A 55,723-nucleotide genomic window follows, 5' to 3' on the forward strand; every position below is an offset into this window, starting at 1 on the left:
CGATGTTGACTTATCGTAGGGAGAAGAGCGAAGTCCACTAGCCGCTGGGCGCCGGAGCTAGACAACTATAAAATTTAAGACTGAATTCTAAGTAGATACGAGAGAAGGAATGCGTATGATTCGCGACCGTGGAAGGATTAAGTGGACGTCGATGATGCTTCCTGAGCATGTGAAATTGCTTAGGGATTGGGTGAAGGAAGATCGTTACGAACAGAAAAAAGAAATGGATGAACAGCAGTTAGAGCTAATGAATGAAACCTTATCTGAAGCGATTAAATTTGATCAGTTCGTGACGATTACCCATTACCGAAACCGGAACTATGAAATTGTGATTGGAAAAATTCATTACTGGGATGAACTGGCGCAAAGGCTTCATGTCGTCGATCGCTTTGAAGAAGTACACCGAATACCGATTAATGCGATTGCCGACATCCGGCTAACAGAGGTATAAAAAGAGCGGCTCCCAATCGGAAAGCCGCTCATGTTTTCCCTATTCTTGTTTAGGAACCCGAACCTGTGATTCAAAATTCCCTTTATGCGAGCCGTCGCAAAAAGGCTTATTATTAGACCTTCCGCAGCGGCAGAGGGAAAAGGATGGTTTTGTTGTATAGACATTACCCTCGCCATCTAGCAGCTCCACATCACCTGAAATTCTTAATGAACCGTTATCGTTTACTTTGATTTGTACTTTTGACATGATAAGCACCCCTTTTTAAAATAGTTATCTTAACTTTGAGATTAACTGGAATAACAGGAATTTGCAACCAAAAGGCTGTAAGCCAAAAAATTAAGCAGCCCCTAAAACATGTGATACAATCATCATATGCTGGAAGAGGGGTGTTTTTAAACATGGAAATAAAAATAACAGCGGCAGCAATAGAAAAAATAAATGAGAAAACCGCAGGCCGGGAAGGCTGCTTGAAACTAAAATACGATACAGACGACTGTGGTTGTGCGGTAAACGGGGTAATAGTCTTGTGGTTTGTACCGGAAGCAGAAAGTGACGAAATCGCCTTTGAAACAAATGACAGAACCGTTTATCTAGAAAAGTCAAAAATGGTCTTTTTTGATGAGCAAATGAAAATTGATTTCTCCAAAGCAACCAATTGCTTCCAATTAAAAAGCCCGCAGCAAATCTTAAATGGACATATGAGTTTAATCATCAAAGAAAAAACAGACTGACCCTTTATTTAAAGGACAGTCTGTTTTTAATTGGGCAAAACCGGATTTACATATTTTTGCAAAAATTCATCAATGACCCGTTCGTAATCGGCCCGGTTTTCATTAAAAGATTGGGCATGTCGGCCGTTGGCTGCTAGATATAACATTTTAGGACCCTTTTTGTGTTCAAATAAGTCTTTCGACATGGTCGGAAGAATAAAATCATCCTTTTGACTGTGAATGAACAGAATTGGATGTTTGATATTTTCAATGACCGAAATCGGGGACACATGCCGGATGGAATATTTGTCCCGAAAGCGTAAAAGGACTTCCCCGATTGGAAGTAAAAGTCCGGGGATGAGCTTAAAGTCTTTTTTGATAAGATAAGCGAGCTGATCTCTAAAGTCAGAAAATGGACAATCGGCAATATAAAAATCTGCACCGTCCTCTAGAAGACCAGCATATAAAAGCATCGTTGCAGCCCCCATCGATTCGCCATGAATCCCCAGTTCAAGATTCGGACCTTTTACTTTTTTAAGCCAGTCGACGACTGTTTTTAAATCGAATTTTTCATAATGGCCGAAGCTGGTCGTCTTTCCGCCAGATTCCCCGTGCCGGCGATGGTCATAAATCAAGGCATTAAAACCGCGCTGGATGAACAGGTTCGCATATTTGATGGAATTAATTTTCGTTTCGGTTACACCGTGGGCAATAATGATATAGCGGTTGGTCTCATGCGGTTCCACTAGAACGGCTTTAATCATGTAGCCAAATGGAGAGGGGATATCAACATTCCGCTTTGGCAGTGACTCAAATTCATCAGGGTTATACCTGCCTGCCTCCTTTTCTCGCTTTAGGATTAATTCCTCATCTTTCTTTTTCATATACATAAGACGATTTGTAAAGTACAAACCTAGGGATAACCAGAAAAATAACAAAACAAACAGGGCTCGAAATGCCTTTTTCAAAAAGGACACCTCCCGAAGTTGATTTAATATAACATATGAAAAACAAGTTCCCGGCGCCCATCAATGGACAGCTGTAATAGAAAAAAGCCGCTGACACTAACGAGCGGCTTTGGCTGGTTTATTGCTCTGAATTTTGTCTTTTCGTTGGATGAAGTGCTTTTTCGAGTTCTTCGGCCGCAATCAACCGCTTGCCGCCACCTGCTGTGTCTGCATAGTTTTTTCCTTGTTGGCTGTATCCTTTGTCACGTTTCTGGCTCATAATCATCAGTCTCCCTTCAAGCTGGTCTCACTTAATAAGATGGATGAATAGAAGACTGATTATTCACGATAAAAATATTCTACACAGTTTGTGCATGAAGGCGATAATAGCCGCTTTCAATTTGCCTTGAAAGATGAGGGCGAACAACATCGATGGCCTCCATCAGCCTGCTAAGATCCACACCGGTTTGAATACCCATTCGCTCAAGCATGTAAACAACATCCTCCGTCGCAGCATTTCCGCTGGCCCCAGGAGCAAACGGACAGCCGCCAAGTCCGCCGGCAGATGTATCAAACCGGTCAATTCCCGCTTGCAGAGAAGTCAAAATATTCGCAAGGGCGAGCTTGCGGGTGTCGTGAAAATGGGCTGTTAAAAGGGTATCAGTAAATTCTGCCTTTAATTGGTAAAACAAGGAATAGGCTTCATTCGGTGCTGCCATCCCGATCGTATCAGCGACACTTAATTCATCAACGCCTGCTGCAACAAATTCACGGCAAAGCGATATCGTATCACTTTCATTGATTTTCCCCTCATAAGGACAATAAAAAGCAGTCGAAATGCAGGCACGCACGAAATAATTCCTCTCTTTTAGTCCCTTGATGATGGGCTTCAATTCCGCCATACTATCATGAGTTGTTTTATTAATATTTTTTAGATTAAAGCTATTGCTGACACCAACAAATACGGCAACGGCCTTACAGTCGGTGGAATAGACCCTGTCAATCCCTTTACGGTTTGGAGCTAAGACAATGTCACGTGAATTTTGATCAAGGCAATCGGCTACAATTTCCGCAGCATCGCCCATCTGCGGCACCCATTTCGGTGACACAAACGAGGTGAGCTCCATTTCCTGTAGTCCGGCCTTCCTTAATCCAGCGATAAATTGCTTTTTTATCTCAGTTGGTACAAATAACTTTTCATTTTGGAGCCCATCACGCGGACCGACCTCGATAATCGTCACTTTTTCAGGTAAATTAAGCATCATGTTCCTCCTCTAAACTTCATACTTTCATTGTAGTGGTGTTAAATTCAAAAAATCAAGAAATATAGGAATTTTGACAAAATAAGAGGAATTTCTGTGTTTTTACTAGAAGTAGTAAAGGTAAACTAGGTTGAAGGGGAGAGAAAGTAATGGAAGTAGTTATTATCAGCGCGATCCGGACGGCATTAGGAACGTTTAACGGCAGTTTGAAAAATGTATCAGCACCTGAATTGGGAGCAACTGTTATTAAAGGGGCGCTTGAGCAGGCGGGAGTATCGCCAGACCAAGTCGATGAGGTAATTATGGGCAATGTCCTTCAGGCGGGTCTAGGGCAAAACCCGGCAAGGCAGGCGGCCATGAAAGCGGGTATTCCTGAAAGCGTTTCCTCAATGACGATTAATAAAGTTTGTGGTTCCGGCTTAAAGGCCGTTCACCTGGCGACGCAGGCTATTTTAGCAGGTGACGCTGAAATCGTCGTTGCCGGCGGCATGGAAAATATGAGTCAAGCACCATACGTATTAAAAAATGCCCGCGATGGCTTTAAAATGGGCGACCAAAAATTGGTCGACACGTTGACATCGGATGGGCTTACATGTGTATTTAATGATTATCATATGGGGAATACAGCTGAAAATCTAGCAAGCAACTATTCAATTACTAGAGAAGAGCAGGATGAATTTTCGGCTTGGAGTCAGGAGAAGGCCGTTAAAGCCATTGAAGAAGGCAGATTTAAAGATGAAATTATTCCGGTGGTCATCCCGCAGCGAAAAGGGGAGCCTGTTATTTTTGATACGGATGAATATCCGAAAAAGGGAACAACAGCGGAGAAGTTGGCTGGATTGCGTCCCGCTTTTAAAAAGGATGGCAGTGTGACAGCGGGTAATGCCTCTGGAATCAACGATGGTGCCGCCGCTGTCGTGGTGATGAGTAAGAAAAAGGCGGATGAACTGGGGCTTCAGCCTTTAGTAACCATCAAAGCGAATGCCAGTGCCGGGGTAGACCCAAGCATCATGGGAATCGGGCCCGTACCAGCGGTGAGAAAGGCGCTTGAAAAAGCATCTGTTTCAATCGAAGACCTTAACTTAATCGAAGCAAATGAGGCCTTTGCCGCGCAATCGCTGGCAGTTGACCGTGAACTTCATTTTAATAAAGAAATTCTCAATGTGAATGGCGGCGCCATTGCGCTTGGGCATCCAATCGGGGCAAGCGGGGCTAGAATTCTTGTTACATTAATTCATGAAATGAAGCGTAGAAACGCGGATGTTGGCTTGGCAACACTTTGCATTGGCGGGGGTCAAGGGGTCGCAACGATTGTTGAGCTAGCATAAAACCTTTAATTTGAGGGGGAGAGAGCAAAATGAAGAATATTTGTACATCCTTCCAGGATGCTGTTGCCGATATTCATGATGGGGCAACATTAATGGTTGGTGGATTTGGATTGTGCGGCATTCCAGAAAACCTTATTTTAGCATTGGCAGAAAAAGGCGTGAAGGATTTAACGGTCATTTCGAATAACTGCGGGATTGATGAATGGGGGTTAGGACTCCTATTAAATAATAAACAAATCAAAAAAATGATTGGCTCTTATGTGGGTGAAAATAAAGAGTTTGAGAGACAGGTATTAACAGGCGAACTCGAAGTAGAATTGACACCACAGGGTACATTGGCTGAAAAAATTAGGGCTGGCGGGGCTGGAATTCCAGCATTTTTTACACCAGCCGGAGTAGGAACACCGATTGCCGAAGGAAAAGAAACAAAAATTTTTAACGGGCGGGAATATCTTTTAGAAGAGGCACTGACGGCCGACTTTAGTCTTGTAAGGGCATGGAAAGGCGACAAGATGGGAAATCTCGTTTATCACAAAACAGCGCGAAATTTCAATCCAATGATTGCAGCTGCGGGAAAAGTGACGATTGCCGAAGTGGAAACACTTTATGAAATTGGCGATTTGGATGCCAATTTTATTCATACCCCAAGTATTTATGTTCAGACAATTATCGAAGGAAAACAGGAAAAACGGATTGAGAGATTAACAGTCAGAAAATAGAGTTGGTGGAAGGGAGAGAGCGAAATGGCGAATGATAAAGTCTCTGTTAGAGAGAGAATTGCGATCAGGGCAGAGAAAGAAATAGAAAACGGCTTTTATGTAAACCTTGGCATCGGTATGCCAACCCTCGTTGCCAATTTTATGTCAGATAATAAACAGGTTGTCTTGCAATCGGAAAATGGCCTGCTTGGTATCGGGCCATATCCAGGGGAGGATGAAGTGGATCCCGATTTAATTAATGCCGGAAAAGAGACGGTGACGGCAATAAGTGGTGCGGCTTATTTTGACAGTGCCGAGTCATTTGCGATGATTCGCGGAGGACATGTCAACCTAGCGATACTCGGTGGCATGGAGGTATCTGAAACAGGTGACCTGGCTAACTGGATGATCCCGGGGAAGATGATTAAAGGGATGGGCGGTGCGATGGACCTTGTTCACGGAGCGCAGAAAATTATCGTCATTATGGAGCATGTAAATAAAAAAGGTGAATCGAAAATTTTAAAAGAATGCACACTCCCGCTAACTGGTAAAGGGGTAGTTGACCGAATTATCACCGAGCGTGCGGTAATGGATGTGACGGATTCCGGGCTAAGACTTGTGGAAGTGGCTCAAGGGTTTACAGTTGAGGATGTTATCAATTCAACAGAAGCCGCATTGCGTGTGGACGAAAACGTTAAAGTTGAGGCTTATTAAACAATAGAGGGCAGGCTGAGAATTCAAACAGCCTGCTTTTTTCATGATATAATTTAAATGATGAAATACTTGATTATGGAGGAGTTTAGAATGAAAAAGAAAATAAAACAAAAAAATCAATCTAAACCAAAAATAGAGGACAATGCAGTAACGCTTAAAGATATGATTAATCCGGATTTATTTAAGCAGTTAAAAGAGCAGCAGGACCAGCTTAAGGCTGAAGAAGAGAGAAGAAAAGAAATGGAAGAGCAAAGAAAGCGGGAAGAACGCAGATTAAAAGAAAAAAATAAGTCTTTTGAAGAACTCTTGGATGAAAGCGGTATGAACTGGAAGGAATTTAAATAATACTCTTAAGGACAGAACTCGCCAAGAGAGTGAGGGAAATGTCTTTAATAAGCGCTCTTAAGGACAAAACTTGCCAAGAGAGTAAGAAAAATGTCTTTAATAAGCGCTATTAAGGACAAAACTCGTCAGTAGAGTAAGGAAAATGTCTTTAATAAGCGCTATTAAGGACAAAACTCGTCAAAGAGTAAGAAAAATGTCTTTAATAAGCGCTCTTAAGAACAAAATTCACCAAGAGAGTAAGGAAAATGTCTAACGATGTTCTTTATAAATACTTGCTTTCGTCAGTTCTCTAATCACGGCAACCTCTTCATCCGTCAGTGACTGGCTTCTAACCGCGCGGGCATTACTCCTAATCTGTTCCGGACTGCTGGCGCCAGCAATAACAGAAGCAACCGCAGGGCTGGCCAGATTATATTGTAGTGCCACTTCCGTAAACGAACACGATGCAGCTACTCTTTCTTTTAACAATGGTAAAATCTCTTTCAGCTCTTCATAGCTATAGTCTAGATAGCCTTTTTCAGAAGCCTTAGCAAGCAGCTTGTCACTCAAGAGACCCTTGGCAAGCGGCCCGCGGGTAACACCACTAATACCGTGTCTATGAAGCAGTGGTAATGCTTCTTCCTCGGGACGGCGGTCTAAAATACTATACTGCATCATCACAGACACGATGCTAGACTTCTCCACAAATTCTCGGATCACATTAGGCCGAATCGACGAGATGCCATAATAGCGAATAAAGCCTTCCGCTTTCAATTCTTCAAACGCTTCAATTGTCTCATCAATCGGGTCCTTCATGGTGCCCCCATGTAATTGGTAAAGATCAATATAATCAGTCCCAAGTCGCTTTAAGCTGTTTTTAACTGCTTCTTTGATATAGGTCTTGGAAGGATCCCACGTCCAGCCGGTATTATCTGAACTCCAGCGGTTACCGACCTTCGTTGCAATAATAACCTGTTCACGGACATCCTTCAATGACTGCCCAACGATCTTTTCATTTTCTCCAAAATCATATAAATCCGCTGTATCAAAATAATTGATTCCTTCCTCGAGAGCAGCCTCTATAATTCCACGAGCCGTTTTTTCCTCTGTACCAAGGGACATACAGCCAAGCCCTAACTCGGTCACATACAGATCAGAATTACCTAGTTTTCTCTTTTTCAAAAAATCACCCCGTCCTTTTCTTTGTCTAGCTCCAGCGCCCAGCGGCTAGTGGACTTCGCTCTTTTCCCTACGATAAGTCAAGCACGGATGCGCTCCGCTCTCCGTGTTTCCTTTATCTCAGTCGAAGCGCTTCAGTCCTGTCGTGCGCTAACCGGGCGCTTCCGCTTTTCTTATAATATTATAAAAGAACAGGGCACACTACAAATGGTATTACTTATTTTGACTACCATTTTGTATCCAGTCAGAAACGAAAGTATAATCCTTGTTATACTCCTTTAGCTTTTGCAGTACTTCCCAGCCTTTACCAACAAGGATAATTCCCTTCTCATGTACATACACCTTCATTCCATACCCCTCCAATTAAAGTATGGTAAAATGTATGACAAAGTCTTTGAGGAAAGAACAGGAGTGACAGTTATGAGCAAATTAGAAGAAAAAACACTACATAGTCAAGAAATTTTTTCAGGAAAAGTAATCAGTCTTCATTTACAGGATGTCGAGCTTCCAAACGGGAAACATTCAAAGCGAGAAATTATTAAACATCCCGGGGCTGTCGCTATTTTGGCAATTACCGATGACAAAAAAATAGTAATGGTTGAGCAATACCGTAAAGCACTGGAACGTACCATCGTTGAAATTCCCGCCGGAAAACTTGAAAAAGGGGAAGAGCCTGCCCTTTGTGCCCGCCGCGAACTAGAGGAAGAGACTGGCTATGCGTGCGAGGGCCTTGAATTGCTCACTTCTTTTTATACTTCACCGGGTTTTGCCGATGAAATTGTCCATGTATTTTTAGCAAAAGGACTTACGAAAATGGAAAATTCCGCTGCCCTTGACGAAGATGAATTTGTCAATCTTGAAGAATTAACACTTGATGAGGTCCTTCAATATATAAAGGAACAAAAAATTTATGATGCGAAAACAATCTATGCCGTTCAATACTTACAATTACAAGAGGCGTTGAAAAATAAATGAATCGCTACTATGTAGATTTACACATTCATATCGGACGCACCTGGACAGGGAAACCGGTTAAAATAACCGGAGCTAAATCTCTGACATTTACGAATATTATCGAACATGCCAGGCATGAAAAAGGGCTCAATATGGTTGGGATTATCGACAGCCATTCACCGGAAGTCATCTTGGAAATGGAAAGCCTGATTGAAAGCGGTGAAATCGTTGAACACCCAGACGGTGGGTTAGTATTTGGTGATTTAACCGTTATTCCTGGTTCGGAATTGGAGATTTATGATGAACAATGCAACGGACCCATTCACCTGCTTTGTTACTTTCCAAATCTTACTGTCATGAGGGAGTTCTCCTCTTGGCTGTCGGGTCATTTGAAAAATATTCAATTGAGCTCACAACGAATATATGTAACAGGCCTAGTTTTGCAGAAAAAGGTAAAAGACTTAGGCGGTATCTTCATTCCAGCCCATGTGTTCACACCCTTCAAAAGTTTATATGGGAAAGGGGTTAATAAATCATTAACCGAGGTATTAGACCCGAATCTAATTGACGGGATTGAGCTTGGTTTAAGCTCTAATACCGATATGGCTGATCAAATAAAAGAATTGCATGATTATACGTTTGTGACGAACTCGGATGCACACTCCCTTGCAAAAATTGCCCGTGAATATCAGGTAATCGCGATGAAGGAGCCAACATTTCTAGAATTACAAAAGGCATTGAAAAAAGAAGACGGACGAAAAATCGTCGCCAACTATGGTCTTGATCCCTATCTCGGTAAATATCACAAAACCGTGTGTGCTGAATGTTTAAATCCCGCAGCCTATGACGATCAAATTTGTACACTTTGCGGCAATAAAAAGATTATTAAAGGCGTAGCGGATCGGATTCTTCAACTGAAAACGGCAGATAAAGGACGCGTTGACCGGCCTCCGTATGTTCATCAAGTACCGCTTGAATTTATTCCAGGCCTTGGACCCAAGTTACTGGAGAAGCTTGTCAATCACTTTGGCTCGGAAATGGCGATTCTGCATGAAGTTCCTTATGAAGGGTTGAAAGAGGTTGTGCCAGAAAAAATAGCCGACCTCATCATGAAGGCACGAACAGGAAAGGTAACCCTTGAGGCAGGCGGCGGTGGAAAATACGGAAAAATCTCAGATTGAAAAATGAAAACTTACCCGGCGGCCTTTAGGCTTCCGGGTTTTTGACTGTTTTTCAAAATCCCCAAAATCATTATGAACTCTATTAAAATGTGGTCATAGAATACCTAGACTGGCATAGAATGTATTAACTGAACCGAGAATAATAGGGGGGAAACGTGAGATGAAAAAACGATTGTACCAGTCCGATGCCGCAAGTTATTTCCGCGAGCATTCCTCAACCTTTTTGTTTATTGTTGTTTTATTTTTTATGGGAGTAATCTTCGGGGCTATCGTTGTGAATAGTATGAGTATTACTCAAAAGGAAGACTTATTCTACTATTTGTCACAATTTTTTGGCCAAGTCTCCGGAGAAAAGGTAGCCGGGAACAATGATTTATTTTTGCAAAGCTTTTTCCATAATAGTAAATTTATCGGACTGATGTGGGTGCTTGGGATTTCCATTATCGGTCTCCCGGTTATTCTCATTCTCTTATTCATAAAAGGCATGGTTGTCGGCTTTACTGTTGGCTTTTTAGTTAGTCAAATGGGCTGGCAGGGCTTCATGCTCGCTTTTGTTTCCATCCTTCCGCAAAATTTGATTATCATCCCCGTGTTTATTCTGATGGCAGCATTATCGGTGATATTCTCAATGAGAATGATCAAAAAGCAGTTTATGAAAAAATATGCCCAGCCAATTCTGCCCTTTTTTAAGAGATACATTTTTGTCTTGATTATAGCGGTGATTTTTATATCGGCAGCATCTGGAATAGAGGCCTATCTCTCGCCTTGGTTGATGAAAACCGTGATAAGTTCAACTAGTTTAAAATAATTATAAGATAATATAAATTACAATCATTAGTTTGTAATAATTTTATTTTGATTCTCAATTGTCATCTGTTATAATGAGAATTAACAGTGGCGAGGGAGGGACTTCAGGATGGAAACTAGAATCGAAAGAATAAAGAAACAGTTGCATTCAGCGAGTTATAAATTAACACCGCAGCGTGAAGCAACCGTTCGTGTTTTACTAGAAAATGAAGCAGATCATTTAAGTGCAGAAGATGTGTACCTCCTCGTAAAAGAAAAATCGCCTGAAATTGGTTTAGCGACTGTTTATCGAACATTGGAATTGTTAACGGAATTAAAAGTTGTCGATAAAATAAATTTTGGTGATGGGGTTTCCCGTTACGATCTTCGCCAGGAAGGTGCGGCCCATTTTCATCATCATCTTGTTTGTATTGAATGTGGTGCTGTTGACGAAATTCAGGAAGATTTACTTGAAGATGTAGAAGCGGTTGTGGAACGAAGATGGAATTTTAAAATAAAAGACCATCGACTCACCTTTCATGGCATTTGTTACCGTTGCCAGGATAAAGCCAAAGAGGAAGAAAAGGCTGAATAATGAATGAAAGCTCCTTTAGAGGGCTTTTTTCTTTGTCCAAAAAATAAATTATTTCTCTCCATTTTCGGGTGACTAGGTATAAAACTTGTCCATTTTGGCATACCTTTTACTAGAAAGCTGGAAAATGGGGGAAGTATGATGATCTCACTAATGAAAATAGCATTGCAAACCTTAAAGGTTTTTATTATATTCACTGGGTGCACGATTCTCTTTTATTATGGTATCATGTGGGTATCTGAAGAATATCAAAATTATCATCGCTTTGATGAACCGGAGGGGGCTGCGCTCAAGGTTTCGACCGCAGTGAATGAAGAAAACTCTTCCTTGTTAGATCGGCTGATTTTGTTTTATTTAAATGGGGAGTAAATGCGATGGAAGATCAATTAAAGGATTTTATGAATTACTTGATAGTTGAAAAAGAGTTGGCTAAGAATACAATTGTATCGTATGAACGTGATTTAAAAAGCTATCTTCGTTATTTAAAAGATGTCGAATCAATCGAAACATTAAATAAGGTTAAACGTGTACATATCGTACATTTTCTCATGTTCTTAAAGGAACAAGAAAAATCGTCAAAAACATTGGCGAGGCATCTGGCTTCCGTTCGAGCATTTCATCAATTTTTATTACGGGATAAAGTAACAGACCAAGATCCATCGGTCCTTATTGAAACGCCAAGACTTGAAAGGTCGCAGCCTAAGGTATTGAATTTACAGGAAGTCGCGACTCTTTTGGATACACCAAAGCTAGATGACCACTTCGGCATCAGGGATAAGGCGATGCTAGAACTTCTATATGCAACAGGTATCCGGGTTAGTGAGCTAATCGGACTTGATATCGACAATGTCCATGTAACGATGGGGTTTGTCCGCTGTAATGGAGCAGGGAATAAGGAACGGGTCATTCCAATTGGACGAACAGCCTCTGATGCCATTAAATATTTTTTAGATAATGGCAGGCCGCATTTTGTTTCAAATAAGCATCGGGATAACGCCTTGTTTTTAAACCATCAAGGGAAACGGCTGACGAGACAAGGATTTTGGAAAATATTAAAAAAGTTAGCAAAAGAAGCTGGAATTGAAAAAGATCTTACCCCGCATACCCTTCGTCATTCTTTCGCGACCCACTTGTTAGAGAATGGGGCGGACTTAAAGTCAGTTCAAGAAATGTTAGGACACGCGGATATTTCAACAACACAAATATATACGCAGGGATCAAAAACAAGGCTCAAGGATGTTTATAGTAAATTTCATCCGCGCCCTTAATAGAATAGTAGTTTTTAGGGAAATATAAAAAAGTGTCAAAAAGCCGCCAAAATTTTGGGGGCTTTTTCCTTGTATTTTTGAAAAGATTTAGTAAAATAGAGATGTCAGACTTCTGACAAATAGATTTATATTAGGTCTTATAATCCTAATTTGAAAAGGGTAACATATTAGTGTGAATTTTACATTTGCAAACGTTTTCGATGGATAAGGAGGAAGAATGTATGGCTGCAACTACATATAAACGTATTTTTATTATTGTAATGGATTCGGTTGGCATCGGGGAAGCACCTGATGCAGAAAAGTTTGGGGATAAAGGTGCAGATACGTTTGGACATATTGCGGAAAAAATGAACGGCTTACATATGCCGAACATGGCTAAGTTAGGTCTTAGTAATATCCGTGAAATTAAAGGAATTGAAAAAGCAGAAAAGCCGTTAGCTTTTTATACAAAAATGATGGAAGCTTCTAACGGGAAAGATACAATGACAGGGCATTGGGAAATTATGGGCTTAAATATTCAAACACCTTTCCGTGTTTTCCCTGATGGTTTTCCGGAAGAACTCCTTTCAGAATTAGAAAAACGTTCCGGTCGGAAAATTATTGGTAATAAACCTGCAAGTGGGACTGAAATCCTTGTTGAACTTGGTGAGGAGCATATGAAAACCGGCGCATTGATAGTCTATACTTCCGCCGATTCCGTCCTTCAGATTGCCGCTCATGAGGAGATTGTCCCTCTAGAAGAGCTATATAAAATTTGCAAAATTGCTCGTGAATTGACCTTAGATGAGAAATACATGGTGGGCCGGATCATTGCCCGGCCATTCCTGGGTGAACCTGGGAACTTTAAACGTACGCCAAACCGTCACGACTATGCATTAAAGCCGTTTGACCGGACGGTTATGAGTGAATTAAAAGACTCAGGGCTTGATGTGATCGCAATTGGAAAAATTTCTGATATTTATGATGGGGAAGGCGTGACTAAATCACTTAGAACGGTTTCCAATATGGATGGTATGGATAAGCTTATCGAAACATTGGATATGGATTTCACGGGAATTAGCTTTGTAAATCTGGTTGACTTTGATGCCTTATACGGCCATCGACGTGACCCCGAGGGATACGGGAAAGCACTTGAAGAATATGATGCCCGTCTGCCTGAAGTATTTGCAAAAATGAACGACGACGACCTATTAATGATTACAGCTGACCATGGAAATGACCCGGTTGCTCCGGGAACAGACCATACGCGTGAATATGTTCCGTTACTCATCTACTCAAAGGGTATGAGCGAAGGCAAACAGCTCCCAATAAGGGAAACGTTTGCTGATTTAGGTGCAACAGTAGCTGAAAACTTCAAAGTAAAAATGCCGGATTATGGTAAGAGTTTCTTAAATGAGTTGAAGTAAGAGAGGAGCAGGAAGATGAACTTTGAAATCATTCAAAAAGCAGCGCGATTTTTAAAAGAGAAATATGCAACTACGCCAAAAATAGGCCTCATCTTAGGGTCAGGTCTAGGGGTTTTAGCAGATGAAATTGAAAACCCGGTGAAAATTCCATACAACGAGATACCGGACTTCCCAATTTCAACGGTCGAAGGTCATGCAGGACAGCTCGTTTTTGGATTACTAAATGGGGTAGAAGTTGTTGCCATGCAAGGGCGTTTCCATTTCTATGAAGGATATAGTATGGATAAAGTGACTTTTCCAGTTCGTGTCATGAAAGAAATGGGCGTTGAAATGTTAATCGTTACCAATGCGGCAGGCGGTGTAAATGAAAGCTTCTCGGCTGGTGATTTAATGATTATTACTGACCACATTAATAATATGGGAACCAATCCGTTAATTGGTCCAAATGATGCACATTTCGGTGTTCGCTTTCCGGATATGTCAGAGGCGTATACGAAAGCATTGCGGGCAACTGCCAAAGAAATTGCAGGCCTTCTTAACATTGATGTCAAAGAGGGTGTTTATTTTGGGAACCCGGGGCCGGTTTATGAAACACCTGCAGAAATTCGTATGGTCCGTGTAATGGGCGGGGATGCAGTTGGAATGTCTACTGTCCCAGAGGTTATTGTTGCCAGTCACAGTGGAATGAAGGTTCTTGGTATTTCTTGTATTTCCAACATGGCGGCTGGAATTCTTGATCAGCCGTTGACACATGATGAAGTGATCGAAACAACCGAACGAGTCAAAGCAGACTTCCTTCGGTATATTAAAGAGATTGTAAAAACGATTGCAAAATAGAAAATTGGAAAGTGGCGATTAAGATGAGAATGGTTGACTTGATAGAGAAAAAAAGAGATGGGCATGAGTTAACAAGAGAGGAAATCAATTTTATTATAAATGGTTACACAGATGGCTCGATTCCAGATTACCAGGTCAGTGCCTTAACCATGGCAATCTACTTTAAAGGAATGACCGAGCAAGAGAGAGCTGATTTAACATTGGCAATGGTTGAATCAGGCGATCAAATTAATTTATCGCAAATCGACGGCATTAAAGTGGATAAACATTCAACAGGCGGTGTTGGTGATACAACAACACTTGTTCTTGGCCCGCTTGTTGCCGCGCTAGGTGTTCCTATTGCCAAAATGTCCGGACGCGGTTTAGGACATACTGGCGGCACAATTGATAAATTAGAAGCCGTTCATGGCTTTCATGTGGAAATTGAAAATGAAGAATTTATTAACCTTGTCAATAAAAATAAGATCGCGGTCATTGGACAAAGCGGTAATTTAACTCCTGCAGATAAGAAACTATATTCACTGCGTGATGTGACAGCAACCGTCGATAGCATTCCATTGATTGCAAGCTCCATCATGAGTAAAAAGATTGCTGCTGGTGCTGATGCGATTGTGCTTGATGTAAAAACAGGTGCTGGTGCATTCATGAAGACCCTTGAGGATTCACGAGAATTGGCAAAAGCAATGGTACGAATTGGGAATAATGTCGGCAGAAAAACGATGGCCGTTATTTCCGATATGAGTCAGCCGCTTGGTTTTGCGATTGGGAACGCGCTTGAAGTGAAAGAAGCGATTGATACTTTAAAGGGTGAAGGTCCGGAAGATTTAACAGAGCTTTGTTTAACACTTGGAAGCCACATGGTTTACTTAGCTGAAAAAGCTAGTTCATTAGAGGAAGCACGAACCATGCTTGAAAATGCAATCAAAGATGGTTCGGCGCTTGATAAATTTAAGGTATTTTTAAGTTCTCAAGGCGGGGATGCTCAGGTTGTCGATGATCCTTCGAAAATGCCGCAAGCCAAATATACTTTTGAGCTTGAAGCAAAAGAAGATGGCTACGTATCAGAAATTATTGCGGACGAAGTAGGAACAGCCGCGATGATCCTTGGAGCGGGCAGAGCGACAAAGGAATCTGTCATCGACCTTGCTGTAGGCCTTGTTTTAAGAAAGAAAATTGGTGACCAGGTAAAAAAAGGTGAATCATTAGTAACAATTTATAGCAATTTTGAAAATGTCAATGAGGTAAAAGAAAAGCTTTATAAAAATATTAAAGTTTCAGCCTCAAGAGTTGACGCACCAATCCTTGTCCACGAAGAAATAACCGAATAATATAATCCAAAAGGGTGTCAGGCACCAAGTGAAAAATTCACATGGTGCCTGACACCCTAATTTTTTTGTCAATTGGAGGGAATACCTGTATAAAGTTGTTTATTTTGGAAAAAATGGAGCCTATAAAGAATGGAGGGTTATGTGAATGAAACGATTTGTTTCTTTACTGGTGACATCATTATTACTTACAAGTTTGTGGGGTCCATCCGCTTTTGCAGCCGAGGAAAAAAAGAGTGCTGATATCGTCAGCAATGTTAAATCCGCTATTTTAATTGAGCGTGACACAGGAAAAGTCCTTTATGAGAAAAATAGTAAGGAAGAGCTGCCGCCGGCAAGTATGACCAAAATTATGACGATGCTGTTAATTATGGAAGAAATTGATAAAGGAAAGCTTACCTGGGACGAAAAAATCCGTGCAAGCGAATATGCGGCCTCAATGGGTGGTTCACAAATTTTTCTTGAAGCTGGCGAAGAAATGACAACAAAGGAAATGTTAAGAGGAATTGCGATTGGTTCCGGAAATGATGCTTCTGTTGCAATGGCTGAAAGAATTGCTGGTTCAGAAGAAGAGTTTGTTAATAGGATGAATGAAAAGGTAAAGGAACTAGGCTTGAAGCATACTTTCTTTAAAAATACGACAGGGCTCCCAATCAGTGGTCATTTCAGCTCTGCAAGTGATATGGCCATCATGGCCAAAGAACTATTAAAATATGAGGACATTACAAAATTCACTGGTATGTATGAGGCATATCTTCGTGAAAACACAGACAATAAGTTCTGGCTTGTCAATACCAATAAATTAGTGCGCTTTTATCCTGGTGTAGACGGTCTCAAAACGGGCTTTACTGCAGAAGCAAAGTACTGCCTAACAGCAACGGCCAAAAAGGATGGCATGCGTGTTATTGCCGTCGTGTTCGGTTCTCCGACATCAAAGGAAAGAAATGCCCAAGTAACAAAAATGCTTAATTATGCTTTCAGCCAGTATCAAACACATCCGATGTATAAACGGAGCCAAGCTATTGGTCAAGCTAAAATAAGTAAAGGACAGGAAAAGTCAGTCGAAGCAATAACAAGTGAGCCCCTTTCACTGCTTACAAAAAAGGGTGAAAAAACAGAGGATGTAAAACAAAAAGTGATTCTCCAAAAAAACCTTAATGCTCCAATCCATAAAGGGGATAAGGTAGGAACCATTAAGCTGATAAAAGATGGAAAAGTCATTCTTGAAAGTCCATTAGTTGCCAAAAAGAATGTTAAGGAAGCAGGATGGTGGACCCTTTATAAACGCTCATTTGGCATGTTTACAAAGGCAGGAAAGTAAATCTTTGTCGAATCAACAAAATAAGCCACTATTTTTAGCGAATTAAGACTAGTTTTGAATTTGAAGAAGGATATTTTCCTTCGCAAAGAGAATTGACTCACTATACCAGATTAAGGAGGACGGGATAGTGAGTCTAAATATTGATATGGAAACAAAACATGATGTTCTATGTATTCGTTTAAGCGGTGAATTAGATCATCACACAGCGGATGTACTTCGCGAAAAGGCGATAACTGTTATTGAAAAAAATGATATTCGTCATATTGTCTTAAATCTGGAGCATCTTTCTTTTATGGACAGTTCTGGATTAGGTGTTATTTTAGGCAGATACAAACAAATCAAACAGGTGCACGGTGAAATGGTGGTTTGTGCAATTTCCCCTGCAATACAAAGATTATTCGATATGTCTGGTTTATTTAAGATCATCAAAATGGAACCGACAGAAGAATTTGCATTGCAAAGATTGGGGGTGGCCTGAATGAAGAATGAAATGAACCTTCAATTCAGTGCTTTAAGTCAAAATGAATCGTTTGCCCGTGTTACCGTTGCAGCGTTTATAGCCCAGCTGGATCCTAATATGGATGAACTGACAGAAATAAAAACAGTGGTATCGGAAGCTGTGACCAATGCAATTATTCATGGTTACGAAAATGATCCAAATGGAATTGTCTATATTCAAGTCATCATTGAAGATAGTTTAATTGATCTCACGATTAAAGATGCTGGAATGGGAATTGTAGATGTGGAAGAAGCTCGTCAGCCATTATTTACAACGAAACCGGACTTAGAACGTTCCGGTATGGGATTTACCATCATGGAAAACTTTATGGATGTAGTAGAGGTTCATTCACAGCCAGGTCGAGGAACCGAGGTTAAATTACGAAAGCATTTACAAAACCACAAAATGCTTTGCAATTAAGGAGACTTGCCAATGGATGTGGAGGTCAAGAACAATAAAAGTCAAACGTATTTAAAAGACCATGAAGTAAAAGCGCTCATACAAAAGAGCCATGAAGGAGATCAAGAAGCAAGAGATTTAATTGTTGAAAAGAATATGCGTCTTGTCTGGTCTGTTGTCCAACGGTTTCTAAATAGGGGATATGACCCCGATGACCTGTTCCAAATTGGTTGTATCGGATTATTAAAATCAGTTGATAAATTTGATCTTTCCTACGATGTGAAGTTCTCGACCTATGCCGTACCGATGATAATTGGTGAAATCCAGCGATTTATTCGCGATGATGGAACCGTTAAGGTTAGTAGGTCACTGAAGGAAATGGGAAATAAAATCCGAAAGGCTAAGGATGATTTATCGAAAATGTTCGGAAGAATTCCGACCATTAATGAAATTTCTGCGCATCTTGAGCTTTCACCAGAGGATGTAATCCTTGCACAGGAGGCGAGTAGGACACCTTCCTCCATTCATGAAACGGTTTATGAAAATGACGGGGACCCCATTACATTACTAGACCAAATTGATGACGGTAATGATGGGAAATGGTTTGATAAAATTGCTTTAAAGGAAGCCATTCGTGAATTGGATGAACGGGAAAGGCTCATTGTCTATTTAAGATATTATAAGGACCAAACCCAATCTGAAGTTGCTCTTAGACTTGGTATTTCTCAAGTTCAAGTATCAAGACTTGAAAAGAAGATTTTACAGCAAATGAAAGACCGTATGGATCTCTGATTCATACGGTCTTTCATTTTTTGGTAATTTTTAGTGTTAATGAAAAAGGCGCTTTTTACTTATACTACGGATACGAGGAAATAATTGTGTGGGAAGTGAATGTTTTGGAAAAAACAATCTACATCCGCATGCGGAATCGTGTACAATCCCGGCCGGAAGAAAAAATATTATTAAAGGATATTGCCCAAATCATCGCCCCCGATGCGGGTCTTTCGAGTTTGCAAGCTATGATGATTCATCAATTAACCGAAGCGGATCGGAATATGGTCGTCATAGATGTTATGAAAGTGATTCATTTAATCAAGAGCAAATTCGGGGAAATGGAAATTCAAACAATTGGCCCTGCACAAACCATTATTGAAGTGACAAATAAGAAAAAAGGGGTTTCTATTCCATTTTTTCTTTTAATATGGTTTCTGTTATTTTTTGGTTCAGCGATGGCAATTATGAATTTTCACGATGATGTAAGCATGAAAAGTGTTCATGAAAAAATATATACGATTATTACGGGCAAGAAGGAAGCCAATCCCTTACTATTTCAAATTCCCTATTCTATCGGATTAGGTCTTGGAATGATTCTATTTTTTAATCATGTTTTTAAGAAACGAATAAATGAGGAACCCAGTCCACTGGAAGTAGAAATGTTTAATTATCAGTTGGATTTAGATAATTACGTCATTATCCATGAAAACAAGGAAAGTATGAAACGACTCAATGACGACGATTAAAATTGTAGCAGTCTGTTTTTTTGGGTTCGCAAGTGGATTGGCAGTAGGCTCTGGTTTTGTAGCTTTTCTTACTGTACTTGGAATCATCCCGAGGTTGACACAACTAACGAAAACAATGAAAATGATTCAACATTATGAATGGGCTGTAGTGATTGGTGCATTTACTGGGGTGGTTGGCAGCCTGAGGGATCCTCTGTTAAATATTTCTGTTTATCTTTTGATCCCTTTAGGAATAACGGGAGGAGTATTTTTTGGAATGCTAGCGGCCGCCCTTACGGAAGTTTTAAACGTTCTGCCTATTCTCGTCAAAAGGATTCGAATGGATGGACAAATAATTATATTAATTATGGCGATTGTATTAGGAAAAATATTTGGATCAATTTTTCAATGGCTATATTTTGTGCATCATTAATAGGCTTCACCATGAAAGGACATCAAAGTATGAGCAATCGGAGGCGTGTAATTTTAATTACTGACGGTGATGACTATGCATTGAGGGCTGTAGAGCAGGTTGCTAAGGACATAGGGGGCCGGTGTATTTCAAATTCTCATGGGAATCCGTCCACATTACCAGGTCCTACACTTGTAAAATTAATCAAAAAGACCCCGCATGACCCTGTATTGGTGATGTTTGATGATAGTGGCATTGTTGGGGAGGGCGCCGGCGAATCAGCGTTAAAATATGTTGCCCTCCATGAAGATATAGAAGTTCTAGGTATCATTGCGGTTGCAGCGAGATCGAGACATGAGGAATGGGCAAGAATTGATGTGAGCATCGACCGAGATGGAAAGTTAACGTCCTTTGGGGTTGATAAATTTGGTATACCTGAGCTTGAAATTGGGAGAATAAATGGTGATACAGTTTACTGCCTTGATGAATTAAAGGTACCTATCATTGTAGGAATTGGTGATATCGGCAAAATGGCTCGGCGTGATTCCTTTAAACTTGGTTCTCCGATAACGAGGAAGGCTGTCGAACTTATACTCGAAAGGAGTAGCTTTCATGGTAAAAAGTAACGAACAAAAATGGCCAATCCCGGAATCAGTGCATGAAATTGAAAATTACATGAAACAAAGGGTTGGTCTTGGGGTAAGCTTTGATTTTGGAATCAGGAAATTAAAAATTCTCAAAAAAGATGTTCATATTTATTATGTAAATGGGTTATGTGATACCCTTTATATTATTCAACTGATTGAAGAATTAGTTGATATCAATGATCATGAAAAGTTATCGACGGACATATTTAAGCTGATTGATAATCGACTTGTTAACCAATCGGTAGAAAAAGTAAAAACGCTTGATAAGGTAGTCGATCAAGTTCTGTCAGGGTTAATTGCGATTGTAATTGAAGGGGAAAATACAGCCCTTGTTGTTGATGTAAGAAGCTACCCAGGCAGGACACCTCAAGAGCCGGATACAGAAAAGGTCGTTCGAGGGTCGCGCGACGGATTTGTTGAAAATATTATTCTCAATACGGCATTAACGAGAAGAAGAATTCGCGATGAACGGCTTCGCTTTGAAATGCATAAAGTGGGTGTCCGTTCGAAAACAGATGTGGCTTTGGGCTATTTAGAAGACGTAGCAGATCCGGATTTACTAAATATTCTTAGAAAAGAAATTGAAGCAATTGATGTTGATGGAATACCGATGGGGGATAAAACAATCGAGGAGTTTATCGTTAAACAAGGTTGGAATCCCTTTCCGTTAGTCAGATATACGGAAAGAGCGGATGTAGCCGCCGCTCATTTATTAGAGGGACACGTCATTATTTTTTGCGACACTTCCCCAAGCGTAATTATTACACCTGCAACCTATTTTCATCATGTCCAGCATGCTGAAGAATTCCGGGAATCACCGGCCATGGGGACTTTTGTCCGCTGGACTCGGTTTTTAGGTGTCGTGGCTTCGATTGCATTACTTCCCTTATGGTTAGTGTTTGTTTTAGAACCATCCTTATTGCCCGAAAAGATTTCCTTTATTGGACCCAATGAACAAACCAATATTCCGGTTGTCGTTCAATTAATTTTAGCCGATTTTGGGATTGAATTTTTACGGATGGCAGCCATACATACCCCTACCCCATTATCAACGGCCATGGGCTTAATTGCGGCGGTGTTGATTGGACAAATCGCTATCGATGTTGGTTTATTTGTCCCGGAGGTTATCCTTTATGTTGCAGTAGCTGGTATCGGTACATTTACAACACCAAGCTATGAATTAGGTGTCGCGAATAAGATGGCCAGAATGGCCCTGATGATCTTGGTAGCAATCTTCCATACACCAGGTTTTATCATAGGCAGTACCCTGTTATTTATTTTTATAGTTAATATGCGTGCGTTTAATACACCTTACTTTTGGCCTTTTTTGCCTTTTGAACCCAAAGGATTTTTACAAATTGTCGTTCGTCGGGCAATTCCTGGTTCCCTGCTGAGACCAAGTATTGTTCACCCCCGAAATCGTTACCGGCAGCCCCCTCAAGCAAACGAGAAATAATTGCGGTTTTATTTCAGTTGTGCTAAAGTAATTTTAATTAAATAAAGGGGTAAAGGATTGGAAATAGGCAGTATCTTTTGCGGATTCTGTCTATTTGTTTATTATCTATATAAACAAACGGAATTGTTATGGAGAGAGGGAAGGGTATGTATTTTTACGGGACAACAGGAGTTAATAAAAATGGAAATTTGGAAATAGGCGGAGTCGATGCGATTGAATTGACACAGAGTTTTGGTACTCCCTTGTATGTTTATGATGTGGCATTAATGAGAGAAAGGGCACAGGGCTTTAAACGTGCATTTGAAGAGCAAAATATAAAGGCGCAGGTTGCTTATGCCAGCAAAGCCTTTTCGACGATTGCGATGATTCAGCTGGCCGAAGAGGAGGGCTTATCACTTGATGTCGTTTCAGGCGGCGAATTATATACAGCAGTTGCAGCCGGGTTCCCTGTCGAAAGGATTCACTTTCATGGAAATAATAAAAGCAGGGATGAATTAGAAATGGCCTTGGACAATAGAATTGGCTGTATTGTTGTTGATAATTTTTTCGAACTAGAGCTTTTAAATACAATCTGCTTAGAAAAAAAAGCTAGTGTTAACATCTTGCTAAGGGTTACCCCTGGAATCGAAGCACATACACATGATTACATCTTAACTGGGCAGGAAGATTCAAAATTTGGTTTTGATCTTCAAAATGGACAAGCGGAAGAAGCATTAAAAATGGCGCTCCATTTTGAATACCTTGAGGTTCTTGGTCTCCACTGTCACATTGGATCGCAAATTTTTGAAACCACTGGTTTTTTATTGGCCGCGCAGAAAATTGTTGAAAAAATGGACGTGTGGAAAAAAAAGCTGAGCTTTGAAGCCAAGGTTTTAAACTTGGGCGGAGGATTTGGTATCCGCTATACAAAGGAGGATGAGCCAAGACCTCCTTCCCAATATGTGAGTGAAATAATTAGAGAAGTAAAAATTTTAACTGAGCAATTTTCGTTAGAAATGCCGGAGATTTGGATTGAACCAGGTCGTTCTCTTGTCGGTGATGCGGGCATTACTCTTTACCAAGTAGGTTCTTCCAAAGAAGTTCCTGGTGTTAGGAAATATTTGGCTGTCGATGGCGGGATGAGTGATAATATTCGGCCTGCACTTTATCAAGCGAAATATGAAGCAGTGCTGGCCAATAAGCCATTAGACAAACCAAATGAAACTGTTTCAATCGCGGGGAAATGCTGCGAGTCTGGCGATATGTTGATTTGGGATTTACCACTCCCAGAAGCAGGTGAAAAGGATATTCTCGCCGTATTTTGTACGGGGGCATACGGCTATTCGATGTCAAATAACTATAACCGCATACCGCGTCCTGCAGTTGTATTTGTCGAAAACGGAAAAGCCGCTCTTGTTGTAAAAAGGGAGTCCTATGAGGACCTAATTCGGTATGATATACCATTAAAATAAGAAAAGCTGCCTCGATTTAATTCGCGGCAGCTTTTCTTATTTTAAGAGAAGAAAGATTTAATTGCTCCAATCAGCCAAATGAAGAATTGTTTAATCTTTTCAAAAAAACCTTGCGCATCTTCTGAATGAACGAATTTTGAGATACGGTCTTTTGCTTTACTTAACTGATCGCTTACTTGATTCCAGTTAATGTTTAAATCCTTCAGCTTATTAAAAAAGTCCATAAGCCGTTTCATTTCTGTGTCCGAAAGATTAACCGATAAATCCTTTGCTGCTTGGTCAATGATACCACGTAGTTCCTCATCATTTTTCGGCTTATTCTTGGCAATTTCCCCTTTTACTTTAGCGATTAAGGCGGAAGCATTTTTATCACCAATGGAATCACCTAATTTGGCGGTTTCGACCATTTCCTGGTTAGCGGCTTGTTTTACTTCCTCGGGAATCGTTTTGTCGGCAGAAATTTCGTAGGCCTTTATGATGCCTGTTAGTGCAGCTGTTCCGGAAACAGCAAGTGGTGCAGTGATATAGATTTTTGCATCCTTGACACCTGCTGTAATAAGGGCATTGACATACATCTCGTCTGTAACCCAATTGATATTCTTGGTTTCAACGATAATTCCTGATCCCTTCGGTGCAAGGGTAATGGCAGATGACGAAATTGCCTTTGTTCCGATTAGGGATTTTGATACGTATTTTCCTAAATATTTGTGCTCCTCCTGATTCGATACCGTTACAACCTGAACGTCCTTTGGTGCACCCATTTCCGTTAGAAGCTTATCTTTTTGGTCTTCGGATAGATTTTCTCCCAGTGTAACAATCATGTCCCCCTCTGCCATGTCAGCAAGGGTGCGTGCCGGATTAATGAGCAGCAAACCCAACATAAGGTAAATAATTATCTTTTTCATAATTCCTCCTTGTGAATCTTAAGGTAGTCTAAGAATGATTTTCCTCTTTAATAATATAACCGATTCCAATAATAATAACGAAATCATCGACTTAGAAGTTTCATAGATTTGAAATGGCAGGGGGGAAAAATACAAAATTTGCGGTGAAAATGGATTATTTTTGTTATTTAGTGTAGAATGTGGTCAAGTACGACATCTTCTAAAACTCTTTTTGGAGGAAATATTTTATGAAAAGAAACAACTGGGTGTTATTTAGTATTCTTATTGGCCTATCCGTTCTATGGGGAATTATATATTGGATTTTTATTGGGCCCAAACACTAATGATAATTTTGATTGATGAATGACCCTTAATTATGTATCATGTGAGTAATAAAACATTATAAATTCAACTACATATAATGAATACAGGTTTATTATTGATTTATTTGGTAAAAATATACTATTGCTAAACCAAAGAATTCAACGGTTTATTTAATATAATGAGGGATATAAATGCTAATTCGTTATAAGAAAACATTCGAAAAAATCGCCATGGGTTTATTGTCCTTTATGCCAAGCGAAAAGGATTTAAAGAAGCTTCAGCATACAATGAAGGAATATGAAACAGACGAAGATTTACAGCTCTTTCTTTGGAAAGAGGAAGATATTATTGGGCTTCTTGGGGTCCAGAATCACAATGATAAAAATTCTCTAGAAATACTGCACATATCCGTAAACCCTTCTCATCGTTTTCAGGGAATAGGGAAAAAAATGGTTATGGAACTGAAAGAAATGTATGCGGATAAAGAAATTATCGCCAATGAAAATACTGCTGCCTTTATTGAAAAATGTAATCTTTGCTAGAATTAAATAAGGAAAGGCAGTGATTTTATTCGCTGCCTTTTCTTATCTTTAATGATTGACATCTTTCTTGAATAATGCTTGTTCTATCCCGTAATTTATGGCGATGAACCAGGGCGTTATTCGTGGGATCACTTTCTTTCCCCCATAAAAAGCCTTTTTGTTGACAAACCTTTTCACACAATGTGATTAAGTGTGGATCACAGATCGGTAAATCAAAGCTTTGATAGGCTGTTTCTTTTTGGATATCAGATAAACGCCCTTTTAAAAAATGATCAAGGTGTATTTTATCTAAACCAAGTTTTGTTAATGAATCAGCTTGAAATTCAAAAATATGCATTGCCTTTTCTAACGTTCTTTTAGCCCCTATAAAGTTGCTTCTGCGATGATGGTATGAAGAAACTGCCACTAAAATAAGCCCCACCCAAATGGAATCTTTGTTTCCGGAATCTGTCTTTTTCCAATAGTCCTCCAGTAGTTCATGACACTCGAAATAATCCCTATCACCGTGAAAATGGGCTAGAAATTGAATATACTCTTTTGGGTACAAGTAATCGTCTCCTGACCTGACAACCTTATTAGTGTCTAGTTTATCATATTTAGATGGATTCCTTTCTTAAAAACCTTCAAGGCAGCAAATAAAATACCCGCCAATCTTGACGGGCACGGCTCATTCTTAATAGACCCAGGAAGCACCAACGATTATTAACAAAATAAATAGAACTACGATTAATGCAAATCCAGCTCCAAATCCGCCATCAACCATATTCAAATACCTCCTATGAATGTTTTGTACTTTTCTTTGTCATCATATGTTGGGTATTTGTCTATTGTTATGGGCAATCATCCTAATTTCATAATAAAGCAACAGAAGGTGGATTTTTCTATTGGATAACCGATATGAATCCTCTATACTATTAATAGTCAAAGTGAAAACAATGACGAATTATTTTTGAGAATTTTGGTGAGATATAATGCCATATCAAGTGAAAATTGATGCATTTGAAGGGCCGTTAGATTTGCTCCTCCATTTAATTAATAGGCTGGAAATTGATATATATGATATTCCAGTCGCCCAAATAACTGAGCAATACTTAATGTATATTAAAACATTGAATGTCCTTAAACTCGATGTTGCCAGCGAGTTTTTGGTTATGGCTGCAACATTACTCGCAATCAAAAGTAAAATGCTATTACCAAAGCATGAGGAGATAATCGATGAAGAAGATCCCGGGATGTCTTTTGAGGAAGACCCAAGAGATGAGCTTGTCGAGCGTTTGATTGAGTATCGGAAATATAAAGAGGCTGCCCATGACCTTAAATCGATGGAAGAGGAACGCGCCCTCATCTATACAAAGCCTCCAAGTGACCTTTCGGATTTTGCGAAAGAAAAACAGCCTGAACGGGCAGAGCTAAATGTTTCCCTCTATGATATGATGGCTGCGTTTCAAAAGTTATTACGAAGAAAAAAATTGCAGCGGCCCATGGCGACGAGGATTGCTCGTCAGGAAATATCGATTGAAAAAAGAATGACAGAAATAATGGTAGAATTAAGACAGCTTAAAGGACGGAAAAACTTTACTGATCTATTTCCTTATCCCTCGAAGGATCATGTTGTGGTTACCTTTTTGGCGATTTTGGAGCTTATTAAAAGAAAAGAAATTGACGCCCAGCAACAGGAGAACTTTGGTGATATTTTTGTTGAAGCTGTAAAGGAAGGGGCAGAAGTGATTGGGAATCATTAATTGGAACAGCATCCTCGAAAGTCTTTTGTTTGCGGCTGGGGATGAAGGGCTCTCACTGAAGCAGCTAGCAGAGGTCTTAGAGGTCGATGAGCAGAAGGCAATGGAAATCATCGAGGATATAAAACAAGAATATGACCAAAACAGCGAAAGGGGTATCATGATTGTCCAGCTTGCTGGAACTTATCAGCTTGCAACGAAGAAGGTAAACGCACCCTATTTAAAAAAGCTCGTTGATTCCCCTCATACTACTACACTTTCACAGGCAGCGTTAGAAACATTGGCAATTATTGCCTATAAACAGCCGATTACTCGCGCTGAAATTGAAGAAATCCGCGGTGTGAAAACAGAAAGGCCGCTCCATACGCTAATGTCAAAAGCGTTAATAAAAGAGGTAGGCCGTGCAGAAGGAACGGGAAGAGCCTATTTATATGGGACATCGAAGGAGTTTCTTGACTATTTTGGCCTAAAAAGCATTGATGAACTCCCACAGCTTCCCGAAAAAACGGAGGATGAATTTATTCAGGAGGAAGCAGATTTGTTTTTTGAGAAATTCAATGAAACAATTAATTCCTAATTTTTAAATATTTATCTGATTTTATGCTAATATAAATCTATGTCGTTCAATATCCTTTTTTCAAAAGGTTCAGATGATTTGGCTAAGGAGCGGGATTAATTTGCTAATAAAAGAGTGTAAAGGTTTTGAATTAGAAAAGGAAAAATCTAATACTTCTGAGGACTTTTTTAACAGAAGCGAAGTTACTTTTATCGAAAATGGAGAAGAAAAAACGCTGCACGTTCTCTATGTTAGGTATTTCGATGCAGTCTGTCATGAGTTTACTCCGTACGAGCAAGACCCGATTATTGTTCAAGAAGATACTGAGGTAAGTTTTAAGGATATCGTAGCCCTTGTTTGCCTCTTGAAAAATCCAGGTCTACGCAGTCGTAAACGTCTCTATATTAATTCTAAGCATGAATTTGCTTCGTATTTTCAAGATATTAATTTTAATAAATTACCTGAAATCTTTATTGCTCTACAACAACAGAAGGGTTTTGAGCTTCGCTCGCCGCTTGAGTTCATTATGCAGCCGCAATAAGAAAAGCGAAAGTACACTAGCCGCTGGGCGCTGGAGCTAGACAGTTTTCAAAGTTCAAAGCTTAGGGGGATTTTTATGGGGAACACGCTGGTAAAATCACAACTAAATGATGTAAAGGATTTTTTAGGTAGGTCTATTTCAATACTCGAGGGTTTTTTAAATGAAACAACCATCTCGCAACTGAATTTAGAAAATGATGAAGAACGCCTATACAATAAATTAATCTTTTCAAACTTTCGAAAGTTAATTGTGTATAGCGAAGAAAGTTTTGAAGTGTGTTCGGTTATTCTGCAGAGCACTTCTTTTCAAAAAGCAGCAGCTGAGAAAACCCTTTATAAAATTTACCATCAATGTATTGAGGAGTTTTTCTCTCCGAAAAACGATGCTTGGTTCGAGGATAGCAGGGCAGCCTATACGGGTAGGAATGCGATTAAGTTTTATCGAAATGTGCCTGAAAGTGTTGTCAAGCTTGTTAAAGGTTTAGAAGGCGAATTCCAGCGGATTAGGGAAGAACTTGAATTTTATGAAACGGATTACCGGACAAAGATGATCCAATCAAAATAAAACTGAAGCTTCCCGTGCGGGGTATGGTTTATAACCTAACTCTTTTTATTTTTTAAAAGGCTGTCCATATAATGGGCAGCCTTTTATCCTGTTCTTAATTAGTCTAATTCTTCATACCATTTAGGTAGATGAATATGAAAAACAGTTGGTTAGGAATGAGGGATATAGTGGACCGTTTCAGCCGGTATGTAAACGAATTATTTGAATGGAATGAGCAAATGAAACAGTTTCTCGAATCAGAGGAGGTTGGTCAAAACTCTGAATTATGGGAACAGCTTGATGATTTCACTGAGTTAATCGAAGGGACTGACCGGCAGTTATCCAATGAAGAGCTCCTTAGCCTTCAAGCAAAAGCTGAACATATTCATGAGCATATGGAAAATTACTTTAAAAGGAAACAGGAAGTTGGTACCATTTGGGTGGTTGAAAAAACGCTTCAGCCGGGAGAACATAGCCTCCCCGAACTTCCCTACCCTTATAATGCATTAGAACCGTTTATATCAGAGGAAATTATGAAGCTACACCATGATATACACCATCGTTCCTATGTTGATGGCCTGAATAAGGCAGAACTTAATCTAAAAAAGGCAAGGGAAACAAATGATTTCTCATTGATCAAACATTGGTCCCGAGAGCTTGCTTTTCATGGTTCTGGTCATTACCTTCATACAATTTTTTGGAATAACATGAGTCCAAACGGTGGTGGAACTCCACAAGGTCTATTAAAGGATGAAATCAAACATTACTTTGGGAGTTTTGCAGCATTTAAACAGCATTTCTCTGAAGCTGCTAAGCAAGTGGAAGGCGTTGGCTGGGCCCTTTTGGTTTGGTCCCCGCGGGCCAGGCATTTGGAGGTATTACAATCTGAACGGCATATGCTGTTGACACAGTGGGATACCATTCCACTTCTTGTTCTAGATGTTTGGGAACATGCATTTTACCTTCAATATAAAAACAAAAGGGCTGAATATGTGGATAACTGGTGGAATTTAGTCAATTGGCATAATGTTGAATCTAGATTTGAAAAAGCAGCAGATAAAAAGTGGTCTACTGTATAATTTAATAATTCTACGGAAGGCTCGCCACTCGGGCGAGTTTTCTTTATTAATTGTCATAAGAGAACTCGTCCTGCATAAACTTGTACAAGTAAAAAGAAAAGCAGAAGCGTCTGGGCGCCTCTGCTGGAGAACTTAACAAGGGGATGAGGTTAATCTTATGAGAATGAGTTTGAAGCTAGTTATTTTTTTCCTCATGGTCTCACTATTCATTGCTAACATTCCTCAAAAGGTGGATGCTTCCCTTGGAGTAAGTGCCGCGAGTGCTGTCTTGTTAGAGCAGAAATCTGGTCGTATCCTTTTTGAGAAAGATGCACACACAAAAAGACGCATCGCTAGTATAACAAAAATCATGACAGCGGTGCTGGCAATTGAATCGGGGAAAATGAATAAATATGTAAAAGTGAGTGAAAAAGCAACCCGTGCTGAAGGGTCATCAGTCTATTTAAAGCCAGGCGAAAGGATTAAGCTAAATGATTTAGTTTATGGGTTGATGCTCAGGTCTGGAAATGATACAGCTGTCGCAATCGCTGAATATGTAGGTGGGAGTGTAGATGGATTTGCCTACTTAATGAATAAAAAGGCGAAGGAAATCGGAATGTATGATAGTCATTTTGCCAATCCACATGGACTGGATGATCATGAAAATCACTATTCAACCGCGTATGACATGGCCATTTTAATGCGCTATGCTATGCAAAACAAAACATTTCAAGAAATTTCAGGTACGAGAGTTTATAAAGCCCCAAATCCTACAGAAAATTGGGATCGTGAATGGAATAACAAAAATCGCCTGCTATCAAAATATAAATATTGTACGGGCGGGAAAACGGGCTTTACAAAAAGAGCGAAAAGAACACTTGTGACCACCGCGACAAAAGGGGATATGGATTTAATTGCAGTTACTTTGAATGGACCAGATGATTGGAATGACCATATATCCATGTATGAAGGCGGATTTAAGGGATATGATATGGCGGAGGTCGTCCCTGAGGGGAAACTTGATATCGCAAAAGGTAAATTTTATAAAAATCATTTGTATATAAAGAGTTCAATTGTTTACCCTGCTACCAGCGAGGAAATGGATTTGTTTTCTGTTAAGTATAAGTTGAATAAGCCGCAGAAGAAATGGAAGAGTTCAAAACAAAATGAAAGAATAGTTGGAAAGGCTGCCGTTTACTTGGATGGAAGAATAGTAGAGGAAACACCGATTTATTACGAGTATATTCCCAAAAAGGAGAAAAAAGGATGGTTTGATTTTGTAAAGGAAATATTTCTATCTATCATTGGTGTGAGAACATATGGTTAATTATATCTGGGTCTTCATGACAATAATCGGAGTTGTCTTTGCGCTGATTAATGGGACGATGGCAGAAGTGAATAAAGCAATTTTTGATGGTGCGAAGGAAGCGGTGACCCTGTGTATTGGACTTATTAGTGTCCTTGTCTTTTGGCTTGGAATCATGCGAATTGCAGAAGAATCCGGGCTTCTTAAAAGTCTGACTAAACTTTTTCGCCCGCTTGTCAAACGTTTATTTCCGGAAGTTCCGCCAAACCACCCGGCTATGGGATATATCTTATCAAATATGATTTCTAACATGTTCGGCTTGGGGAATGCAGCCACCCCACTAGGCATCAAGGCGATGGAGGAACTTCAAAAACTAAATGGAGGAATAAATTCTGCCAGTAGGTCAATGGTCACCTTTTTGGCGATTAATACGGCAAGTATTACTATTATTCCAACAACCGTCATTGCGATTAGAATGACGTATCATTCTGCCTCCCCGACAGAAATTGTTGTCCCAACCATCATTGCGACCATCATCTCAGCAGCAGGAGCAATCGTAATTGACCGTTACTTTTATTATCGTAGAAGCCGAAAAGGATGATTCTCTATGCAGCTAATCTCGGTTATTTCGTTGACATTTATCCCTTTATTAATTGGGTTTATTCTTCTATACGGTACATTCAAACAAGTACCAACCTATGAAAGCTTTGTAGAAGGCGGAAAGGAAGGAATAAAGATAGCCGTCTCCATCATCCCCTTTCTAGTGGGGATGATGGTTTCCATCTCAATATTCCGCGCATCGGGTGCATTGGACGCATTAATGAAATGGATCCGGCCGTTGATGAACGCTATGGGAGTGCCGGCTGAAATTGTGCCCTTGTTAATTATCAGGCCAATTTCCGGTACGGCAGCGCTTGGAATGACCAGTGATTTAATTGCCGTATATGGCCCAGATACTTTTATTGGACGGCTGGCATCCGTTTTGCAAGGAAGTACGGACACTACCTTTTACGTGTTAACCGTCTATTTTGGTGCGGTGGGGATCAAAAAAATGGGAGATGCCCTTAAAGTAGGTCTCCTTGCCGACGTTTTTGGTATTATCGTCGCAATTATAGTGGTGGCCTTTGTATTTGGAACAAAATAATTTATCGGGAAAAAGCAAGTTTCTTTCATTAGAAGCATGCTTTTTTATTTTTGACAATAACAGTTACTTTGAAAAGTGGAGGAATTGTGTCATAATTCATTAGGATAGAATAATGAATTCGTTTCCTAGCAAATAGGAAACATTCCTATTGCTGATAGAGTAAACAACGGTATAATACGCTGCGTTACTTTATATACAGATAAATATGAGGTGGAATTAATGGAAAGATTGCAAAAAGTAATTGCTCGTGCAGGTATTGCTTCAAGAAGAAAAGCTGAAGACCTGATTAAAGAAGGCAGAGTGAAGGTAAATGGAAAGGTTGTTACCGAGCTTGGCGTAAAGGTTTCTTCTAATGATAAGGTAGAAGTAAATGAAATTCAGATTGAGAAAGAAGAGCCCGTTTATTTTCTTTTATATAAACCAAGAGGGGTTATCTCTAGCGTGAATGACGAAAAGGGCAGAAAAGTTGTCACTGATTTCTTTCCATTGCTTAAAGAAAGAATTTTTCCAGTGGGCCGTCTTGATTATGATACATCTGGATTATTGTTATTAACGAATGACGGGGAATTTGCCAATTTACTGATGCATCCAAGCAATGAAATTGAAAAGGTTTATGTCGCCAAAACAAAGGGAATCCCCTTAAAAGAGAACCTCAGGAAATTAGAAAAAGGGATTCGTCTGGAAGATGGGAAAACTGCACCAGCTAAAGTCAAAATGCTTTCTGGGGATAAGAAGAAGGAAACGGCTATTGTTGAAATTACCATCCATGAAGGACGAAATCGCCAGGTTAGAAGGATGTTTGAAGCCATTGGCCATGATGTCCTGAAATTAAAACGCGAACAGTATGGTTTCTTGACTTTACATGGTTTGAAAGCTGGCGAGGCAAGAGAGCTAACCCACCATGAAGTAAAGCTGTTGAGGGCTTCGGCATTACAGGTCTCTAAAAAAAATTCATAAATTCGTCACAATTAATTTCTATGTTAACACTATGCCAGTATTGGAAAATGCTATAATTTAGACAATCTGTGTCGCGTAAGTACCGGGAGGGTTTTTTATGAAAAAACGGCGATTAATCATAAGGACCATTATTTTGTTTATTCTAGGTGCAGCCGTTGCCTATACACTTTACGAAAATCTTACAAAAGATAATAAACAAAAAGTGGCGGTTGGTGAAGCAGCGCCTGATTTTGCGTTGGTCGATATGCAAGGAAATAAACATCGTCTATCTGAATATAAGGGACAGGGTGTTTTCTTAAACTTTTGGGGGACATGGTGCCCGCCCTGTAAGAAGGAAATGCCATATATCAATAATCAGTACCATCAATTTAAGGACAAAGGGGTTCAGCTTATGTCTGTAGATATACAGGAATCCCCTTTAGCCGTTAGTCAATTTGCCGACCGCCTTAAGCTGGACTTTCCAATTATGATTGATACCGACAAAGAAGTCATGAATACATATGGAATTGATTTACTTCCAGCTACATTTTTAATTGATAAAAATGGAAAGGTATTAAAATATCACACAGGTGAGCTATCTGAAGATAAGATAAGGGAATTTATGGAGAAAATCAAACCTTAAGGTTGTAGGGGAGTTTTTTCAATGAACGATGTAAAATGTGAATGCGGGCATGTGAATCCGCATGGGACCGTGTTATGTGAGGCCTGCGGCAAAGTACTGGACGAAAACGAAATTAATAATAAAGAACTTCTTGATATGCGCTATGAAGGAAGTGCCCGCCGCTCGCAGACATATAATAAAACCATTATTGATAAGATATGGAACTTTTTCTCATCTGTAAAGGTTGGTGTTTGGCTGATTATCATTACCCTAATTGCTTCCACAATTGGAACAATTCTACCGCAGGAAATGTATATTAATCAGCCGCCAGACGTGTATTATGAACAGGAGTATGGCTGGTTTGGCAAACTTTACTACCAATTGGGTCTGCATGATTTGTATGGTTCATGGTGGTACTTACTGTTAATTGCTATGCTTGGCATTTCTCTGGTTATATGCAGTCTTGACAGGGTTGTACCTTTATATAAGGCTTTGAAAGCGCAAAGAGTAACAAGAAATGAAGGTTTTCTAAAGCGGCAGCGGGTTTTTGGAGTGAATGAGATTGCGTCTGAAAATGACCTTACGACCATTAAGAAGCAATTAAAGGATAGACGCTATCACGTTCGTGAAGAAAATGGCGATTTGCTGGCGGAAAAAGGTCGTTTTTCCCGATGGGGTCCATATGTAAACCATGTTGGTTTAATTATTTTCTTATTTGGCGGTATACTCCGCTTTATTCCAGGATTTTATGTAAATGAGAACCTATGGGTAAAGGAAGGCGAGACAGCTGCTGTTCCGGAAACGGGTGGTCAGTTCTATCTTCAAAACAACCAATTTATTCTCCAGCACTATGATAAAAATAAAGATAAAACGTTTGAAAAAGCGATTGATCGGGCCGGGGCGGTCGTGAAAAATTATCAATCAAATGTAGTTCTTTATAAGCGGGAAAGCAATAACTTGCCCGGTGAAAAGCCAAAGCTTAAGAAAGTTACCGATTATAAGGTTCGAGTCAATCAACCGTTAACATTTGAAGGCTATTCAGTATTCCAAGCCTCTTTCAGGAATGAAATGAACGCGATGTCATTTTCGTTGACGAATAAAAAGACAAATCAATCGGCAGGCAACCTAAAAATTGACCTTCAAAATCCAAAGGGAAAGTATGATCTTGGCAATGGATACTCGGTTGAAATACTTAACTATTTTCCAGACTTTGAATTTGCGAAAAGCGGGGAGCCAACGACGAAGTCACGAGTACCCAACAATCCTGCCTTTGTCTTTCGGATGACTTCTCCCGAAAAGCCAAAAGGGGAAACGAGCTTTGTTGCCATTAAGCAGACGATAGAGCCGTTTGGGGATAATACGTATAAGATGGCTTTTAAGGGAGTTGATACAAAAAATGTTTCTGGATTTATTGTTCGCAAAGATTCATCATTATGGGCGATAATTTTAGGCGGAATCATTTTTATGATTGGTGTCATCCAAGGGGCCTATTGGAACCATCGTAGAATTTGGGTGCAAAACAAAAACGGACAGGTTTGGCTTGCGGCTCATACGAACAAGAATTGGTATGGATTGAAATCAGAAATTGAAACTGTTCTCTTAGGTACAAAGTTTAGCATCCCAGAAGACCGGCTGCAGAAGGAAAATACGGATAAGGAGGACGTTTAGTTGGCAACACTAAGTAGTAATTTATTGTTTATAGCTTTTATTTTATATTTAGTTGCAACCCTGTTTTATGGAGGGTCGATTAAGACGAAGAAGGAATCTAATGAAAAGAAAGGAACCAACAGGTGGGGGACGATTGCTGTAGTTTTAACAATTGTTGGTTTTATTTCGCAGCTGGGTTATTTTATCACCAGATGGATTGCGGCTGGACATGCTCCCGTTAGTAATATGTTTGAGTTTACAACGTTTTTTGGAATGGCGCTTGTTGGTGCATTTATTGTTATTTATTTTATTTATCGAACAACATTACTTGGATTATTTACAATGCCTGTGGCCATCCTGGTTATTGCTTACGCAAGTATGTTTCCAAGGGATATTACGCCATTAATACCGGCATTGCAAAGCTATTGGCTCCATATTCATGTTACTACTGCCGCAATTGGGGAAGCCATCTTAGCGATTAGTTTTGCGGCAGGTTTAATTTATCTTGTGAAGGCGATTGATCAAACAAAATCGTCTAAACGAACCTTTTGGCTGGAAACGGTCATGTTTTCATTGGTTGCGGTACTTGGCTTTGTCATCGTGTCATCTGTATTTTCCGCAGCTGGTTATCATGAGAAATTTAATTGGGCCGATAAACATGGCGCAGAAGCAGTAGTTGAATATACTATGCCGGCCCTAACCGGACCACACGCAGGGGAATTGCTAACAAAGGATGGATTTAAACCTCTGGTTGAAATGCCAGCATTCATTAATGCAAAAAAATTAAATACGGTTATTTGGTCGTTAATGGCGGGTCTTGTCCTATTCGGATTAATAAGATTAGTCTTAAGAAAACGGATCGCTGCTGCCCTTCAACCGCTGGTTAAAAACATAAAGCTCGACTTTGTTGATGAGATTAGCTATCGATCTGTGTTAATAGGTTTCCCAGTTTTTACGCTGGGTGCACTTATTTTTGCGATGATTTGGGCGCAAATGGCATGGTCCAGGTTCTGGGGCTGGGACCCAAAGGAGGTTTGGGCTCTAATTACATGGTTATTCTACGCTGCATTTATGCACCTACGCTTGTCTAAAGGGTGGCATGGAGAAAAATCAGCGTGGCTTGCGGTAATTGGCTTTGTAATTATTATGTTTAACTTAGTTGCTGTAAACCTTGTTATTGCCGGCCTTCATTCTTATGCTGGGTAATCGTTTGAAATTGGTACAATAACCATTTATATAGCCTTCACTTTCTTAAAAGTGGGGGCTTTTTACAAACAACAAAATAATCAATTATTTCATATTAAGTACATTGTCAAATTATTGACACTTTTTATAGGAGTAATTATCGCTAAAACATAGCAAAAAACGATACCATTTTGTACAATTAACTCCATGGGGGGATTAATAATGGAAAAAGACGTGAAAATTTTAGTGGTAGATGATGAAGAAAGAATTCGTCGTTTATTAAAAATGTATTTAGAGCGTGAAGAATATAGTATTGATGAAGCTGAGGATGGAAATGAGGCTTTAACAAAAGCGTTTGCTAATGATTATGATGTCATTTTGCTCGACTTAATGATGCCTGGCAAGGATGGCATTGAGGTTTGTCGTGAACTAAGGGAGAAAAAGGCAACTCCTATAATCATGCTGACGGCGAAAGGCGAAGAAATCAATCGCGTTCAGGGCTTTGAAGTGGGTACAGATGACTATATTGTTAAACCATTTAGCCCGCGTGAGGTTGTTCTGCGTGTTAAGGCACTATTAAGAAGATCATCGCAAACAAGTTATCTGCAAACGGAAACGACAACGAAGGATGTCATTGTTTTTCCACATTTAACGATTGACAATGATGCACATAGAGTTTCTGCTGATGGAAAAGAAGTTAGCTTAACACCAAAGGAATATGAATTGCTTTACTTCTTAGCAAAAGCCCCTGATAAGGTTTTCGATCGTGAACAGTTGCTAAAAGAAGTTTGGCATTATGAATTTTTCGGTGATTTGCGGACAGTTGATACGCATGTAAAGCGACTCCGTGAAAAATTAAACAAGGTGTCTGAGCAGGCTGCAAGAATGATTGTAACTGTTTGGGGAGTAGGCTATAAATTTGAGGTAATTAATGAATGACCTTTTTACGAAGTGTAGTAGGAAAACTTTGGGTAACCATCCTTCTATTAGTATCATTTGTGCTGTTTATCTTAACAGTCATGCTTCTAGAGTTTTTCCAAAATAACAACATTCGTGAAACGAAAAATGAATTAACCAATACAGCAGAAAAAATTGCTCACGTTTTGGAAGAGCATCCGAATGATAAATTACCACTTGGTTTAGAAATATCTTGGGAAATTATTGATGATGTCACCAAAGTGGTTATCGTTAAAAATGATCAGGAAATCTATTACTCTCCTAACACGGAGAACTCAAAGGAATTATCAATAAACGAAATTAAACATGATCAAGAATTATCACAAGTATTTCATAAAAATACATCCGTTGAGAAGGTTTTGAACCTCACATCCAAAAGCATTGGTAAAAATGCCAACTATTCGATTATTGGTGTACCATTACATCTTCCTGGTGAAAAAAATGGTGCCGTTTTTATTTATCAATCTTTGGAAGTTATGCAAAAGACATCCCATTCAACAACAAAATTTATCTTACTTGTTGCTGGTGTCGCCATTATCTTAACGACGATTTTTGCCTTCTTTTTGTCAACGAGAATTACAGCGCCATTAAGAAAGATGAGGGAGGCAGCGTTTGAAGTTGCCAGGGGAAAATTCGATACGAAAGTCCCCATCCTAACTCATGATGAAATTGGAGAGTTAGCAACTGCTTTTAATCAGATGGGCAGGCAATTAAAATTTAATATGAACGCACTCAGCCAGGAAAAAGAGCAGCTTGCTAGTATCTTAAGTAGTATGGCCGACGGTGTGATCACCTTTAATCGGGATGGAACGATTCTGATTACCAATCCTCCTGCAGACCGTTTTCTTCAGTATTGGTATTATGAAAAGGATGATGTTAGTTCTGATTCTGAGGCAATTCCTTCACAGGTAATGGACCTTTTTCAGCAAGCTGTTGATACAGAAAAAGAACAAATTGGGGAAATTTCACTCCAAGGACGTCATTGGGTTATCCTAGTTAGCCCGCTATATAGTAACCAATTTATCCGTGGAGCAGTCGCCGTTTTAAGGGATATGACTGAAGAAAGACAATTAGATAAAATGAGAAAAGACTTTATTGCCAATGTTTCACATGAACTAAGAACGCCTATTTCGATGTTGCAGGGCTATAGCGAGGCGATTGTTGATGATATTGCAGAGTCACAAGAAGAGAAAAAGGAAATGGCAAAGGTCATTTATGATGAATCATTGCGAATGGGAAGGCTTGTCAATGAGCTCCTTGACCTTGCCCGAATGGAAGCAGGGCATCTTCAATTAACCATGGAGGATGAAAATCTATCATCATTTATTAATAGAATTATCCATAAGTTTCAAGGTTTAGCTAAGGATAATGACATTCAATTGTATGCAGAAATTGAGAATGGGTTGACATCTATTTCCTTTGATCCTGATAGAATCGAACAAGTCCTTACCAACTTAATTGATAACGGCATTAGGCATACGCCAAAAGGCGGTGTTGTTAAGTTAAGTGTGACTTCAGAAGACAAAGGCATTTTGATTGAAGTAAAGGATTCAGGCTCCGGTATTCCTGAAGAAGATTTACCTTTCGTTTTTGAACGCTTTTATAAGGCGGATAAAGCCCGAACAAGAGGCAGAGCTGGGACGGGACTTGGACTAGCAATTGTAAAAAATATTATTGATGCACATCGGGGACATATTTCTGTTCAGAGTAAAATAGGTCAAGGAACGACATTTTCCTTCCTGCTGCCTCGAAAATAGGAAAATGAACATGTATTTTGCCGATTGTTCTTGATTCACGGGGAACATTTCAAAGTGGAAGCGCCTTAGCGCTGAGCTAGAAGGTTTTATATGCCCATCCGCAATGTGGATGGGTCTTTTCCTATTGTTCTATATGTAGTAATACTTGAGATCCCTTCCATTAAATCCCTTCCTTTTTGTCAGAAAAAGGTCTATATTTATAAAGTGTAACCTTTTATACATAGAAACCGACTAATATTTATGAACGGGGAGGGGAATGGATGGACTCCGTTTTCGATGAGTTATATCAAAAATATCATCATGACGTTTTTCAATTTTTATTTTATATGGTCAGAAACAAAGAACATGCCGAGGATCTTGTCCAAGAAGTCTATATAAGGGTATTTAAATCGTATCATCGTTTTGAAGGAAAAAGCAGTGAGAAAACATGGCTGTTTTCCATTGCAAGAAATGTTGCCATCGACTTTTTCCGCAAACAAAAGGGCTGGAAGGAAAGATTACTGGAGAAATTTGATTGGTCAACAAATCAAGTTATGGATGAGTATCCAATACCAGAAGAGATTACCGTTCAAAAAGAAGAAATCAAATGGGTTTACAAATGTCTTGAATTTTGCACAATCGATCAACGAGCAGTGGTTATATTACGCTATTTACAGGATTTATCGATTGCAGAAACTGCCCAGGCGTTGGGATGGACAGAAAGTAAGGTTAAAACAACACAGCACCGTTCCTTAAAGGTTTTGAAGAAGCAGATGGAAATGTTTTATGAAAAGGAGGAATTTATTAGTGAAAAAGTCGGAGTGGAGCGATAGAGAGATCGAAGAACTATTAATGCAAATGCCCAAAATACAAGATCATCGCGATCCTCGTGACATTTACCAAAATCTTTCTCTTAAAAAGCGCAAAATGAAGTCATGGCTGTTACCTGGTTTAGCAGCTGCAGCAGCAGTACTCCTTTTTTTCATCTTAGTTCCTAAATTAATGAATGGATCAAATTTCTCATATGATCAGGCACAAGAGGAAAAATCAACGATGAACAAGGATATGAGCCTTGCTGACAATAAAATTGATTCAACGATTGCTCTTGATAAAGATAATGCATCCTCAACGAACAGGGAATTTTCAGGAACAGCTAAAAAAGCAGAGCTGATGAGTACGAATAGCATAAAAACAGCGCTTTATGAAGAGGAAGCAGGGGAAGGAACCGTGTTAACCTATTGGATTCCCGATCCGCAAGCTCAAATCCTCATACCGGTCTCAATCGTCGTAACAGGTATGAAAGATAAATCATGGCTAACTTTATTTAATGAAAATATGGCGAACTTAAAGGAAGAGGACTGGGGATTAAGTGACTTCTACCCGCTCAAACTAAAGATGAAGCTAGCTATAAAAATGAAAAATAATAATAGCATCACAGTTGACGTTCCTAAGGACCATCCGTACGGACAAGGGTCAGCCATGGAAACATCCCTTATTAATGTACTAAATAAGGATATTTCATCCAATAGCAAAATTAAAAAGATCAGGTTTTTAACAGATGGTGTCCCGGGAATTGAACTGGGTAACTATGGAAAGAAGAATGAGATTGAAATTATTCGGGAAAAAAATCACGCCTTTTTCTTTTACTATCCAGATAGCAGCAATCAACCGTTCATAACACCATCATTAGATAGTTATAACAATATTAAAACTGCTTTAGAGGCAATGAAGACCGATCAACCCGAATTAGGTTTAAAAAGTTCTCTCGGGTCAACGCTGCCAATCCATAATGTATCCATTGCAGGGAAAACACTTTATGTAACAATAAAGGATAATGCGAACCTGAAAAATGATCAACATACATTATCTTCATACGAGGCATTGTTGTTAACGGCTAAAGATTTCGGTTTAGAAAAGGTCTTCATTAAGAATTCATCTTTAACAAACATTGGTCCATTTGATTTATCAAAAGAGAACAAGGTACCGCGAGCTCCAAACCTGCGTACAATCCAATAAATATTTTCCATCAACCCCATAAAGGTTGATTTTTTTTGAATAAAATTCCGGAAGTCTCCAAATTATAACAAGTATGCTCTGTCCGTTCCTCAAATACGATAGGTTCTAAACGTAAGGAAATGAACATATGGTGTGGATGAGAGGACAAGAATTAAGGAGGAAAGTAAAAATGCGAGACTACATAAAAAGGGTATTAATCGCCCTAATTATGGCGCTATGTGTCAGTTTATTATTTTTAGGAGGAAAACATTCGGAAGCAGCGAGTATGCCTGATACAAAAGGAATGAAGGGAGAGACGCACTGGATTTGGCCATCAGACGGCGTCATTTCTGATACATATGGAACGAGGCATGGAAAACATAAAGGCATCGATATTGCGGGAAAATCGAACACCGCTATTCTTGCAGTAGATAATGGCATAGTGGTGAAATCTTATTTTTCTAATACATACGGTAATGTAGTGTTCATAAAACATCCAAGTAATTTTGTCACCGTCTACGCCCATTTAAACAAGCGAACAGTTGCAGAAGGTCAAACGGTAAAGCAGGGAGATGTAATAGGGAGAATGGGGAGAACAGGACAAGCCACCGGTACCCATCTCCATTTTGAAACCCACCAAATAGAGTGGAGATATGATAAAAAATATGCAATGGACCCGGAAAAGCTGCTGGGAGGTACCAGTGTGGGCGAAGCTGTAGAAGGTGGAGTCGCAGGAATTGTAAACGAGGTTCTAGAAGCAAGTTCGCATTTTCATCCACAAAATGTGGACGAAACAAAGGAATTAAAAAACCAATACACCGTTAAAAAAGGTGACACCTTGTACTCCATTTCAAAGAAAAAAAATATTTCGGTAACTAGAATTAAAGAAATTAATCATCTGCCAACGGATCTTATTAAACCCAAACAAATTTTAATTGTTCAATAAGTGCTTATTACCCGTGGACCAAGCGTCTGCGGGTTTTGTATGGGCGCTAATTTGAAAAGGAAATTACAAAAAATGCAGAATAGAATCATTACACTTAACAAACAGATCTTTTTCAAGTATAATAAAGTTGTAATTTAATATCGATCTATCTTCGGGGCAGGGTGAAATTCCCGATCGGCGGTAATGAGTCTTAACTCTTAAGCCCGCGAGCCTTTTTTAAGGCAGGATTTGGTGTGATTCCAAAGCCGACAGTATAGTCTGGATGGGAGAAGATGGAGGTTCTGCAGACGTTCAAAAAATCTCGATTTAATGAACGTTTATTAAGCGTGCCTTTGTGAACTCCCTCAAGTAAATTTCTTGGGGGAGTTTTGTTTACATGGTTCGTCTGTTTGCTGAACCTCTCTTCCTAACTTGATGGATCAAAAAAGGAGAGAGGAAAATGAAGAACACCAAGAATACAAAGAACACGAGGGTAAAGGCATATGTTTCAATTGGAATGCTGAGCAGTATCGCCTATCTTTTAATGCTTTTAAACTTTCCATTACCGCCATTCCAAGGTTTCTTATTAATCGATTTCAGCGATATCCCCGCATTGATTGCAGCGTTACTCTTTGGACCGATTGCAGGAATATTAGTTGAGTTTTTCAAAAATGTTCTAAATTATATTGCGACTGGGAGTCAAACAGGGATTCCAGTAGGTCATATTGCTAATTTTCTGGCGGGTATTCTGTTTATCTTGCCGACGTATTATGTATACAATAAAATAAAGACGAGAAAGGGCATGACACTTGCGTTAATACTTGGCACAAGCACAATGGCGGTTATAATGAGTGTATTAAATTACTTTTTTATACTCCCTGCCTATACGGCCCTCTTGCATTATCCTGATCTGCGTAACTATGTGGTACCTGGAATCCTGCCTTTCAATATCATTAAAGGCGTTGTTATGTCTTTCGTTTTTATGTTACTGTTCACCCGGATGCAGGCATGGATTAATAAATATACAACAATAAAAAGTGCTTAATAAGTAAAGCAACAGGGAATCTCCTGTTGCTTTTTTGATAAAAAAATGAAAAACCCTTACCAAAAAAGGCAAGGGCTAGTAGCTTAACAATTACTTATTACAAAACGGATTATTCGAATTTAGTTGGATTACCATCGAAAGACTCATCAGCTACCTTAATTGAATCGGTAGGACAGCCTTCAAATGCATCCATCATGTCATCGATTAATACATCTGGAATTTCAACGATTCCTTCATTATCGTCAAGAGTTACAAATGCAATGCCTTCATCGTCATAATCATAAATATCTGGTGCAGCTGCGCCACATGCACCACAAGCGATACATGTTTCTTTGTCTACAATTGTGTACTTTGCCATGAAAAAAAACCTCCCAGTAAAATAACGAAAATTATTCTAACTCATTCTCCACTATAAAAATGGAAACGCATTACTCATATCTATTGTAAAACTGTATCGGCAACTTTTCAATAGAAAAATGCTTTTAAAACCACGGTTGTTGATTTGATTTTTTTAAACCTTCACATCTTTTGTCAACAAGAATCTCCATTTCATGTTAAAATGAAAAAAGAAAATACGAATATTTTGTCGAAATAATGAAAGTGATGCAGGGGGGGCCTGAATGCTGCAAATAGAATTGATTATTCTCTATTGCTTAAAACAATTAAATAATGAACGAACGATCTATTCTATCTTCCACCTTTTGAATGGAAAAAAATCCTCACAAACCCTCCAAGATGCGCATTTATTTTCTTTGAAAAGATTTTTTGGTATTTATGAACCTTTAACAAGAGAATCCTTCGATAAAATAACGGAATCTATGGTAGAGAAGAACTGGATTGTTACTTGTGGTGACCAGCGATACCAGCTAACACCTTCTGGAAAGACTCTATTAGAAAATAATAAACTACCTAATTATATAAATGGCTGGGACTATCAATTTACTTCATTAGTTTGGGAAAGGCTGAGCCTATTAGTCCAGGTCGCTTCGAATTTTGTTTTTGAGGAAGCAAAATACATTCCAATCCAAAAAGATAAAGATGTTCATTTATGGCTAAAATCCTTTTTAAGGGATTTCAATGGACAAAGGAAGGAAATGGGGAATATTGTTTATTCCGAGCTGATTGAATGCTTTAAAGAAGCAATAGGAATCAATCCATCACTTTTGGTGTTCCGGTTAACTGGTTATCAGCAAATTGGATTAACTCCATTCCAAACAGCAAAAAAGGTTAATATGGATATTCACGATTACCAGATCGGTTTTCTTAATATACTTCATTATTTAATTCAAAAGATTAAGCAAAATCCTTCTCAGTTTCGGATTTTAGTCTTTCTTATCCGCGATGTGAACGTTGCCGATGATTTAACACTCTCATCAAGAAGGACAAGGGAATTTTTAAATGAGGGATATCCCCTTGAAATGATTGCAAAACTGAGGCATTTAAAGTTGAGTACCATTGAAGATCATCTTGTTGAATTTGCCCTTAATATCAATGGGTTCTCGATTGATGCCTATGTAGATAAAGAGCTGCAAGTAAAGATTTTAGGGATTTCGCGGCAATTAGCTACCAGGCAACTAAAACTAATTAGGGAAAACTTGAAAACGGCAACTTATTTCCAAATTAGGTTAGTCTTGGCGAAGAGTGGTGATAAGAAATGGAATTAGAAAGTGAATTAAAAAAATACTTTGGTTATGATTCGTTTAAAACCGGACAAAAGGATGTGATCACATCCATACTTGCGGGCCGGCATACATTGGCAATGCTTCCAACTGGAACGGGAAAATCATTGTGTTACCAACTCCCTGGGCTTCTGCTGAAGGGACAAATTTTGATTATTTCTCCACTCTTATCGCTAATGCAGGATCAAGTTGAGCAATTTAAAAAATTTGGTGAAAAAAGAGTGATTGCTTTAAATTCTTTCCTTACTGTAGCGGAAAGAAAAAAGGTTCTATGCAATTTAAGTAAGTATAAGTTCATTTTTATATCACCTGAAATGTTAAGTGTTCACTTTATTCTAACAAATCTTCAAGAGCTGAACATTTCTTTGTTCGTTGTTGATGAAGCCCATTGTATTTCCCAATGGGGCTATGACTTTCGACCGGATTATTCCAAATTAGGCGGTATTCGTAAGCAGTTAGGAAACCCCTTAACGCTGGCACTTACCGCTACAGCTACAAGAAAAGTGCGGGATGACATCATTCGTTCCCTTGATTTAGATAAAATAGTAAAAATAGATTCAACGATTGACCGGCCAAATATCGGTTTTTATGTAGAAAAGCTGCCTGATTACCGCAATAAACAATATCGGGTAATTGAGCTTGTAACAAGATTGGAGCAGCCGGGTATTATTTATTTTTCAAGTAAAAAATCTGCGGAACAAATGGCGTCATTATTAATGGATAAACAAATTTGCCGAGCAATGGCCTATCACGGAGGCATGGACCAAAATTCAAGAATTTTAATCCAACAACAGTTTATTCATGGTCAATTAGATGTAATCTGCGCAACGAGTGCATTTGGAATGGGAATAAATAAAGAAAATATCCGTTTTATTATCCACTATCATATGCCGATGCAAATAGAATCCTATCTCCAAGAAATCGGCAGGGCAGGTCGTGATGGTTTGCCAAGTATTGCGATATTATTGTATTCACCGGGGGATGAACAGCTGCCAATCCAGCTTGCTGAAAGTGAGCTTCCCTCAGAACAGCAAATTGATTGGCTGTTCAAAAAGGCGAACCAGCAACACACCTTGCCCGATGGAAGGATGAATCTCAATAAGGAGCTAATGACCCTTGGAGGATTTACAGATATTCAATGGAGGATTGTGGAGGAATTTGTTGGCAATCCAGCGCTAGTAACAAGAAATCCTGAAAGATTACAAGAAATAATTAACGACTTTATTAAGGAAAGATTATTATTTAAGAAAACTAATATTTTTCGAATGAAAAAATGGGTCGAATCAACTCTCTGCAGACGAGCGTTTATTTTTGATTATTTTGATGAAAAGATGCTGGAGCAGACTCCTTCTTGCTGCGACATTTGCGGGCTTCAACTAGACGATTACCAAACGACAAGTAAAGTTTCAACGGTAAAAAACACAGCGGAAGAAAATTGGCAGGAATATCTTGCAAAAATATTAATCAATTGTGAGTTGAGGGAATGAAAAAAAACTATAATGAACTAATCAAGGGGTTAACGGATAAGGAATTGCTATTTCACCTGTATTTAACACAAATAATTCTTTTTGCCATAACATTAATTTTGGGATTTCTATTATTTGACCATTTCTCCTACTTAAATAAAATTATATGGGATGACTTTCGAATTATTTCTATTGGTATTCCAGCCGGTATTACAGTTGTGTTAGTCGATATCATATTAATGAAATGGCTGCCATCATCCTTTTATGATGATGGTGGATTGAATGAGCGGATTTTTAGAAACAAACCTATTCTTCACATCTGCTTCATTGCAGTGCTTGTCGCGTTTAGTGAGGAATTATTGTTTAGAGGGATCATTCAAACAAAAGCGGGTCTCATTCTTGCCAGCGTTATTTTTGCGATTATCCACTATCGATACCTTTTTAATTGGTTTTTATTTGTAAATATTGTGCTCCTTAGCTTTTTAATTGGTATTATTTATGAATGGACAGGTAATTTAGCCGTGACAATTGCAATGCATTTTATTATTGATTTTTTATTAGGTGTATATATAAAATTTAGACAACCAACAGATAATGACGATGAACAAGGTGGGGTGACTCCATGAATAAAGAAGAACCTTATAGGGACCAAGCAGAAAGATTAAAGCAGCGAATTCAAAAAATTAATGAAAAAGTCGAGGTCAATGATCATTTACCTCCGAGGGAAGAGATCCATCGTCAAAAGAAGAAAAAAACAAAATGGAAGCTAAAATATCCAGTCATTCGATTATTAGTCTTATGCTTTATCCTCCTTCCAATCATTATTTTTAGTGCCATTTCCTACCGTGATGGTGTAAAAAAAATTAATGGGATAGAAAAAAACGATGGAAACACAAAAGGATATGAACCAATCAATCTTGAACTATTAGATAGAGAAGATGAAAATAATTCTGATAAAACGGAGGACTCTGATAAACAAAGCGTAGAGACTAACTCTGCTGCAGAACAGCCTGAAACTGATAATAATTCCAGTGGGATTTTTCAATCATCTAGTTCATATGAATCCATCGGTAAAGGACGGGAAACAGATAAAAACAGCACACCAACAGCGGAGACCATAAAGAGCAAAACAGCTCAAAAAACAAATAAGACTATATATCATACTGTTCAGCCTAAGGAGACATTATTTTCGCTTTCAAATAAGTATTACCACTCTCAACGGGGCATGGAGATCATCAGGAAAACCAACAATCTAACTGGTGACCAAATTAATGTTGGTCAAGTTTTGAAGATACCTTTTAACAATTAGCCGATTTTTTAATCGGTTTTTTTCGTTGTAAAAACATATTCAGAAGGACAAGTTCATAAGTATAGTAGGAGAAAAGGGGGCGATAAAATGGATTCTCCAATCCTATTACTAGAATACACGGATCAAGCAACCAAGCAGATGTTAGAAAATGTGAGGAAGAGAAAGGAAAAATTCGAAAGTACGAAAAAATGGCATTTTTTTTCGATACAGGCAACGCTACTGTTTGCTTTCACATTCCTAATTTACTTCTATTTCATTATTGCTAAAGATTATTCCTATTCATTCTTGGCAATGTTTTCTGCATCTCTAAATGATGCAGTCAATGTCCTTTTATTAGGTATAACGTTAATAGGCTTTGGTTCGATGAATGTCTTAAAACAACAAAAGGAGAAAAAAGAAAAGGAATACCAAGAATTAAGATGTGAAATCGTGGATCGAAGTAAGGATTTATGGAAGAAAGAAGAGGAATGGCAGAACCGCCACATTGTTTTTGAGGTAATGAAAAAGAAGTACGACATCAATCTTTATCACGAAAAAAAATAAGAAGCAGGCTAAGGCTGCCTCCTATTAAAGTTAAAAGACCTTTTTCTTGTCACGATCGTCTTTTAATATTTCAACAGCTTCACGGAAACGCTGTGAATGGATTATTTCTCGTTCACGTAGAAAACGCAGGCTATCATTTAAATCAGTATCATCACTTAAATTTATCAGCCATTGATACGTGGCTCGCGCTTTTTCTTCTGCTGCTATATCCTCATATAAATCAGTAATAGGATCACCTTTTGCTTGAATGTATGTTGCTGTAAAGGGGACACCGGCAGCATTGTGATAAAATAGGGCACTGTCGTGGTCTGCATAATGTGCTCCTAAGCCCGCTGCTTTCAACTGATCGGGAGTGGCATCTTTCGTTAATTTATAAACCATTGTAGCAATCATTTCAAGGTGGGCAAACTCTTCGGTACCAATATCTGTAAGAAGTCCGATTACTTTATCAGGGATAGTGTATCGTTGATTTAAATATCGGAGTGCCGCTGCAAGCTCTCCGTCAGCACCGCCATATTGTTCAATTAAATATTTTGCCAGAGTCGGATTACAGGTGCTGACTCGAACAGGGTATTGTAATTTTTTTTCGTAAATCCACATTTCCCTAATTCCCTCCCTCTCATCTTCGATTACTGGCCGGCGTTTCCGCCTTTATACTTGCCATGGCCATGGTGTATCATCCCAATTCCAAGGGTATCCGGAGTAACTGTTTCCGAATTGCAATAACGGGCCGAATTGGCTTTCAAATGCCTTTTTCAAATGCTTACGTTCTTTTGCATAATGATTAAATTGATTGATGGCTTCAAGATCATCATTGTGTGTATCCAAGTAAAGAGTTAGCTCGACTAAAACAAAATCAACAGCTTGAAGCTGCTCCATTAATTGATAATATTCGGCAGGTACTTGTTTCATGTTGGCAATCCTCCTTCGGCTTTCTCCAACGCGTTGTAATATGGATCATGAAATGTCGTCCATAATGTGCCGCATTTGAGCGCTTCAATTGGAGAAAATTGTGGAAGGTTTGGCGGTTGGAAACCCATATATAAATGCGGCGGGGTAGAATAGGTTTTTTCTACTATCGGTTTGCAAGGGTCAAATGGACTCGTATACGGATGATAGGTTTTTTGGTGTGTATTCATTGTTACCCTCCCTTTATTTAACATCATTTAATGATATGAATTTTTTCTTCATCAATGCCATAAATCTTTACTATTTAAAGGGTTTTTTCTCGGTTTTGTCGAAGTATACTATAAATGTAGGATTATAACTTTGGGGTGATTGATTTGTTCGTAAAAAATATTATGATAGCAAAGCATGACTGTTTTACAGCACAGGCGGATGTTACTTTGAAGGAAGCTTTAGAGAGGTTAGAACTGCATCAAATTGATGGGTTACCTGTTTTAAATGGGGAAAAGTATTTAGGTGTTGTCACAAGATATAACATTTATGAAAATTACTTTCTCTCTGAAAACCCAAAAGATGAATATTTATCTTCCACTTTTGTCAAAGATATTGTAACCCATCAAGATAAGTTTTTAGAAGGCAGGGAATTATTTGAAAAGACACTGCTTGATTTAAAGGATTTTCCGCTATTGGCTGTAGTGGACAAAAATCGTAATTTTCTAGGGGCCGTAACACGTTCAGATGTTATCAGCGCATTCGAAAGTGCTTTTGGTGTAAATCGTCCGGGTGTAAGAATTGCCTTTACTTCTGTTGAGACCGAAGGACGTATTGCGCGCCTTTCTGAAATTGCCCATCACTTTCACGAGCACATTATTTCTCTTGTTACTTTCGATGAAACAGATAAACTCGTCCGAAGAATTGTTATGAAGATTGAAAGGAAAGACAATATTGATAAGTTTACGAAGAAGCTAGAAGAACATGGATTCAGAATTTTAAGTATCGAAGAGGACTAATAAAACGAATCTGAGAATATTTTATATCCTTCTCATACATTGTATGAGAGGTTTTTTTTATTCCTGTCTTTTTTTTGTTTAAGTCTTATTTATGGTATGATTTCCATAGAATGTTAAGTTTAATAAAGGGGAAAAGTGATAATGGGAATTTTGTTCGTTATTCTGTTTATTATTGGGGGAATTCTCCTTCTTTTATATATGCTGCGAGAGGCGTTTCTTAATAATGTGGTTGAACATGAAATGTCTTTTCCAGACTTTCCGGCATCATTCGGAAAGCTTACCATCTTCTTTATTTCGGATATTCATAAGCGAAATATATCAGATACAATAATTAATCAAGTGAAAGGGAAGGCAGATATCGTTATCATCGGAGGCGATTTAACAGAAAAGGGGGTTCCGTTTGAAAAAGTTAAAGCAAACTTGCTGAAATTAAAACAAATTGGTCCGGTGTACTTTGTTTGGGGAAACAATGATTATGAGGTAGATTATCATAAATTGGATGCAATCCTGTTAGATTTAGGGATTAAAGTTTTGGCTAACACAGCAGTTACCTTTGAGTCAATGGAGGGGGATAAAGTTTGTTTACTTGGGGTAGATTCCCTGCATGAAGATCGCGACCGCCTTGATTTGGCCCTTTTGGATGCAGAAAAGCAAAGCTTTAAAATATTAGTTAGCCACTATCCAAGTATTACGGGAAAAATTCTTTCCCAGCATGAAATTCGCTTGGTATTAAGCGGGCATACACATGGCGGACAAATACATATACTGGGGTATAGTCCGCATGAAAGAGGGAAAATAAAAAAATTAGAAAACACAGTGCTGTTAATTAGTAACGGGTATGGAACAACTGCTCTGCCCTTGAGGTTAGGAGCCCCCGCGGAATCCCACCTTATTACGTTAAGAAAAGGATCTTAAAAGGGATAGTTAATCTAAGACAATTCACCAACAAAACCCTCGGGCATACACTGAAAACAAGAGTCATGTCACAGCAGGGGGCAAAATCATGCGCTTAGAACGCTTAACAGCCAATAAAATTAAAATTTTTTTAACCTCTGATGATTTGTTTGATAGGGGGCTTACCAAGGAGGATATTTGGAAGGACTCCATTAAATGGAATCAGCTTTTTCATGATATGCTGGAGGAGGCAAGTCAGGAATTTGAAGTTGATATACAGGGCTCTGTAGCGGTAGAAGTTTTCTCCCTTCAGGCTCAAGGAATGATTATGATCATTACTGTTGACGAAGTAAAAGAAGATGAAGAAATATTATATGATGGATTTATTGAAATGCAGGTTAGGGTTGAAGGATATGAGGACCTTCTTTATGAGTTTCAAGAATTAGAGGATATTATTGGTCTGGCAAAAAGACTTTCCATTGTAGAGATATTTGGGGGAAGTCTATATACAATGCAAAACCGTTACTATTTGTTATTGGATAAATTAGGGGTTGAAAAAAGTGTTTCAGCGGCCTCATTGCTATCTGAATATGGCAATGCATCGATATTAAGTCCATACATTCTTGCCGAATATGGTAAACGAATCATCGAAAATAAAGCGGTGGAAACCATTCTTCAATACTTCAAATAAAATTTTCTACTTTGAAGTATTATAGAATAGGGCCACCGCCCTTTCATGTAAATAAGGTGTCAAGGTAATAAATAGGACGATTGTTATTTTAAGAAAACCTTTAAAAATACAAATGGTAACGTTTACATATAGGCATTATAAAATAAGGGAAAGTGCGCTTTTTTTCTTGCATAAATCAATTAAACGTGTATACTTGTGTCTGAAAGAGACAACATTCGTAAAAGTGATTTATTAGGAGGATTACAAATGGTAGCCGAAAAAGCTAATGAAAAGACTAATCAAGAGGAAAATCAGGATGTGTTGAAATCAACACAGACTGTTATTCATAAAGCCCTTGAAAAGTTAGGTTATCCTGAAGAGGTATACGAGCTTTTGAAAGAGCCGTTACGGTTATTGACAGTTAAAATTCCAATTAGAATGGATGACGGATCTATAAAAATATTTACGGGCTACCGTGCTCAGCATAATGATGCTGTGGGACCAACAAAGGGCGGTATCCGTTTCCATCCAGGTGTGACTGAAACAGAGGTGAAAGCCCTTTCAATATGGATGAGCCTGAAATGTGGTATTGTCGACCTTCCATATGGCGGTGGTAAAGGTGGTATCGTTTGCGATCCTCGTGATATGTCTTTTAGAGAGCTTGAGAGATTGAGTCGCGGATATGTACGAGCAATCAGCCAAATTGTTGGACCAACGAAGGATATTCCAGCACCAGACGTGTTTACTAATTCGCAAATTATGGCGTGGATGATGGATGAATATAGCCGAATTGATGAATTTAATTCTCCTGGTTTTATTACGGGTAAACCGCTAGTACTTGGAGGTTCACACGGACGTGAATCGGCAACGGCAAAAGGTGTGACCATCTGTATCCGTGAAGCTGCTAAAAAGAAAGGCATTCAAATTGAGGGTGCAAGGGTAGTTGTTCAAGGGTTCGGTAATGCGGGTAGTTATTTATCAAAATTCATGCACGATGCCGGGGCAAAAGTAATTGGTATCTCAGATGCCTACGGTGCATTACATGATCCAAACGGACTTGATATCGACTATCTTTTAGATAGACGTGACAGCTTTGGTACGGTTACTAAATTATTTAATAACACGATTACAAATAAAGAACTGCTAGAACTTGATTGTGATATTCTGGTTCCGGCAGCTATTGAAAATCAAATTACTGCAGAAAATGCCCATAAGATTCGTGCCGGCATCGTTGTAGAGGCGGCAAACGGTCCAACCACTTTGGAGGCTACTGAAATATTAACAGAGCGGGGAATTCTTCTTGTACCAGATGTACTTGCATCTGCTGGCGGTGTCACTGTATCATACTTTGAGTGGGTTCAAAATAACCAAGGTTACTATTGGACTGAAGAAGAAGTAGAAGAAAAGCTCGAAAAGGTAATGGTAAAATCATTTAAAAATATTTATGATACGGCACAAACCCGTCGTGTTGATATGCGTCTTGCTGCTTATATGGTCGGTGTAAGAAAGATGGCAGAAGCAAGCCGTTTTAGAGGTTGGATTTAAGAGCTTAGCATTGAAAGATAATGAAAAAACTCCTATCATAGACGATAGGAGTTTTTTCTGTAGTAATTCCTGAACGAATGTTTTTGAGGAGTGTTATTATAATGCAAAAAGAAGAAATTATCATTGTTGGCGGGGGTCCCTGTGGGTTAGCAGCAGCTATTGCTTTGAAAGAGATAGGAAAGAGACCACTGATCATTGAAAAAGGAAATATCGTAAACTCTATTTATCATTATCCAACACATCAAACATTTTTCAGTACGAGCGAAAAGTTAGAAATTGGCGAAGTTCCATTTATTACGGATAGCTATAAGCCAAAAAGAAACCAAGCGTTAGTCTATTATAGAGAAGTGGCTAAGCGGAAACAGCTGCGAATCAATGCGTTTGAAGAAGTAAGAAGCGTATCTAAACAGGAGGATTTATTTCAGGTCCATACGAATAAAAATATCTATAGTGCTCGGTATGTAGTCATCGCAACGGGTTATTATGATCATCCAAATTATATGAATGTACCTGGCGAAGATTTGCCGAAAGTATTCCACTATTTTAAAGAAGCGCATCCTTTTTTTGATAAAGATGTTTGCGTAATCGGCGGGAAAAACTCAAGTATTGACGCGGCCCTTGAACTTGTTAAGGCGGGAGCAAGAGTAACGGTAATATACCGCGGCGGTGAATATTCAGCAAGCATTAAGCCGTGGATTCTTCCTGAATTTGAAGCATTAGTACGTTCGGGAACAATCATGATGGAATTTAACGCTACCGTAAAAGAAATAACTGAGAACCAGGTTTTTTATTTGCAAGATGGGGAAGAGAAAGTAATCGGCAACGAATTCGTTTTCGCCATGACAGGGTACCATCCTGATCATCAATTTTTAAAATTAATGGGCGTAGGGATTGATGAGGAATCTGGAAGGCCTGTTATTAATTCTGATACGATGGAGACGAATATTAAAGGAATTTACATTGCTGGCGTCATTGCCGCTGGAAATAATGCAAATGAAATATTTATTGAAAATGGCAGGTTCCATGGCTGTCAAATTGCTCGGTCCATCATAGAAAAAGAAATTAAAGGGTGAAAAAATAATGAAAAAAGTGGTTTTATTAACAACCGGTGGAACAATTGCCAGCAAACCAAATAAAGATTCAGGAAAATTAGCCTCTGGTGCCTTAACAGGGGAAGAGCTTGCAGCGATGTGTAATTTACCGAAGGACATTGAAGTGATTGTTGAATCTGTCTTTCAAAAAGCAAGCATTCATATAACATTTGAAGATTTATTGGCTTTAAGAAATAAAATCGAGAACTATTTTCGAGATGAAACGGTTTGTGGTGTGGTTGTCACACACGGAACGGATACGATGGAAGAAACAGCCTATTTTCTTGATTTAACGATTAATGATTACAGGCCAGTGGTTGTAACGGGCTCGCAGCGTTCCCCAGAAGACTTAGGAAGCGATGTCTATATTAATTTGCGGCACGCTATTTATACGGCATGTTCAAGTGATTTAAATGATGTAGGTACTGTTGTTGTTTTTAATGAACGAATCTTTGCTGCAAGGTATGTGAAAAAAGAACATGCTTCTAATATTCAAGGATTTAATGTGTTTGGATTTGGCTATCTCGGTATCATTGATAATGACCAAGTTCACGTCTTCCAAAAACCAATTAAAAGAGAATGCTTTGAAATTAAAGTCCCAATTCCTCAGGTCGAAATTATTAAATGTTATATAGGTGCCGATGGTAAGTTTATCAAGGCTGCCCGGGAGGCTGGTGTTGGCGGGATTGTCCTCGAAGGAGTAGGACGTGGTCAGGTGGCCCCTAATATGATGTCCGAAATTGAAAAAGCAATAAAAGCTGGAATTAAACTGGTTATCACGACAAGTGCAGAGGAGGGTTCTGTTTACACTACCTATGATTACGATGGAAGCGCCTTTGATCTTTTTAATAAGGGAGTAATCCTTGGCAGTGATAACGACTCTAAAAAAGCAAGAATAAAATTAGCCGTCGCAATGGCAAGCGGCTTGAAGAATATTCAATTTTAAATTTCAATAACTGCCAAACCTTAGATGTTGGAATGAATCTACCGTTTTCTTTATAAAGGATCCGTGATACGATTAAGAAAATGGGTTGAAAAGAGGTTCGTCATGCTGGGAATATTATCGGCCGGAATTGCTCCCGGCTTGGCTTTACTAAGTTATTTTTATTTAAAAGATGAATATGACACAGAGCCAATATCCTTTGTTCTTAGGACGTTTATGTATGGGGCCCTTCTTGTGTTTCCAATTATGTTTATCCAGCATGTGCTTGATACAGAGCATTTGGTGAAATCTGAACTTTTCGATGCGTTCCTTAGCTCTAGTCTGCTTGAGGAGTTT

68 protein-coding genes and 1 riboswitch (1 of these 69 cut by a window edge) are annotated in these 55,723 nt (G+C 39.0%); of the genes, 55 read left to right on the forward strand and 13 right to left on the reverse strand.

Features of this window, described 5'->3' with window-relative positions:
* The first annotated feature begins 115 nt into the window (after positions 1-115).
* Positions 116-451 carry a YolD-like family protein gene (locus BSO02S_RS00470; RefSeq protein WP_066060774.1) on the forward strand — a complete coding sequence of 112 codons (336 nt, stop codon included), beginning with the start codon at positions 116-118 and terminating at the stop codon, positions 449-451.
* 39 nt (positions 452-490) lie between these two features.
* On the opposite strand, the gene BSO02S_RS00475 is transcribed toward BSO02S_RS00470, so the two are convergent.
* Positions 491-697: a CDGSH iron-sulfur domain-containing protein gene (locus BSO02S_RS00475; RefSeq protein WP_066060776.1), complete on the reverse strand. Its 207-nt coding sequence runs from the start codon at positions 695-697 to the stop codon at positions 491-493.
* 152 nt (positions 698-849) lie between these two features.
* Here BSO02S_RS00475 and BSO02S_RS00480 point away from each other — a divergent pair, with 152 nt between their 5' ends.
* Positions 850-1,182, forward strand: a complete 333-nt coding sequence (locus BSO02S_RS00480) for an iron-sulfur cluster biosynthesis family protein (protein WP_066060778.1) — start codon at positions 850-852, stop codon at positions 1,180-1,182.
* A 26-nt stretch (positions 1,183-1,208) separates the two neighbouring features.
* Here BSO02S_RS00480 and BSO02S_RS00485 read toward each other — a convergent pair whose 3' ends face one another.
* The 3 genes from BSO02S_RS00485 to BSO02S_RS00490 form a co-directional block, all read right to left on the reverse strand.
* Complete coding sequence (locus BSO02S_RS00485; RefSeq protein ID WP_066060779.1) at positions 1,209-2,129, reverse strand: alpha/beta hydrolase; 921 nt, start codon at positions 2,127-2,129, stop codon at positions 1,209-1,211.
* Positions 2,130-2,247: 118 nt separating this feature from the next.
* The gene (locus BSO02S_RS27415) at positions 2,248-2,388 is read right to left on the reverse strand and encodes a hypothetical protein (protein WP_169802706.1); all 141 of its coding nucleotides are present in this window, start codon (positions 2,386-2,388) and stop codon (positions 2,248-2,250) included.
* Between the two features lie 79 nt (positions 2,389-2,467).
* On the reverse strand, positions 2,468-3,373 hold the full coding sequence (locus BSO02S_RS00490; RefSeq protein ID WP_066060781.1) for a hydroxymethylglutaryl-CoA lyase: 906 nt from the start codon (positions 3,371-3,373) through the stop codon (positions 2,468-2,470).
* A gap of 146 nt (positions 3,374-3,519) precedes the next feature.
* Here BSO02S_RS00490 and BSO02S_RS00495 point away from each other — a divergent pair, with 146 nt between their 5' ends.
* The 4 genes from BSO02S_RS00495 (at position 3,520) to BSO02S_RS00510 (ending at position 6,455) form a co-directional block, all read left to right on the forward strand.
* Positions 3,520-4,698, forward strand: a complete 1,179-nt coding sequence (locus BSO02S_RS00495) for an acetyl-CoA C-acetyltransferase (protein ID WP_066060784.1) — start codon at positions 3,520-3,522, stop codon at positions 4,696-4,698.
* A 29-nt stretch (positions 4,699-4,727) separates the two neighbouring features.
* Positions 4,728-5,417, forward strand: a complete 690-nt coding sequence (locus BSO02S_RS00500; protein WP_066060786.1) for a CoA transferase subunit A — start codon at positions 4,728-4,730, stop codon at positions 5,415-5,417.
* 24 nt (positions 5,418-5,441) lie between these two features.
* Entirely contained in the window at positions 5,442-6,110 is a 669-nt protein-coding gene (locus tag BSO02S_RS00505; protein WP_066060788.1) for a 3-oxoacid CoA-transferase subunit B, read from the forward strand.
* A gap of 90 nt (positions 6,111-6,200) precedes the next feature.
* Positions 6,201-6,455, forward strand: a complete 255-nt coding sequence (locus tag BSO02S_RS00510) for a YqkE family protein (protein WP_066060790.1) — start codon at positions 6,201-6,203, stop codon at positions 6,453-6,455.
* 249 nt (positions 6,456-6,704) lie between these two features.
* Here the strand turns inward: BSO02S_RS00510 and BSO02S_RS00515 are convergent, their stop codons facing one another.
* Positions 6,705-7,616 carry an aldo/keto reductase gene (locus tag BSO02S_RS00515; protein ID WP_066060793.1) on the reverse strand — a complete coding sequence of 304 codons (912 nt, stop codon included), beginning with the start codon at positions 7,614-7,616 and terminating at the stop codon, positions 6,705-6,707.
* 210 nt (positions 7,617-7,826) lie between these two features.
* Positions 7,827-7,961 carry a Z-ring formation inhibitor MciZ gene (mciZ, locus tag BSO02S_RS26000; RefSeq protein ID WP_084374838.1) on the reverse strand — a complete coding sequence of 45 codons (135 nt, stop codon included), beginning with the start codon at positions 7,959-7,961 and terminating at the stop codon, positions 7,827-7,829.
* Positions 7,962-8,033: 72 nt separating this feature from the next.
* On the opposite strand from mciZ, the gene BSO02S_RS00520 reads away from it, so the two are divergent.
* The 18 genes from BSO02S_RS00520 to lysA all read left to right on the forward strand — a co-directional run bounded on the left by BSO02S_RS00520 (position 8,034) and on the right by lysA (position 23,646).
* Positions 8,034-8,588: an NUDIX hydrolase gene (locus tag BSO02S_RS00520; RefSeq protein WP_066060794.1), complete on the forward strand. Its 555-nt coding sequence runs from the start codon at positions 8,034-8,036 to the stop codon at positions 8,586-8,588.
* Positions 8,585-9,748 (forward strand): endonuclease Q family protein, encoded by a 1,164-nt coding sequence (locus tag BSO02S_RS00525; RefSeq protein WP_066060796.1) that lies wholly within the window; start codon positions 8,585-8,587, stop codon positions 9,746-9,748. Before BSO02S_RS00520 ends, BSO02S_RS00525 begins: the two co-directional genes overlap by 4 nt.
* Positions 9,749-9,908: 160 nt before the next feature.
* Positions 9,909-10,556 (forward strand): stage II sporulation protein M, encoded by a 648-nt coding sequence (gene spoIIM / locus BSO02S_RS00530; protein WP_066060799.1) that lies wholly within the window; start codon positions 9,909-9,911, stop codon positions 10,554-10,556.
* A 108-nt stretch (positions 10,557-10,664) separates the two neighbouring features.
* The gene (gene fur / locus BSO02S_RS00535; protein ID WP_066060801.1) at positions 10,665-11,129 is read left to right on the forward strand and encodes a ferric iron uptake transcriptional regulator; all 465 of its coding nucleotides are present in this window, start codon (positions 10,665-10,667) and stop codon (positions 11,127-11,129) included.
* A 138-nt stretch (positions 11,130-11,267) separates the two neighbouring features.
* Positions 11,268-11,495 (forward strand): YqzK family protein, encoded by a 228-nt coding sequence (locus tag BSO02S_RS00540; RefSeq protein ID WP_066060803.1) that lies wholly within the window; start codon positions 11,268-11,270, stop codon positions 11,493-11,495.
* A gap of 5 nt (positions 11,496-11,500) precedes the next feature.
* Positions 11,501-12,394, forward strand: coding sequence for a site-specific tyrosine recombinase XerD (gene xerD / locus BSO02S_RS00545; RefSeq protein ID WP_066060806.1), 894 nt, complete (start codon positions 11,501-11,503; stop codon positions 12,392-12,394).
* A 221-nt stretch (positions 12,395-12,615) separates the two neighbouring features.
* Entirely contained in the window at positions 12,616-13,800 is a 1,185-nt protein-coding gene (gene deoB / locus BSO02S_RS00550; protein ID WP_066060808.1) for a phosphopentomutase, read from the forward strand.
* A 15-nt stretch (positions 13,801-13,815) separates the two neighbouring features.
* The gene (locus BSO02S_RS00555; RefSeq protein WP_066060810.1) at positions 13,816-14,637 is read left to right on the forward strand and encodes a purine-nucleoside phosphorylase; all 822 of its coding nucleotides are present in this window, start codon (positions 13,816-13,818) and stop codon (positions 14,635-14,637) included.
* A 23-nt stretch (positions 14,638-14,660) separates the two neighbouring features.
* Positions 14,661-15,965 carry a pyrimidine-nucleoside phosphorylase gene (locus tag BSO02S_RS00560; protein ID WP_066060813.1) on the forward strand — a complete coding sequence of 435 codons (1,305 nt, stop codon included), beginning with the start codon at positions 14,661-14,663 and terminating at the stop codon, positions 15,963-15,965.
* Positions 15,966-16,110: 145 nt separating this feature from the next.
* Positions 16,111-17,283 (forward strand): D-alanyl-D-alanine carboxypeptidase family protein, encoded by a 1,173-nt coding sequence (locus tag BSO02S_RS00565; RefSeq protein ID WP_066060815.1) that lies wholly within the window; start codon positions 16,111-16,113, stop codon positions 17,281-17,283.
* Between the two features lie 127 nt (positions 17,284-17,410).
* On the forward strand, positions 17,411-17,761 hold the full coding sequence (gene spoIIAA / locus BSO02S_RS00570; protein WP_066060817.1) for an anti-sigma F factor antagonist: 351 nt from the start codon (positions 17,411-17,413) through the stop codon (positions 17,759-17,761).
* Positions 17,762-18,202 carry an anti-sigma F factor gene (gene spoIIAB, locus BSO02S_RS00575; protein WP_066060819.1) on the forward strand — a complete coding sequence of 147 codons (441 nt, stop codon included), beginning with the start codon at positions 17,762-17,764 and terminating at the stop codon, positions 18,200-18,202.
* A gap of 12 nt (positions 18,203-18,214) precedes the next feature.
* On the forward strand, positions 18,215-18,973 hold the full coding sequence (gene sigF / locus BSO02S_RS00580) for an RNA polymerase sporulation sigma factor SigF (protein WP_066060820.1): 759 nt from the start codon (positions 18,215-18,217) through the stop codon (positions 18,971-18,973).
* 104 nt (positions 18,974-19,077) lie between these two features.
* Positions 19,078-19,701, forward strand: coding sequence for a stage V sporulation protein AA (locus tag BSO02S_RS00585; RefSeq protein WP_066061154.1), 624 nt, complete (start codon positions 19,078-19,080; stop codon positions 19,699-19,701).
* Positions 19,688-20,113, forward strand: coding sequence for a stage V sporulation protein AB (locus BSO02S_RS00590; protein ID WP_066060822.1), 426 nt, complete (start codon positions 19,688-19,690; stop codon positions 20,111-20,113). The genes BSO02S_RS00585 and BSO02S_RS00590 overlap by 14 nt, the downstream gene beginning before the upstream one ends.
* Before the next feature lie 29 nt (positions 20,114-20,142).
* On the forward strand, positions 20,143-20,718 hold the full coding sequence (gene spoVAEA, locus BSO02S_RS00595) for a stage V sporulation protein SpoVABEA (protein WP_066060823.1): 576 nt from the start codon (positions 20,143-20,145) through the stop codon (positions 20,716-20,718).
* Positions 20,705-22,195, forward strand: coding sequence for a spore germination protein (locus tag BSO02S_RS00600; protein ID WP_066060826.1), 1,491 nt, complete (start codon positions 20,705-20,707; stop codon positions 22,193-22,195). Before spoVAEA ends, BSO02S_RS00600 begins: the two co-directional genes overlap by 14 nt.
* Before the next feature lie 146 nt (positions 22,196-22,341).
* The gene (lysA, locus tag BSO02S_RS00605) at positions 22,342-23,646 is read left to right on the forward strand and encodes a diaminopimelate decarboxylase (protein ID WP_066060828.1); all 1,305 of its coding nucleotides are present in this window, start codon (positions 22,342-22,344) and stop codon (positions 23,644-23,646) included.
* 41 nt (positions 23,647-23,687) lie between these two features.
* On the opposite strand, the gene BSO02S_RS00610 is transcribed toward lysA, so the two are convergent.
* The gene (locus BSO02S_RS00610; protein WP_066060830.1) at positions 23,688-24,551 is read right to left on the reverse strand and encodes a DUF1002 domain-containing protein; all 864 of its coding nucleotides are present in this window, start codon (positions 24,549-24,551) and stop codon (positions 23,688-23,690) included.
* Positions 24,552-25,045: 494 nt separating this feature from the next.
* Between BSO02S_RS00610 and BSO02S_RS00615 the strand changes: the two genes are divergently transcribed.
* Complete coding sequence (locus tag BSO02S_RS00615) at positions 25,046-25,396, forward strand: GNAT family N-acetyltransferase (protein ID WP_066060832.1); 351 nt, start codon at positions 25,046-25,048, stop codon at positions 25,394-25,396.
* A 25-nt stretch (positions 25,397-25,421) separates the two neighbouring features.
* Here the strand turns inward: BSO02S_RS00615 and BSO02S_RS00620 are convergent, their stop codons facing one another.
* Together BSO02S_RS00620 and BSO02S_RS00625 are read right to left on the reverse strand one after the other, a co-directional pair.
* Positions 25,422-25,943 (reverse strand): DUF309 domain-containing protein, encoded by a 522-nt coding sequence (locus BSO02S_RS00620; RefSeq protein WP_066060833.1) that lies wholly within the window; start codon positions 25,941-25,943, stop codon positions 25,422-25,424.
* Between the two features lie 126 nt (positions 25,944-26,069).
* Positions 26,070-26,159 carry a YjcZ family sporulation protein gene (locus BSO02S_RS00625; protein WP_066060835.1) on the reverse strand — a complete coding sequence of 30 codons (90 nt, stop codon included), beginning with the start codon at positions 26,157-26,159 and terminating at the stop codon, positions 26,070-26,072.
* Positions 26,160-26,367: 208 nt separating this feature from the next.
* On the opposite strand from BSO02S_RS00625, the gene BSO02S_RS00630 reads away from it, so the two are divergent.
* From BSO02S_RS00630 to BSO02S_RS00715, 18 genes are all read left to right on the forward strand, one after another.
* Positions 26,368-27,138: a segregation/condensation protein A gene (locus tag BSO02S_RS00630; protein ID WP_066060839.1), complete on the forward strand. Its 771-nt coding sequence runs from the start codon at positions 26,368-26,370 to the stop codon at positions 27,136-27,138.
* Positions 27,125-27,712, forward strand: a complete 588-nt coding sequence (gene scpB, locus BSO02S_RS00635) for an SMC-Scp complex subunit ScpB (RefSeq protein WP_066060841.1) — start codon at positions 27,125-27,127, stop codon at positions 27,710-27,712. The genes BSO02S_RS00630 and scpB overlap by 14 nt, the downstream gene beginning before the upstream one ends.
* 100 nt (positions 27,713-27,812) lie before the next feature.
* Complete coding sequence (locus BSO02S_RS00640) at positions 27,813-28,232, forward strand: hypothetical protein (RefSeq protein WP_066060843.1); 420 nt, start codon at positions 27,813-27,815, stop codon at positions 28,230-28,232.
* Positions 28,233-28,307: 75 nt separating this feature from the next.
* Entirely contained in the window at positions 28,308-28,796 is a 489-nt protein-coding gene (locus BSO02S_RS00645; RefSeq protein WP_066060845.1) for a DUF3907 family protein, read from the forward strand.
* 167 nt (positions 28,797-28,963) lie between these two features.
* The gene (locus BSO02S_RS00650; RefSeq protein WP_425320396.1) at positions 28,964-29,854 is read left to right on the forward strand and encodes a superoxide dismutase; all 891 of its coding nucleotides are present in this window, start codon (positions 28,964-28,966) and stop codon (positions 29,852-29,854) included.
* Between the two features lie 157 nt (positions 29,855-30,011).
* Positions 30,012-31,160, forward strand: a complete 1,149-nt coding sequence (locus BSO02S_RS00655) for a D-alanyl-D-alanine carboxypeptidase family protein (protein WP_066060847.1) — start codon at positions 30,012-30,014, stop codon at positions 31,158-31,160.
* Positions 31,153-31,740: a nucleoside recognition domain-containing protein gene (locus tag BSO02S_RS00660; RefSeq protein WP_066060849.1), complete on the forward strand. Its 588-nt coding sequence runs from the start codon at positions 31,153-31,155 to the stop codon at positions 31,738-31,740. The genes BSO02S_RS00655 and BSO02S_RS00660 overlap by 8 nt, the downstream gene beginning before the upstream one ends.
* Before the next feature lie 6 nt (positions 31,741-31,746).
* Positions 31,747-32,283 (forward strand): spore maturation protein, encoded by a 537-nt coding sequence (locus BSO02S_RS00665; protein WP_066060850.1) that lies wholly within the window; start codon positions 31,747-31,749, stop codon positions 32,281-32,283.
* Positions 32,284-32,502: 219 nt separating this feature from the next.
* Positions 32,503-33,240 carry a 23S rRNA pseudouridine(2605) synthase RluB gene (gene rluB, locus BSO02S_RS00670; protein ID WP_066060852.1) on the forward strand — a complete coding sequence of 246 codons (738 nt, stop codon included), beginning with the start codon at positions 32,503-32,505 and terminating at the stop codon, positions 33,238-33,240.
* A gap of 97 nt (positions 33,241-33,337) precedes the next feature.
* Positions 33,338-33,862, forward strand: a complete 525-nt coding sequence (gene resA, locus BSO02S_RS00675; RefSeq protein WP_066060854.1) for a thiol-disulfide oxidoreductase ResA — start codon at positions 33,338-33,340, stop codon at positions 33,860-33,862.
* Between the two features lie 21 nt (positions 33,863-33,883).
* Entirely contained in the window at positions 33,884-35,509 is a 1,626-nt protein-coding gene (resB, locus tag BSO02S_RS00680) for a cytochrome c biogenesis protein ResB (protein WP_066060856.1), read from the forward strand.
* Positions 35,510-36,694 carry a c-type cytochrome biogenesis protein CcsB gene (gene ccsB, locus BSO02S_RS00685; RefSeq protein WP_066060858.1) on the forward strand — a complete coding sequence of 395 codons (1,185 nt, stop codon included), beginning with the start codon at positions 35,510-35,512 and terminating at the stop codon, positions 36,692-36,694.
* A 201-nt stretch (positions 36,695-36,895) separates the two neighbouring features.
* Positions 36,896-37,612, forward strand: a complete 717-nt coding sequence (locus tag BSO02S_RS00690; protein WP_066060861.1) for a response regulator transcription factor — start codon at positions 36,896-36,898, stop codon at positions 37,610-37,612.
* Entirely contained in the window at positions 37,609-39,387 is a 1,779-nt protein-coding gene (locus BSO02S_RS00695; RefSeq protein ID WP_066060865.1) for an ATP-binding protein, read from the forward strand. Before BSO02S_RS00690 ends, BSO02S_RS00695 begins: the two co-directional genes overlap by 4 nt.
* 260 nt (positions 39,388-39,647) lie before the next feature.
* A complete protein-coding gene (gene sigX / locus BSO02S_RS00700; protein ID WP_066060867.1) occupies positions 39,648-40,199 on the forward strand; it encodes an RNA polymerase sigma factor SigX in 552 nt (183 codons plus the stop codon).
* Complete coding sequence (locus BSO02S_RS00705; RefSeq protein WP_066060870.1) at positions 40,174-41,382, forward strand: RsiX family anti-sigma factor; 1,209 nt, start codon at positions 40,174-40,176, stop codon at positions 41,380-41,382. Before sigX ends, BSO02S_RS00705 begins: the two co-directional genes overlap by 26 nt.
* Before the next feature lie 169 nt (positions 41,383-41,551).
* Positions 41,552-42,307, forward strand: a complete 756-nt coding sequence (locus tag BSO02S_RS00710) for a peptidoglycan DD-metalloendopeptidase family protein (protein WP_066060874.1) — start codon at positions 41,552-41,554, stop codon at positions 42,305-42,307.
* A gap of 143 nt (positions 42,308-42,450) precedes the next feature.
* Positions 42,451-42,585: riboswitch (FMN riboswitch) on the forward strand.
* Positions 42,586-42,746: 161 nt separating this feature from the next.
* Entirely contained in the window at positions 42,747-43,331 is a 585-nt protein-coding gene (locus BSO02S_RS00715) for an ECF transporter S component (protein ID WP_066060877.1), read from the forward strand.
* 109 nt (positions 43,332-43,440) lie between these two features.
* Here BSO02S_RS00715 and BSO02S_RS00720 read toward each other — a convergent pair whose 3' ends face one another.
* Complete coding sequence (locus BSO02S_RS00720; RefSeq protein WP_066060880.1) at positions 43,441-43,689, reverse strand: ferredoxin; 249 nt, start codon at positions 43,687-43,689, stop codon at positions 43,441-43,443.
* Between the two features lie 262 nt (positions 43,690-43,951).
* On the opposite strand from BSO02S_RS00720, the gene BSO02S_RS00725 reads away from it, so the two are divergent.
* The 5 genes from BSO02S_RS00725 to BSO02S_RS00745 all read left to right on the forward strand — a co-directional run bounded on the left by BSO02S_RS00725 (position 43,952) and on the right by BSO02S_RS00745 (position 48,328).
* Positions 43,952-44,995, forward strand: a complete 1,044-nt coding sequence (locus BSO02S_RS00725) for a YpbB family protein (protein ID WP_066060882.1) — start codon at positions 43,952-43,954, stop codon at positions 44,993-44,995.
* A complete protein-coding gene (locus tag BSO02S_RS00730; RefSeq protein ID WP_066060885.1) occupies positions 44,986-46,497 on the forward strand; it encodes a RecQ family ATP-dependent DNA helicase in 1,512 nt (503 codons plus the stop codon). The genes BSO02S_RS00725 and BSO02S_RS00730 overlap by 10 nt, the downstream gene beginning before the upstream one ends.
* Positions 46,494-47,102, forward strand: coding sequence for a CPBP family intramembrane glutamic endopeptidase (locus BSO02S_RS00735; RefSeq protein ID WP_066060888.1), 609 nt, complete (start codon positions 46,494-46,496; stop codon positions 47,100-47,102). The genes BSO02S_RS00730 and BSO02S_RS00735 overlap by 4 nt, the downstream gene beginning before the upstream one ends.
* Positions 47,099-47,785, forward strand: a complete 687-nt coding sequence (locus BSO02S_RS00740) for a LysM peptidoglycan-binding domain-containing protein (RefSeq protein ID WP_066060891.1) — start codon at positions 47,099-47,101, stop codon at positions 47,783-47,785. The genes BSO02S_RS00735 and BSO02S_RS00740 overlap by 4 nt, the downstream gene beginning before the upstream one ends.
* 87 nt (positions 47,786-47,872) lie before the next feature.
* Positions 47,873-48,328, forward strand: coding sequence for a DUF2663 family protein (locus tag BSO02S_RS00745; RefSeq protein WP_066060894.1), 456 nt, complete (start codon positions 47,873-47,875; stop codon positions 48,326-48,328).
* A 30-nt stretch (positions 48,329-48,358) separates the two neighbouring features.
* On the opposite strand, the gene cotJC is transcribed toward BSO02S_RS00745, so the two are convergent.
* From cotJC to BSO02S_RS00760, 3 genes are read right to left on the reverse strand one after another with little or no spacing between them, the layout of a single operon-like run.
* A complete protein-coding gene (cotJC, locus tag BSO02S_RS00750; RefSeq protein ID WP_066060897.1) occupies positions 48,359-48,928 on the reverse strand; it encodes a spore coat protein CotJC in 570 nt (189 codons plus the stop codon).
* Positions 48,929-48,979: 51 nt separating this feature from the next.
* The gene (locus tag BSO02S_RS00755) at positions 48,980-49,240 is read right to left on the reverse strand and encodes a spore coat protein CotJB (protein ID WP_066060900.1); all 261 of its coding nucleotides are present in this window, start codon (positions 49,238-49,240) and stop codon (positions 48,980-48,982) included.
* Positions 49,237-49,467, reverse strand: a complete 231-nt coding sequence (locus BSO02S_RS00760; protein WP_066060902.1) for a spore coat associated protein CotJA — start codon at positions 49,465-49,467, stop codon at positions 49,237-49,239. Before BSO02S_RS00760 ends, BSO02S_RS00755 begins: the two co-directional genes overlap by 4 nt.
* A gap of 144 nt (positions 49,468-49,611) precedes the next feature.
* Here BSO02S_RS00760 and BSO02S_RS00765 point away from each other — a divergent pair, with 144 nt between their 5' ends.
* From BSO02S_RS00765 to prsW, 7 genes are all read left to right on the forward strand, one after another.
* The gene (locus BSO02S_RS00765; RefSeq protein WP_066060904.1) at positions 49,612-50,244 is read left to right on the forward strand and encodes a CBS domain-containing protein; all 633 of its coding nucleotides are present in this window, start codon (positions 49,612-49,614) and stop codon (positions 50,242-50,244) included.
* A 141-nt stretch (positions 50,245-50,385) separates the two neighbouring features.
* Positions 50,386-51,159, forward strand: a complete 774-nt coding sequence (locus BSO02S_RS00770; protein WP_066060907.1) for a metallophosphoesterase — start codon at positions 50,386-50,388, stop codon at positions 51,157-51,159.
* A gap of 88 nt (positions 51,160-51,247) precedes the next feature.
* Positions 51,248-51,829: a genetic competence negative regulator gene (locus BSO02S_RS00775; protein ID WP_066060910.1), complete on the forward strand. Its 582-nt coding sequence runs from the start codon at positions 51,248-51,250 to the stop codon at positions 51,827-51,829.
* Between the two features lie 246 nt (positions 51,830-52,075).
* A complete protein-coding gene (locus BSO02S_RS00780; protein WP_066060913.1) occupies positions 52,076-53,353 on the forward strand; it encodes a Glu/Leu/Phe/Val family dehydrogenase in 1,278 nt (425 codons plus the stop codon).
* A gap of 101 nt (positions 53,354-53,454) precedes the next feature.
* Positions 53,455-54,426: a YpdA family putative bacillithiol disulfide reductase gene (locus BSO02S_RS00785; protein WP_066060916.1), complete on the forward strand. Its 972-nt coding sequence runs from the start codon at positions 53,455-53,457 to the stop codon at positions 54,424-54,426.
* 7 nt (positions 54,427-54,433) lie between these two features.
* Positions 54,434-55,390 (forward strand): asparaginase, encoded by a 957-nt coding sequence (locus tag BSO02S_RS00790; RefSeq protein WP_066060919.1) that lies wholly within the window; start codon positions 54,434-54,436, stop codon positions 55,388-55,390.
* Between the two features lie 102 nt (positions 55,391-55,492).
* On the forward strand, positions 55,493-55,723 hold the start of the coding sequence (gene prsW / locus BSO02S_RS00795) for a glutamic-type intramembrane protease PrsW (RefSeq protein WP_066060920.1). The gene runs 459 nt beyond the window's last position; only the first 231 of its 690 coding nucleotides appear in the window; it begins with the start codon at positions 55,493-55,495; its stop codon lies beyond the right edge, outside the window.

It is taken from the genome of Neobacillus soli NBRC 102451, assembly GCF_001591665.1.
Classification (GTDB): Bacteria; Bacillota; Bacilli; order Bacillales; family Cytobacillaceae; genus Neobacillus; species Neobacillus soli.

Bases quoted from the DNA above. Each gene is read 5' to 3' on its own strand.
- sigX (WP_066060867.1), top strand. From the start codon at position 39,648: ATGGACTCCGTTTTCGATGAGTTATATCAAAAATATCATCATGACGTT.
- BSO02S_RS00600 (WP_066060826.1), top strand. From the start codon at position 20,705: ATGGTAAAAAGTAACGAACAAAAATGGCCAATCCCGGAATCAGTGCAT.
- BSO02S_RS00490 (WP_066060781.1), bottom strand. From the start codon at position 3,373: ATGATGCTTAATTTACCTGAAAAAGTGACGATTATCGAGGTCGGTCCG.
- BSO02S_RS00780 (WP_066060913.1), top strand. From the start codon at position 52,076: ATGGTAGCCGAAAAAGCTAATGAAAAGACTAATCAAGAGGAAAATCAG.
- BSO02S_RS00745 (WP_066060894.1), top strand. From the start codon at position 47,873: ATGGATTCTCCAATCCTATTACTAGAATACACGGATCAAGCAACCAAG.
- BSO02S_RS00775 (WP_066060910.1), top strand. From the start codon at position 51,248: ATGCGCTTAGAACGCTTAACAGCCAATAAAATTAAAATTTTTTTAACC.
- BSO02S_RS00665 (WP_066060850.1), top strand. From the start codon at position 31,747: ATGCAGCTAATCTCGGTTATTTCGTTGACATTTATCCCTTTATTAATT.
- BSO02S_RS00760 (WP_066060902.1), bottom strand. From the start codon at position 49,467: ATGAATACACACCAAAAAACCTATCATCCGTATACGAGTCCATTTGAC.
- fur (WP_066060801.1), top strand. From the start codon at position 10,665: ATGGAAACTAGAATCGAAAGAATAAAGAAACAGTTGCATTCAGCGAGT.
- BSO02S_RS00510 (WP_066060790.1), top strand. From the start codon at position 6,201: ATGAAAAAGAAAATAAAACAAAAAAATCAATCTAAACCAAAAATAGAG.
- BSO02S_RS00785 (WP_066060916.1), top strand. From the start codon at position 53,455: ATGCAAAAAGAAGAAATTATCATTGTTGGCGGGGGTCCCTGTGGGTTA.
- BSO02S_RS00660 (WP_066060849.1), top strand. From the start codon at position 31,153: ATGGTTAATTATATCTGGGTCTTCATGACAATAATCGGAGTTGTCTTT.
- BSO02S_RS00610 (WP_066060830.1), bottom strand. From the start codon at position 24,551: ATGAAAAAGATAATTATTTACCTTATGTTGGGTTTGCTGCTCATTAAT.
- BSO02S_RS00735 (WP_066060888.1), top strand. From the start codon at position 46,494: ATGAAAAAAAACTATAATGAACTAATCAAGGGGTTAACGGATAAGGAA.
- mciZ (WP_084374838.1), bottom strand. From the start codon at position 7,961: ATGAAGGTGTATGTACATGAGAAGGGAATTATCCTTGTTGGTAAAGGC.
- BSO02S_RS00525 (WP_066060796.1), top strand. From the start codon at position 8,585: ATGAATCGCTACTATGTAGATTTACACATTCATATCGGACGCACCTGG.
- BSO02S_RS00720 (WP_066060880.1), bottom strand. From the start codon at position 43,689: ATGGCAAAGTACACAATTGTAGACAAAGAAACATGTATCGCTTGTGGT.
- BSO02S_RS00715 (WP_066060877.1), top strand. From the start codon at position 42,747: ATGAAGAACACCAAGAATACAAAGAACACGAGGGTAAAGGCATATGTT.
- BSO02S_RS00540 (WP_066060803.1), top strand. From the start codon at position 11,268: ATGATCTCACTAATGAAAATAGCATTGCAAACCTTAAAGGTTTTTATT.
- BSO02S_RS00645 (WP_066060845.1), top strand. From the start codon at position 28,308: ATGGGGAACACGCTGGTAAAATCACAACTAAATGATGTAAAGGATTTT.
- BSO02S_RS00590 (WP_066060822.1), top strand. From the start codon at position 19,688: ATGACGACGATTAAAATTGTAGCAGTCTGTTTTTTTGGGTTCGCAAGT.
- BSO02S_RS00625 (WP_066060835.1), bottom strand. From the start codon at position 26,159: ATGGTTGATGGCGGATTTGGAGCTGGATTTGCATTAATCGTAGTTCTA.
- BSO02S_RS00655 (WP_066060847.1), top strand. From the start codon at position 30,012: ATGAGAATGAGTTTGAAGCTAGTTATTTTTTTCCTCATGGTCTCACTA.
- BSO02S_RS00790 (WP_066060919.1), top strand. From the start codon at position 54,434: ATGAAAAAAGTGGTTTTATTAACAACCGGTGGAACAATTGCCAGCAAA.
- BSO02S_RS00505 (WP_066060788.1), top strand. From the start codon at position 5,442: ATGGCGAATGATAAAGTCTCTGTTAGAGAGAGAATTGCGATCAGGGCA.
- BSO02S_RS00615 (WP_066060832.1), top strand. From the start codon at position 25,046: ATGCTAATTCGTTATAAGAAAACATTCGAAAAAATCGCCATGGGTTTA.
- spoIIM (WP_066060799.1), top strand. From the start codon at position 9,909: ATGAAAAAACGATTGTACCAGTCCGATGCCGCAAGTTATTTCCGCGAG.
- resB (WP_066060856.1), top strand. From the start codon at position 33,884: ATGAACGATGTAAAATGTGAATGCGGGCATGTGAATCCGCATGGGACC.
- BSO02S_RS00710 (WP_066060874.1), top strand. From the start codon at position 41,552: ATGCGAGACTACATAAAAAGGGTATTAATCGCCCTAATTATGGCGCTA.
- lysA (WP_066060828.1), top strand. From the start codon at position 22,342: ATGTATTTTTACGGGACAACAGGAGTTAATAAAAATGGAAATTTGGAA.
- BSO02S_RS00730 (WP_066060885.1), top strand. From the start codon at position 44,986: ATGGAATTAGAAAGTGAATTAAAAAAATACTTTGGTTATGATTCGTTT.
- BSO02S_RS00480 (WP_066060778.1), top strand. From the start codon at position 850: ATGGAAATAAAAATAACAGCGGCAGCAATAGAAAAAATAAATGAGAAA.
- cotJC (WP_066060897.1), bottom strand. From the start codon at position 48,928: ATGTGGATTTACGAAAAAAAATTACAATACCCTGTTCGAGTCAGCACC.
- BSO02S_RS00520 (WP_066060794.1), top strand. From the start codon at position 8,034: ATGAGCAAATTAGAAGAAAAAACACTACATAGTCAAGAAATTTTTTCA.
- sigF (WP_066060820.1), top strand. From the start codon at position 18,215: ATGGATGTGGAGGTCAAGAACAATAAAAGTCAAACGTATTTAAAAGAC.
- BSO02S_RS00495 (WP_066060784.1), top strand. From the start codon at position 3,520: ATGGAAGTAGTTATTATCAGCGCGATCCGGACGGCATTAGGAACGTTT.
- BSO02S_RS00555 (WP_066060810.1), top strand. From the start codon at position 13,816: ATGAACTTTGAAATCATTCAAAAAGCAGCGCGATTTTTAAAAGAGAAA.
- BSO02S_RS00770 (WP_066060907.1), top strand. From the start codon at position 50,386: ATGGGAATTTTGTTCGTTATTCTGTTTATTATTGGGGGAATTCTCCTT.
- resA (WP_066060854.1), top strand. From the start codon at position 33,338: ATGAAAAAACGGCGATTAATCATAAGGACCATTATTTTGTTTATTCTA.
- BSO02S_RS00630 (WP_066060839.1), top strand. From the start codon at position 26,368: ATGCCATATCAAGTGAAAATTGATGCATTTGAAGGGCCGTTAGATTTG.
- BSO02S_RS00695 (WP_066060865.1), top strand. From the start codon at position 37,609: ATGACCTTTTTACGAAGTGTAGTAGGAAAACTTTGGGTAACCATCCTT.
- BSO02S_RS00470 (WP_066060774.1), top strand. From the start codon at position 116: ATGATTCGCGACCGTGGAAGGATTAAGTGGACGTCGATGATGCTTCCT.
- rluB (WP_066060852.1), top strand. From the start codon at position 32,503: ATGGAAAGATTGCAAAAAGTAATTGCTCGTGCAGGTATTGCTTCAAGA.
- BSO02S_RS00560 (WP_066060813.1), top strand. From the start codon at position 14,661: ATGAGAATGGTTGACTTGATAGAGAAAAAAAGAGATGGGCATGAGTTA.
- BSO02S_RS00500 (WP_066060786.1), top strand. From the start codon at position 4,728: ATGAAGAATATTTGTACATCCTTCCAGGATGCTGTTGCCGATATTCAT.
- BSO02S_RS00690 (WP_066060861.1), top strand. From the start codon at position 36,896: ATGGAAAAAGACGTGAAAATTTTAGTGGTAGATGATGAAGAAAGAATT.
- BSO02S_RS00725 (WP_066060882.1), top strand. From the start codon at position 43,952: ATGCTGCAAATAGAATTGATTATTCTCTATTGCTTAAAACAATTAAAT.
- xerD (WP_066060806.1), top strand. From the start codon at position 11,501: ATGGAAGATCAATTAAAGGATTTTATGAATTACTTGATAGTTGAAAAA.
- BSO02S_RS00475 (WP_066060776.1), bottom strand. From the start codon at position 697: ATGTCAAAAGTACAAATCAAAGTAAACGATAACGGTTCATTAAGAATT.
- deoB (WP_066060808.1), top strand. From the start codon at position 12,616: ATGGCTGCAACTACATATAAACGTATTTTTATTATTGTAATGGATTCG.
- BSO02S_RS27415 (WP_169802706.1), bottom strand. From the start codon at position 2,388: ATGAGCCAGAAACGTGACAAAGGATACAGCCAACAAGGAAAAAACTAT.
- spoVAEA (WP_066060823.1), top strand. From the start codon at position 20,143: ATGAGCAATCGGAGGCGTGTAATTTTAATTACTGACGGTGATGACTAT.
- BSO02S_RS00565 (WP_066060815.1), top strand. From the start codon at position 16,111: ATGAAACGATTTGTTTCTTTACTGGTGACATCATTATTACTTACAAGT.
- BSO02S_RS00755 (WP_066060900.1), bottom strand. From the start codon at position 49,240: ATGAAACAAGTACCTGCCGAATATTATCAATTAATGGAGCAGCTTCAA.
- BSO02S_RS00740 (WP_066060891.1), top strand. From the start codon at position 47,099: ATGAATAAAGAAGAACCTTATAGGGACCAAGCAGAAAGATTAAAGCAG.
- spoIIAB (WP_066060819.1), top strand. From the start codon at position 17,762: ATGAAGAATGAAATGAACCTTCAATTCAGTGCTTTAAGTCAAAATGAA.